Genomic DNA, 55,737 nt, shown 5'->3' with positions numbered 1-55,737 from the left:
GAAGGCCCCGGCCCCCTGCGCCTGCCCCGCCCCTGAGACCAAAAGCCCCAGCAGGCACAACAGCCCCTTGACTGGGACGGAAGCCAGGCGCCGCCGACCGGAGCGATGCCTCCGGGCACAGGGGAGCACTGTCTGTGACCTCGCCTCCAACGTCATTTCCCCCCAAGCTCCACGAGCACCGTGACGGCCCCCGCGTTGTCCTGCTGACGCGCGTAATCAAGCGCCGTGTCTGCGCGAGCGTCCACCGCCTCCACCTTTGCCCCGGACTCCACAAGGGCCTCGATCACCGCGGGGTCGGGATTCAGGGCCGCCGCCAGCATGAGCGGCGTCAACCCGTATCCGTCTGTGCCGTTGGGGTCCGCCCCGCCCACCACCAGTGCCCGAATGACCGCAGGCGAGTTGGTGGCGGCAGCAGCCATCAAAGCGGTCCAGCCGTATTGGGTTTGGGCATTCGGAAGCGCCCCCGCCTCCAGCAGGGCCCGAACGACCTCGGGGGTGTTTTCCTGGGCCGCATACATCAGCGGGGTCAACTCATCGTCGTCGGCATCGTTCGGGTCCGCCCCGGCTGCGATCAGGGCCTGAATGACCGCCACCGAGGGGTTGGAGAGGCCCGCGTACATCAACGCCGTCGCACCGTAGCGGTTTCTCCCGCTGGGATCCTCCCCGGCCCGCACAAGGCTGCGAATGACCGCCGGGTCGTCCGTCTGCCTCGCCGCCTGCCCCAAGGGAGTCCACAGCACCGCTGCCCGTGGGCCAGAGGACACTCCGGGCTCAGCAGGGTTAACACCGCCTTCCTCTTTAGGAGAAGAGACCGTTGCCGCACAGCCACAAAGACCGGCAAGCCCCAACCAGACGAAAGACGTTATAAGCAGAATCAGTAGTTTTACCATGGCCCGGTTACCCCAGTGATCACTGGTAACAATAGCAAGCCTTTTCCACTATGATCGCTGGGGTGAACTCAGTCGAACGTGTCGCCCAAAGAAGCCGAGAACTGCGCCAGAAACATGGCATGACCCAGCAGGAGCTGGCGGAGCTCGCCGACATGTCCGAGAAATTCCTCCAGCAGATCGAGTCCTGCCGCAAGAAGGAGATCTGGGTCAGCACGGTCGAGCGGATCGCCCGGGCCTTCAGCCTGGAAGCGCATGAGTTCCTCGCCCCGACCCTCCCCACGAAGTCAAAACCCGTCCGCAAGGTCGCCAGCAGCCGCGTCCACAAGTAAGCCTCTCCTCCGTCGAGCGCGTCGCCACTCATCACCCCCATGTTCTCCGAAAATAGCAGGCTAGTCACCAGCGGAAACGTCCACCGCAAATAAAGTCTGCACCTATCCTTGTGCAAGTCGGCCAAGATAGCATTTTTCTGCTTACCCCTAGTAGGAAAGGGGGGCGTTTAATCCCCGAACCGTTTGATATGCATGGGCATTTACACGAACAGACGACATCACATAATTTAGTATCTGGGGATCAAGATACCATAGTGCCGATTCCGAATAATCATTTTCCACGACTCGTCATGGAAAATGGCAAGAGATAGCGTCCATAAGAATAGTTATTGTATGGCAGGTACCAAACCACTAGCATACTACCCATGTCAGGTTCGCCAAAAATGAGGGCTAAGAAACTATCTTCTCAGTCTAAATCAGAAAAGGTACAGTACCCCTTTTACTATCAAATCGGAAACGCGTTTTATAGCGCGCCTTTCCCAGAGTATAATCCCAATAGTTTATGCTTCGGTGAATTCTGTTCCCCACCTTTTAAGCATGAAAAAATCATAGAGCTTTCGCAGGTGAATGCCACCTCCTGTGAAAGCGATTCCGGGAGACATAGAGCTGCTGTAATCTTTAGGGATTTCGCAGAAAACGATTTCAAAGAGTATACGAAAGGTATGTGGATACTTCTTCGGCAGGAAGATAGTGTTTCCGTCACAGAATCCGTTGAAAGCCTCGCGTACACTTCATTGGCTAATTTGTCGATTATTGCAGAAAATGCGCATACTCCTCCTCCCGACTACTACGATGATCGCGAACGAAATGTTCGCAACTCGATCTTGATGCTGGAACTCGTTGCATCGAGTGCGACAACTATGCTTCAACAGCTTTGTGATAAAAAAGAAAATGCTTCTATTGTCAGAAAGATCGCAAAGGATAAAGCGAAATGGCCGCTCATGGTTGGGCCGCGTGATAAAGACGCGAATGGTGTTAAAGAGAAACTGTCTGAATACGGATTAGCCTTAACTCGGGTCGAAGGTAAGTCGGCTAAAAGTAAGTCCGGGAAGAGGAAGCCTGCGACAAGGGGGCCGGACGAAGACGCTATGCGAACCAAGCCGGCCATAGTCTTGTTGGATTACTGTAAGTACGTCAGACGCTCAATTCCGCGTCTCGGGATTACTCTCAAAGATGTTTACCCGTTCCCGAGTGAGCTTCGCCAGGAGCTTATTGACTGTGGCGAATTCGGAGAGTCTAACTGGGAGCAGTGGTTCGAGGTTGGCTACAAAATCCTCCTGCACTTCAGTAAGGGTTCTCCTTATCGCTGGAGCGAAATCCTGGAGCGTCTTGGGAAGTCGGAGGTAGATAGTAGCATAAATCGTAAAAAAGATGGCAGAGAGCTAACTCCCGATTCAGAAGAAAAGGCCTATAATCGGGGCATTAGGCGTGCTCTACGCAATAGCTTTAAAGCTCTTGCTCACGAGAAGTCGAACGAATGACCAGCAATCCGTTCGATGTGATTTATCGGGGGGTGTGCAATAATGCCCCCGATGATACATAGAAACCATACGACCACAGTAACGTCGCACAACGACGCTCACCCACAGCCGGAGTTTATCCGGTTGCCTCAGCCGGGAGCGCGGTGTCCGTACACCGGGTTATCCCGTTCGACCCTCAACGAACTGATTCTCCCCTCGGGGGTGAATCAGCACAAGCCGCCGGTCAAGTCGGTGGTGCAGAAGAAGCGAAATGCCATCCGTGGCATCCGCCTCATTCACTATGCCAGCCTGATCGATTACCTGAACGGACTGGCAACGAAAGCGGCCCAGAGTTATGAAAGCTCTGCCCGTCCCAACTAACCAGAAGGGAGGCCGTCCATGTCCACGTGCGATCCGTTCGCTGTAAATGATGCCCCCGCCGGGGGCGTCAGAGACCAGTGGGCCATGTTTATCATGGCACAACTGATTAACCGTGTGGGTGAGGCACCTGTTGCCAAGTCCCACCCTGTCAATGACGCAGTGACTGCATGCCCGCGTGCGGAGGTCGGTGACTCCACCTCCGTCCGAAGCCGGGTAGAAGCCGAGCAATCTGGAGCACCGTCCGGAGGATCGGCGAGCGTACATCCTATGGCTAAGAATGGTTTGAAGCCCGGATACCGTCGTAAGGAGGAGGTTGCTTATGGTGTTGCCAGGCAACCAATCGTTCGGAGGGGGGAGGTCTGTGGACGCTTTTCCCGTTCATTCTTCCCGGTCGAAACATCGACCGGGCCGGACGCGGCGGACTTAGGCAGCCTAAGGGATGTGATTACGGTTAGTCGGAACGGAGTAACCCCCGGTGAGTGCTGTGTATGGTCTTCCGTACACAGGCGGCAGTCGGCCGTAACGCACCGGCGGGAAGGATTGCGGGAGAAGCCAACGCCCCGGGGAAAGCCCGGCGGATATGCAGACGCCCGCACCGATGAATGCGAATACCACAACCGGAGTCTTGCGATATGAAGAATGCACCCGCAGACGATATCTGGAACACCGAACCCTGGGAACATTTATCCCGGAAGGTGCGCCGACTCCAGGAACGGATATTCAAGGCCTATAGAAACGGTAACTCAAAGGCAGGCATCAGACTGCAACGTCTGCTCCTGACCAACCACGCTGCCCATCAACAGGCAGTGCGCAAGGTTACCGAAGTCAGCAAAGGAAGGAGCACCTCCGGAATCGACGGGGTGTCCCGACTGAGCCCTCGACAGAAGCGTGAGCTAGCCTCAAACCTGTCCATCACAATTCGGCCCCGGTCCGTTCGACGGACCTACATCCCGAAACCGGGAAAAGCCGAAAAGCGCCCCCTGGGCATCCCGACCATCCGCGACCGCGCCATTCAGGAACTCGTCCGAATGGCCCTTGAGCCTCAGTTGGAGGCCAGCATGGTCACTCAGGCCCCGGACGCGTACGGGTTCCGGCCCGGACGCTCCCGTAGCGATGCCGCCAAGGCCCTTCGCAACTATCTGGACAAGGTTGAAGGCAAATACGTCGCCATATGCGACATCAAGCAATGCTTCGACCGTCTCGACCACAACTGGGTACTCCAGCGGATCGAGACATGGCCCGCGATGCAGTGCTATCTCAGACGGATACTGCGGGCCGGCTACATGGAAGACAACAAATGGTATCTCACCGAGAAGGGCGCCCCGCAAGGAGGTCCTCTCTCAGGCCTGATCACCAACTGGGCACTCCTGGGCCTTGAGCAATATGTCTCAGGCCATCTCCGCCCCGATCAGCGCCCCGGTATCATTCGACTATGCCGACGACATCCGCATGGTCCACAAGGCCCCTCAGGCCCTTCAGGCAGCCCTCGGGCTCGTCGAGGAGTACCTGAACCCGATCGGACTTAACCTGCACCCGAAGAAGACCGAAATCGTCTCCGTGCGAGACGGAGTGGATTTTCTTGGGTACACCCTGCGCCAGTTCGCCCGCTCACCGCAGCAGAAGAAGAGCCGTAACGGATTCATCACGCTGGTATTCCCCAGCATGGAATCCCAGAAGCGGCACCACGCCGAGCTGGCCCGGATCATCGGCTACCATAACGCCAAGTCGCAGGAAGAACTCATCAAGGCCCTAAACCCGATCATACGGGGATGGGCCCAATCCTACGCTGACACGAACTCCTCTCGGGCGTTCTCCCGCCTGGATAACCTCCTCTTCAAGCGTTTGAAGAGATGGGCCAAGAGAAGGCACGGTAACAAGTCATGGGCATGGATCCGGGACAAATACTTCAACGGCGGTAAGCCTTGGGCCTTCAAGCCCGCTGGCCCCGATGTACCGGTACTCGCACTTCACCGCGAGACGAAGATTCGCCCCCGGGTCAAGGTGCCCAAGGGCCACAGCCCTTATGACAGGTCAGGATGGCGGCGCAAGCCACACATTCTCGCCCTCCGCTATGCGGAGCAGAACCGGGACATCTCGGATGCCTGGGAGAGCCTGAGAGAAGAGGACACTGCCTATTCATCGGAGGAGCCGTGTGAGGTGAAAGTCTCACGCACGGTTCTGAAGACCAGCGATAGCCGCGAGGCCGGCGCTGAGTTTAACGACAGGAAACAATAATCATGAATCCAAGATTAACAATGATCGAGAACGATCAATATTATGCGCCCAGTGAGCTCGCGAAGCTTGCCGAAATTCCCAAGAACACCGTCATCAACTGGGTGAAGGGAGACCACATCCCCTCAACCTCAAGCGGGGAAGGTGGCGCCCGCCGCTATCAGGTCAGGGGAGGCGATTTTATCGCCTTCCTGAACTCTGAAAAGGCCGGCAAGCATCGCCGTCCAATCCAGGACGAGGTACCGGAGGTATCTCCGGTACCTCAAACTCCCAACGGGGGGCTTGATGCCCCCCGTTCCCCTTCACGTACATCGGAGGCAATTCCAGCGGCGAGTGAAGCTCCCGCGGTTGAGCCATCGGAGGCCGTGTCGGAGGAAATCATCGCCACTACCTCGGAACCTCTCCCGATGGCATCGTCCGCATCCCCAAGCATGGGATACAAGGAAGTTGCGATCAGTCGTATCATCCGAGAATCAGAGTGCCAGGTACGGGAGAAGATCAATGAGCGGACGGTTTCGGAGTATGCGGAGACACTGAAGGACGGTGGGACCTTCCCGCCAGTTATTCTCTTCGGTACTCATGACGGGGCAAAGCTCTATCTGGCGGACGGCTTCCACCGATTGTTTGCCCACGAACGTTGCAACCGGACGACGATCACCGCGGAGATTCACGAAGGGGGGCTGTGTGAGGCGATTCGCTACGCACTTGGTGTCAACTCCACTCATGGGCTCAGAAGGACCAGCGCGGACAAACGTAAGGCCATCGGGATCGCCCTCCAGCACTTCCACGAGCTGAGCAATGTCGCCATCGCCGAGCTGTGCGGGGTCTCCGAGTCATCCGTCCGCAACCATCGAGAGAGCGCCCAGAACGGGAAGCGCGTCGGGCGCGACGGTAAGTCCCACCCGGCTAGGAAGGGATCTCCTTCCGCTTACCGCAGGGCGAAGAGCGCGATCACGAGAGTCAAGTGCACCGCGGATGATGCCCAGAAACTCATTGAGTGGCTCCGGGAGCACTTCAAGTTGGCTACCTGACGAAGCTCGTCAGCCTGCAAGCAGGCTGATCACTCATCTCATCACCCAGGCGGGGCTACACGGCCCCGCCTGTTTTTTTATCGGTGGTGAATAATCGGACAGAGTCAGCCGAACAGACCTACTGCTGCCCCGAAGAAAGAGACCCCGAAGTCACATCAGGCAGCTTTGAGATGGCCTGACGCTTGGCATCCACCTCGATGTGAGTATAAAGGGTGCTGATAGCCTTGGAATCATGCCCAATAATGTCCATCGCAACAGCTTCCGAAACGCCGGCATTCTTGAGCAAGGAGGTGGCAGTGTGCCGCAGGCAATGGAAACTCAGACCTCCACGTTCCCTAGGACCAGAATGCCCAGTTCCCGTGCTCTTCTTGGAGCGGGGTTTAGCCAGGCCCGCATTGACGAGAATACCGTAAAACTGATTGCTGAGCGTGCCTGTCCGGTCCTGTTCAACAACCGTCCTGTACGCATCCGGAAAAACTGGGACACCCCCATCAATCGGGGTCGGTTCCTTCCTCAGGTAATCCATCAAAGGCGAGGCAATCGGAATACCTACGGTCCTTCCCGTTTTACTCGTAATGAGGGTAAGCTCCTCCCTTTCCCGGTCAACGGAGCCCCAGGTCAGCGTCGCAATGTCGCGCAGACGTTGCCCCGTGTAGAGCCCGGCCAAAGTCATCCCGTACCACTCCCCCTTCGCGACCGACAGGATTCTCTTCAGTTGAGGCAGGGTAAAAGTCGGCCGTGTCACCGTATCGAGTTTCAGAGAGTTGACCTTGGACACAGGGTTGCGCTCGATCTGCTCACTCGATTCCGCCTGTCCCAGGGCAACCCCCAAGACCTTCAGCGCGTTGTTCACGGTCTTGGCAGCGAGCTTCTCGGCAAGCGCATCTCTCCAGCGTCGAATGAGAGCAGGTGTCAGCGCACTCAAATCTTTCTCGCGGGTCTCGCCCAGCCAGTCACAGAAATGGCGGACCGCATACTCGTACTTGCTCCAGGTCGCTCCGCTGATTTCCTTCTTCTTGCTGGTGAGCCATTCCTGCAAGTACTGCTCAATGGATTGGTCGAGGGTGGTCTCTCCGTGAATCTCGCGGCGGATTTCCGCAAACACCTTGCGCGTCTGCTCCTCAGTCCGGGTCACGCGGTACTCCTTCTCCCAGGCCTCAGCGATTTTCAAAGCCTTCTTCCGGTCGGTCTCTTTGGTGCTCCTCTTGCGTTGCCGACCGGAGGCATCGGTGAAGCACGCGCTCCAGTAGCGGGACCGGGGATGTTTCCAAATACTGGCCATAGAGTAATAATAAAAGTAAGAATATCGCTCATGTTTGTCAATGTCGCAGAGACCATCATTCCCAGTATTTATGTGGGTTAACGACCAACGATATCGCAGAAAACGGGTCGGAGGTTCGAATCCTCTCAGCCCGACCATTTTTCTCTTCAACTGAGATGTAACCGACGCTTGCCACCTCGTCAACTTGGGGCAAACCAGAAGTCGGCCCATCGGCGCGAACTGCATCCGCGAGACAAAAGCCCCCTCCCGCAGGCCAACAGCAAGCCACCCTCGCGCCTTCGGGTGGCGCCCACACAGGCTGCTGCCGCGCACAGATCGGCTACCCGTACAGGACCGGGCATCCGCGCAGGTTGGCACCACCCGAAGGTGCAAGCCAAAAGCCGCCATTTGGCGTCACCAAACCCAACGCCCCGACCACCGTACGATAATCTCGCCTCGCGCGCCCTAAGCAGGCAACCGAGCCCTCTTTACCCCCCCCCGAGGCCTCCAGGCCCCGTACAGGTCCTGGTTATTATCCACGGTCAGTTGACCGCCACCTCCCCGAGCCTGCTCATTTTACAGGCACGGACAACGACATTGCTCCCTCTGCCCCTCTCTCGGCTTCCACAAAAACGAGGCCATGACCAGCACCCCCAATTGCCACAACCAGATCGCGAGAAAGCTCCGCCGGAGCGGTCGCGCTCGAAGACCATTGCCCTATCGGTAAAGCGCACCTGAAACCGACGTACTACGGCCCGGGTTCGATCTGCGTGTTGTTTCGGACGATGTTGTCCTGCAACACCTCTTCGAGTGACAGTTCCTGCGGACGGAAGTTGTGGAAGAAAAACATCGGAATACCGATCGCCGTATTGCCCTCAACGGTGTTGTACTTCGGCCTCGAAGGCTGGTCAGTGGCGACATTCACAAAGTTCGGGTACTTCGCATAGGCCGGGGTGGACAAAAACTCAGGGTCGGCAATCGGCGGCAAGCCATTGCGCCCCGTTGAATGGCGGCGGGCATCCATGCCGATATTGGAGATAGCCACCGCGGCAAAGCGGGACATCGTACGCGCCTTTTCGCTTTCGTCCTTGGTCATCACAAAGGTATTGTTGAGCACAGCATTGTCACGGCCACCGTTGATAACAACGACGAGGCCCGAGATATCGCTGAAAACGTTGTTCTCAATCCGAGTCCCCGAGAACTGGTCGTCCAAATAGACTCCGTGGCGGCCAATCGGTTTTGACACATTGTCCGGGTATGGGATGTCGAAAATATAGTTGTAGCGAATGAGTGTTCCGCGCCCACTGGTGTCGCGCCCAGCGTAGATCGCCCCCATGTCGTCCGCCTCAAGACAGACACGCGAGATAGAGTTCCCCTCGATCACATGGTCATTACCGTCGAAACGAATGCCCACGTGAGGCCCCTCGCTGATGCGGTTGGCAATCGCACGGTTGCCGACACCCTTGATATCAATTGCCGGCGTATATGTGCGCTTGAGACGGGCGAAATGCGTGATCTCGTTGTGCTCTGCCCGCAAACCCGCAGGCTGCAGCGTCTTGCGACTCCCCGCGTTCAGCAGGATGCCACCCTCACCGGTATTGGTAATCGTACTACGAAGTACCGCATGCCCGGAGCCGCCGTTAATATTCACCGCCCGCCCGGCGAACTGCTCGAAGCGACAACCCGAGATCACTACCTCACGCCCGTTGCGAACGGTAATGCCATCGCCGCGCGCGGTAGCAAACGCGATATCCTCAAAGGTAATGTACGAAGCGTCAAGGCACTCCACAAACGGCTGCGACAGCACCGACAGTTCGATGTCGCCCGCCATTGCCCCTCCCGCCGGCGGCAGCAAATAAAGCATACCCGCCTTGCGGTCGAGGTACCACTCACCCGGCGCATCCAGTTCCTCCAGCAGATTGTAAACGAAGAACGGCTGCTGCGCCTTCACTCCGTAAGCCGAGGGCTGCACGCTGCGGATCGTTCCGTCTGCCGCGATACCGCCAACCTCGACGGTCTGGTCAGACCAGTTGTAAAACCAGTAGCCAAACAGCATTGCCTCTGTCGCACCGGCCCAGCGCAGCGGGCGATCCGTGTCGATGCGAATTGCGAAGCCGCGCGGCGGGTTGTCGCGATCCGCGGGAGCAACGTAAACTTCCTCCTGTGCGGCATTGACCCGCCCGACCATATCCTCCTGCCAGTTGCGCGGCACCGAGCCCTGCTCGACAACACTCGCAATCACCGCGTAACCGTCATTTGGCCAGCGGGCAACTGGCAACGCCCTGCCCCCGAAAAAAAGCTCAATCGCAGCCGGACCGCGCCGGTACCCGGTTACGTTCTCCACGTAATCCATACTGTGCCCGGATAAAGGCATCGGGTCAAAGTCCGCTTCAACACCCAGAGCACGCAAATCCGCCTGCATCACACGTCCACGCGCTTCCGCAGGAAGACGCGCCAACACTGCACTGTCCGTAACGGGCGAAAGATCCTCAGCCTGAAGCGTAACACCGCCACTGAAACGTACATTGCCCATCCCCCGATAAACCACCGGCGCACCAGGGCGCCCGGAATCCTCGGCACCCAATTGCAGCCCACGCTCTACGCAATACATACCTTCAGCGATTTCGACAATCACACCGCCCGCCGGATACCCCGAGTCGGAGACATGCTCACGAATCGCGTCGCGGGCAGCTTCCAGCGAAGCAAAGGGCTTTTGCGCAGAGCCATCCTGTCGGCCATCAGCCGAAGCAAGCGCCGAAACATACAGGCGCAAAGGCTCCGCGGCGGAAAGCGTCTGCGCCAAGCCTGCGAACACAAATGCGGCTGCCAGCGCCGCAAGTGTTCCGATTTTTCCGGCCGTCACGCAACGGGCTGCCCCGCGCCCAGGCACGACAACCGCGCGCAAGGGGTTCTCGCTATTTGTTATCAGGCAATTATCCATCATCAGAGAATCAAATCGTTCGGGCTCATGCTCCGTCTGTGTGTAGCAGAACCGCAGTCCGTCCGGAACTTCATGTTCCTATTAACAAAACACAGCAAAAAAAACAGACTGCCCGCTGGCCGCACCCCGACCGCTACGACCGGGAATGTGCACAACGGGCAGTCAAATCAACCAAGCGAGACGATACGATCACACCCGCGAGGCAACAAAGGCTATCGGAGCCTACTTACGCCACCAGCGGCGCAGGAACAACACCGGCAAGCCAAGCAGGAGCCACGCAGCCGAGGACGCCTCAGGGATGATCGAGAAGTTGTCCAGGTAGTACTGATAGCCAGTGCTGTTGGTCGTAGTGTTAACCTGCATGCGGAAATAATCGAGATCTGTTGCCGCGGCATTAAAGCCCAGGCCCGAGAGGGAAATCACGGTCGTCCCCGATGTCCCATCCCATTCATAGACGTCGAGATCCCAGGTCTTGTTCACGACATCAATATTGGAAACCTCGAAGCGATACCAAGTATTGTCCTTGAAGGCATAGCTCTCGTCAATGGTGGTCGCTCCGTTCTGGTAATACCGCAGATAATGGGTTTCGCTGCGGATATCAAACAGGATAGCATTCACCTCCGTCGATGAATTGATCCGGAACTGCGGCTGCGTATTCAGGAGCGTGGAATAGAAATCCCAGGCCATCGTGTAGCCGGACCCGGTCAAACTCGCCCCCAACGAACCCGTGACATTCACATTGGAGGGATAGTTATACAGGTTCGTCCGATTGGTGAAATAGTTGTACAGCGAGGGCAACGGCGTCGGCTCATTAGCCTGATAGACCAAAGCCGCAGACTGCGAGCCGCCGACATCCCAGGGGGAATTCATATCGCCGGAAACCGTCACGCGCTTATTCGTGGAAAAATTAGATCCATACCACCCGTAGGCGTTGGCAGGGCCGTTAATATTACCGGCCAGAGGACTGACCGTCCCGGGGGTCAGGCCCTCGAAATCATACGAATAAGGCAGAGTCTGCGCATGAGAAACTGCCGCAAGGCCTGCGCCCGAAACCGCCAGCATGCTCAATGCTTTAGTAAGCAAACGGAAATAACCAGTATTTTTCATCAGTATATGGGGTTTGTGTGTTTGATGCGAACAATGTTAATCAACTGACTCAAAACCATCACAACAACAGACACACGTCAAGCACATTGATGATTGATAGGCCAAAAAAACTGACAAATATAAAAAAATAAAACAATAGATTCATCTCAAAATTAATATTTAAATATTAATATAGAGCAACTTAAATATTGATTCATTGATGATTTAAAAATCAGAAAATATTTTTATTGCATCAATTCTTGTTGCTCCCTACATGAAAAATACATATCTACAGGCTGAAGCATTTAACCAGTCTCCGAGTAATCACACACTCCATACCAAACTGTAACCCAATGACCCGACGCCCCTTCCTCCTCCCCCTGGCAATAATCCTGGCCACCTGCGGCTGCTCACGCTCCGTCGAAAAGCAAACAATTGAAGCAAGCCCCCCTCCGCCTCCCTCCTCTTCCCTCCAGCGCTACTACGTCTCCGCTACGGGCTCAGACGAGGCCGCAGGCACCCAGGAAGCCCCCTTCGCCACCCTCGAACGCGCCAGGGATCGCATCCGCGAACTCAGGCACACAGGCAAACTCGCCACGGAGGGCGCAGAGATCGTCCTCGTCGGAGACATCTCCCTCCGAAAAGAGCCGCTAACTCTCACCTCAAAAGACTCCGGCACCGAGCAGGCCCCCCTCAGGATAATGTCGGCCCCCGGAAAACAGGCGCGACTGAGCGGCGGCATCAGCGTGCCTCTGGCCGATTTCACCCCTGTCACCAAGCCCGAGACCCTCGCACGCATCCCCGAGAACGCCCGCGGCCACGTCCTGGAAATTGACTTGCGGGCGCGCGGCATATCCCAATTTGAGCCGCTCCCGCTCTTCGGGCACAGCATGTCCTTTCTTCAACAACAAACCCAATACCGGATCGGGCGCCAGGCATCGGAAATCTTCCTCGGCGGCACCCCTCTTCAAATCGCCCGCTGGCCGAATACCGACTACACCAAGACGGGCAAAGTCAGCGACAAGGGCGACATCATCCGATCCTGGATGGAAGACCAAAAAGGCGCCAAACACGCGGACAGTCCCTACGTCCCGCCAGCAGAGCGCCCGGCCACACCCCGCGGTTTTACTTTTGAGTTCGACCCGGCCAAGGTCGCCCAATGGAGCACGGCCCCCGATGCCATGATGCACGGCTACTGGTACCACAACTGGAGCGACCAGGCCGTTCAGGTCGAGTCCTTCGACACCAAGACGAACACCATTCGCTCCGTCCAGCCCAGCGGCTACGGCATCAAAGAAGGCCAACGCTTCTATATCTACAACCTGATCGAAGAACTCGACACCCCCGGAGAATGGTACCTGGACCGTGAACACGGCATTCTCTACCTCTACCCGCCCGCCTCCACCAGCGCGGATGCCTCAGTGGATATTTCACTCACCAGCAACCCGCTTCTGCTCACACAGAACGCCGCCCATATCCGCATCGAAGGCCTCGAATTCTCCACCGGGCGCAGCAACGCCATCAGCATTAACAACGGAGAAAACATTCAGATCCAGAACTGCACGATAACCAACTTCGGCGGCAGCGGCATCAGTATCAACGGCGGGCAAAACCACATCGTCAACCAGTCGGTAATCACCAATACCGGCATCGGCGGCATCAGCGCCAAGGGCGGAGATACGGGCACGCTTCAGCCCGGCGGGCACCTGATCAGCAATTCCACCATCCGCAACTACGCGCGCATCGAAAAGACCTACCGGCCCGCCATCTCACTCACCGGAGTGGGCAACTCCGCCATCGGCAACGATATCTCCGATGGCACCCATGTCGGCATCATTTTCTCCGGCAACAACCACCTGATTGAGCGCAACTACATCCACGATGTCTGCCAGGAGTCGGACGACGCTTCCGCTATCTACGCCGGACGCTCCTGGACCTCGCGCGGCACCGTCATCCGCTACAACCTGATGCGCGACATCACTGGCTTCAAACAGGGCACCCACCGGGTTTCCGGCATTTATCTGGACGACGGGTTTTCCGGCACAACCGTCGAGGGCAACATCTTCATCAACGTCGCCCAGGGACTCATGTTCAACGGCGGCCGCGACAACAGCGCCATCAACAACATCTTTATCGATGTCGAAAACATGATGCGAGCGACCGACATGCGCGAGGCCTACACCACCTGGGCCGCCCCGGCCTGGAAAACCCTGAACGATGACTTGGCCAAAGCCCCCCTTAATCAGCCAGCCTGGGCGGCGGCCTACCCCGAGTTGCTGACACTCAAAGACGATAGCCCGGCCATTCCCAAGGGTGACGCCATTTACGACAACCTGCTCTTCCAAACCCCGATCATTATGGGCAAGAAAGGCATCCATGATGCCGTCGTCGAGTACGGCGATGTTGACGACAACATAACCATCGACACCCCGCCCGGACACTTCGACCCGGCAACCAACCGCTTCGTCCCCAACGCCGACTCCGGTCTCTTCAACCTGATCCCGGAACTGAAGGAAATCCCCTTCGCCAATATCGGCCCGGACCAGCCCGAGGGAAGGTAAGAAGCGAGTTGTCCGGCAAAACGACATCCCTGCCACAAGCCCCTTCATTGACGCTCCCATGCCAGTCGCATGGGAGCGTTTTATTTTTCAAGCTCCCCCTCAAGCCACCTGCGCCCGCACACAAACATCTTGGCTCAGCTTTCCCGGCAGCTCATTTAGGCCATAATACTTGCGGATCTGTCCTGCCCAACCGACGACATGACTCGACCTTGATCGGCAACGAACAAGCAGCGCCAAAGCCACCCCGCCCCTCAGCCGCAGAGCGAGCCTTCGCCACCAGACCGGGAGCGCAAGCGCTGGCTTTCGAGCCAAGACACTCCAGTCTTCGCCTCTCCCCAAGAGGCACACCAAGCGGACTTGGCATCGACAGACTGGCGCACAAAACCCAGCCGCCGGGCGCAAAAAAAAGGGGGCGATACCTCATCGCCCCCCGGTCGTTCCGTCCCCGGACAGCTTGGCATCCCCAAGACACCAAACAGCCGGAAAAGCAGGATAAAAACTTTCCCTATTAGAGGGGATTAAGAAATACTGTAGCCACCATAGTTAAATGGCTAAATGGCCAATTGTTAATTGTTGGACGCGGAACGGGGAAAACAACAATTAGCCATTTTAACCATTTAGCCATTCGGCCTTTCTGTGTCGGCTACGACTTTATTTAAACCGCTTGCTCTAAATACGGGTAACCGATATTTGATGCTGCCGAGGCTGGGCAGCCGCACGAATGGCGGGCAGCGCCTGCTCGGCCTGCTCCATCAGGCTCAGCTGCTGGGGCTTGTTCAGCTTGTATTCGTCGGCACATTTGCGGAAGTAGCCCTGATACGGCTTACCCCTGGCCGAGGCGACCCAGTTTTCCAGCTTGGGCTCCACCTGCTGCAGCGTCAGCGGGTGCGGCATTCCGCGGCAACAGGCATGCTCGACAAAGGCGATCGCGCGGAGCTTCGCGATGGGCGAACGATACTTGGCATTGTACAGACTCTGCACTTGCTTAGCCTGCTGATTCTGCGGGGTGTCGGGATAAGCGGTGAGGTTGACCCCGGCTCCCAACTCCGCAGCCGTCAAGGTGGTAATGGCCTTGCCGTCGATGCTCAGGCGGTAGCTTCCCTTGGGCAGGTCGGTGATGGTCAGCATCTCGCGGTTAAGCTCGTCAGTAAAAGGAATCCAGTCGAGCGCGGGGCGAGCGCCATCGCTGACGGGGAAGGGAATCCCCTCCGCCAGATAGTCGAAGCTGAGGCTGTCGGCGCTGCGCTTGACGTTGCTGACCGCGCAGCGGTACTCGTCGGCGACAGCCCCCGTCCGGGCATCCAGGCTGACACGGGCAACATCGGCGGGGGCGTTCAAGCCCTTCAGGTAAAGGTAGGCCATGACGAGATGCCCGCTCTCACCGGGGTGCACGCGGTCTTTGCCGACAAGCGTAAAAGCCGGGTCATCCTGCTGGAGACGCTGGTTCAGCTCGGTCATCGGGGTGTTGAAATCCACCACGACGAGGCCGTTCTCAGCGGCGATGGCCTCGACGCGCCGCCCGCACTCAGCCAGCACGGCGTTGCGGCCCGGTTGGTTGGCGGCCTCCATAGTTGAGGTGTCGTCGTACGGAGAGGGGGTCAGCAGGATCGGGTCGATACCGTCATCCATCAGGCGCTTGACCAGCGCCCGCATATTGGCCTCATAGGCGTCAACGCGCTGGAGGCGCTTGGCCTCAATATCCGCGCCCTGCCCATCCGCCGGGTACAGATCCGAACCGGACACGTCGTTCATGCCAAACATGACGGAGGCCGCATTGCCATCGAGCGGTTCGATATCCCAACCATAGCGATCAGACGCACCCTGGGCGGTATCCCCCGAGATTCCGGCGTTGAATATGTCAATCTGCCGCTCCGGGAACCGCGTCAGATGATAGAGATAGACGTAGCCTTGGTACAGGCCGGCATTGGTGATGCTGTCGCCCACGGCGACAACCCGGCTGCCATCCTGAAAAGGCGACGCCGGCGGCGTTTGGGCTCCGCTGGCAGACGTGGCCAGCAGGAGTGTTATCAGGGCAAGCGCAGGACGGACAATGGCTTTCATAATGGGTATAATTAAAAATGGAAAATCAAGGATAGTTTAATCACAGCTGGGTTCAACAACACTCAGGACGCGGATGACGAAGTCTCGGGGGGCGTGTAGTGCTCGTCACCGCCAAGCTGCTTCCACTGCCGGAACAGCGCGACACCGAAGATGGCCCCCACCAGTGAAAAAGCGGCCGACCAGATAAAAACATAGCGATAGTCGCGGATCCCCTCCAGCAGCGCGCCGCACAGGATCGGCGACAGGGCCAGCCCCGCCTGAAAAATGACGGAGTTGGCACTGAAGAACTGGCCGAATTTGGCCGCCGGGAGCAAGCGGGTCAGCATGGCCAGATAGGACGCCAGAAAGACGCCGCAACCCACTGCGTTAAGCAGCCACCAAAACAGCAACCCGTTGCTGCTGCCGATGAAAAGGAACCCGCCCACGTACGTGATGAACGTAAGCACGCTTCCGGCCAACAGGACACGCAAGGGATGGAAACGGTCAACCAGTGCCCCCGCGATAAAGAATACCGGTACCTGCAGCAGCATCGTCCAGCCCTTGAGCTTACCGAATTCGCCCAGGCTCAGGCCCAACGTTTCCTCATAGCCGTCACGGTTGGCGGCCGTAGCGAAAAACACGATGAAAGTCATGAACGGCACCCAGGCACACCAGAAACACAGGCCCTGCGTATAGATCTTCAGGTAGAACGAGTGACTGAAACAGACCCGGCAATAATCACCGATGCCGCGGAAAATATTGCGCCGGGCCGGACGCGGCTCCGGGGGAGGATATTCGCCCTCCTTGACCCGCCAGACCATGAGCAGAAACGCGACGGCATACACCAGCGCCGAGCCGACATAGATTTCAGAGACATGCGTATCGACGTTGCCAAAGAGGTAGCGGTTGAAGAGGAATCCGCCAATGGCTCCGATGGCCCGATAAACGCCGACAAATTTGCCCAGAACCTCTTCGGGCACCACGTCCTTGAACAGGAACTGGTAGCCCGAAAGGATGTAGATGTTAAAGATGATGAAGCTGGAGGAGAATAATCCGATCAGCCCCATTTGCACATTGCTCCGGGTGATCCCGAACTGATCCCAGGGCAGCGCCGCATAGAGAGCATGGGCAATGGGCTCGCTGTATCCGAGCAACACCAGGCTGATGACCACGCCCGGCGTGAACAGGAAAATGAAAGGCCGCCGACGCCCCCAACGACTACGGCAGCGGTCGCTCTGTATCCCGACCAGCGGACTGAAAACAAGGCTCAAAACGGCGGGAATCCCCGCCGTAAAAAGCCCGATAATCACGTCGTTGGCCCCGACCCAGCGCAACTGAAGCGGTACAATCGCGGGCACAGTCGATTCCATGATCGACAGGCACAGGTCGCCGAAAAGCATCCACACCAGCACGGTCAATAGAGCCGTGCGGGTATAAACAAGTGTTCCGACCTTGTAGAGTTTGGGGCCGGAAGCTTCCAGCTCAGGCGCGCCCGCGCCTTTATCGGCGGCATCCTCCATCGGAAGACTGGTGACTGGAAGGACAGCGGCGCTGCCTTCTGAAGGAAGCGGTGTTTCCGGAGGGGTTGATGAACCGGAACGAGGGGTGGGATGATTGGTCATGGCCGGGGTGGCCGCACCTGAGTGCGCCTGTACAATGGGTATTAAATGGACTTTTTAAGGCCGAATGGAAGTTTCAACCTTATTAGCCGTCAGCCGGGAGGACAACGGCGAGGTCTGCGGGGCCCCAGCATTGAGCAAGGCCAGTAGAAAGACATGTGCGACCGGGTTGGTGCGGACGCGGTTTTCCAGCGAGACCTGGCAAACGCGCCAGCAGCCTTCGCCGTCGCTGATTTCCGTGGCAACCGGCACCGAGCACCAGGGGTTCTGCCAGTCGCCGTTGCCGCTGTTGAGAATCGGCGTCCAACCGGGGGCTTCAAGCACCGTGCGGAGAATCGGCGAGGCGTAGCCGAGGGCCTCATCGTACCAGAACTTGAAATCCTGCGGCCGGAAATCGCCCACCAGGGGATGCCCCTCGGCCAGGCTGACAAAGTGGCGGGGCCCCATGCCGGCCTCGCGCACCTCCAGCCTGCAACTACCAAGCGTGTGCACGCCCACCGGGAGGTTCAGCAACAGCGCGGTGGCACCAGCCCGGACAGCCGCGTCCACCTCCTGCTTGTTGCGGTAGTAAGCCTCCGCCGATGCGATCAGGATCGTATTGGCCTGCGGACAGAAGTCCACCTCGCTCGCCCCGCTCTGAAGCAGGAGCTTGCGGGCACCGTCGTCACCGGGCAGGGTGGCGACCAGAGCCTCGACCGGCTTGAGCGCCGGGAAAACCTCAAGCGTGACACTGGACTCGTGGACCGCCCTGCCCTCCCGCAGCAACGTGATGCCAACCTCAAGGCTTTCACGCTCCACGACCTCGGGCAGGTCCACGGGGATTTTTCCCAGGGCAGTGGGCGCGCAACGGCGAGCCTGCACCGGACTTTCTCCGTGAGCCAGCAAGCGATCCCCCGAGCGCACGTCATACCAGACACTCAACCCCTCAGGTGACTCGTCGAGATCATTGGCCAGCCATACCTCGACCGGGAGTCGCTCCCCGCCGAAACCGCTGTGACGGTCCGTGCGCAGAAAAACAGCCAGAGGCGTCAGCGCGTCCCGGTAGGTAAACCAGGCGGGCTTGGGCGTACGCTTCACGTCCATGATGGTTTTCATCCATCCGGCTGGCCAGGCATCAATAAACAAATGGATCGCAAAGGTGTTCATGCCGCTCTTGCGGCGGAAAGCTTCGGTCATCAGCCGGGTGATCCACTCCTGGTGACTCTGGCTGGCCTCGATCCACTCTTCCAGCGAGCGGGGAGTCGGATACCACAGGTAGTGGAACGGGCCGGACTGGGCGCGGGTGATAACGTCAGGGCTCCAGTCTCCATCTCCCTGGCCGTTTGCGGGCAGCCATTCGGCGGGGTAAAACTCCTGCATCGTGGCCAGGGGGTCCAGCCCCTCCGACCCGAACTCGCCGCAACCGTAGTGCCAACCGGGCTTGACCGGCATCCACCCGCCATGATGGAGGTAACCCAGATCCACACCGTGGCCGATGTACCAGCCACAGTAGCAGTGGTTGTCGGGCATCCCCTCCCCTGTGGGCGGATCGTAATCGCCGTCCACGTTTTTGATCACCCGGTCCGGGTTCTGGCGGCGCACGGCCATCCGCGCCATCTGGAAAAACACCTCCATCTGCTCACGGTCAATGAAGCGGTGCGGCTTTGCCCGGGCCGAAGGAAATGGCTCGTTGATAAAGGAGACCAGCGCACTGGAGGGATGGGCGCGCACCAGCCGCTCCATCGCCTCAGCCTGGCGCACACACTCCAGAAACTGGTTGCTCCGGATAGTGGCGAAAAGAGGCAGGTCCGTTTGCAACAGCAAGCCCAGGCGGTCACAGGCTTCGTAGACTTCCGGCTGCACGGGGTGCTGGGTCAGGCGCAGAAAATTGAGGTGGGTGAGCTTTGCCAGAAGAATATCCTCATGCAACTGCTCGAAATCGCCCCGAAAGACGCACATATCGATGTTGCCCATCGTATTGGCCCCACGCAGCCGGATCTCTCGTCCGTTGAGAAAAAATCTGCCCAGCGGGGCGTTGTCACCTTCGGTTTCCTGCGTAAAGCTGCGCATCCCGAATTGCCGGGCCGCAGTGTCCAGAAGCTTGTCATCGCTGTCGAGCAGACGCACCTGCAACTGGTAGAGCCAGGGCGTTTCCAGATCCCACAGCCGGGGCGACTCCAGCGGCAGGCTCAGGCGGATGCAGTTCGAGCCCCGCCCCATCAGCGCCGGTTCAAACTCCGGTGTCGCATGGTCGAGATCGCCGAAGCCGCGGACATTTTTCCCGCCCGGATGGTGACGGTCATGAACGAGGGGGCCGGTTTTGAAGTTCTGTCCGAAGACCTCCAGTTCCAGACTGATTTTTTCGAGGCCATCTGTCCCGTAGCCGGTGACTTCGATTTCCAGGTCGATCCCGTTCAGGTCGGGATGAGGGCGGACAAAGGTATCAGTAATAGCCAAGCGGGAGCGCCCCTCCAGTCGCACCTGCTGCCAGATGCCCATCCCCGCCGGACAGTGGTGCCAGCCTTCGCCCGGATCGTCGTAGCCCAGTCCGGTAGCCGCATAGACTTTATCTCCGTCCATGAAGGCATCATTGAAGGCCTCGCCCAGCATGGTATGGTCATTATGCACCCGGACCAGCAGGACATTTTCCCCGGGGAGCAGATAATCGGTTACATCGATCTCGAACGGCTCAAAAATCCCCTCGTGCGTGCGCAGGCATACGCCATTGAGATAAACCTCGCAGGTGTAATCTACCGCGCCAAAACAGAGGATTTGCCTCGGGTGCTCAAGCAGCTCGCCTGTCGGCGTAAATAGCCTGCGATAGAGGGTCGTTGCCACTCCCAGAGGTGGACCATAGTGGGGAACTGTTACGCTCTCCCACAAACCAGCCCCAGCCTGCACATTCTCAAACGCCCGGCGGTCCTCCGGCTCCTCGATACGCCACTGAAAACTCCTGAGCCGCTGAACCGACCGCAGGGAGGGAAGCTCCGGCGCATGATCGAGTAAAAATGGCCGCATGCGGCCTTTGAGTTCAGCCAGGGCCTGCTGAACCTCCTCCGCGCTTTTCCACCGGGAAAACCGCGGGCGCTGCGTGCCGGGATCGCCTTTTACCAAACCGAGCAGGTTGTCCGGACACTTTTCGAGCGCTGGCTCTTCGAGCTGGCTATGACGCTCGGACGAAAGACTGGTAGCGATTTGCGCAAAGAGATCGGGGTTGTTTTTTGCTTCACGGCTGCTCATTGCAGGAATGAATCATTTATATTTCATTTATGTCAACTAATTAATGATCCACAAATCACCCAACAACTCACCCACAAATGGAATAACACTCGAAAAGGGCATTTTTTTTGATTTGCTACATTTATGATTCTAGCCAAAGCTCCCAGCCTTATACCTGCTGTGAGTGCTAAAATTGAGGATATTGCCAAGGAAGCCGGGGTTTCCCGAGCGACTGTTTCACGCGTAATTAACGGCAGTGACGCCGTTAAGGCCAAGACGGCTGAGCATGTCATGAAGGTCATGTCCCAACTAGGGTACTCGACAACCGCCCGTCGCCCCGGCCCCCGCCCGAAGAACATCCATCCGACGCGCCTGCGCATGGGTGCGGTTGCCCTGATTACGATCGGCGGCACTGGGGAACTCCTGCAGGAGCCGACGATGGCCATGGTGGTCGAGCATATCCGCGCTGAGTGCCGTAAGCGCCAGTTAAATCTGCTACTGGACCAGGTGACCGGGCTCGGGCAAATCCCCCTGTGCGTGCAGACGCAGCAGATTGACGGGGCGATCCTTATGCTTTCGGCGCGTATTGATTACCAGCGGGAGGTCATTGCCGAACTCGCGGCCCTGGTCCCGTGCGTGCACTTGTTTTCCCCCGGGCATCCGGTGGCGACAGTGGACCATGCCTCGGTCAATGACGTGGCGATTGGCGCGCTGGCCTTCCAGGAGTTGCGGCAAAGCAATTGCGCCTCATACGTCACGATCAGCGCGAACCACGACATGCATGAAGCCCTGCTGGTACGCGGGCGGGCATTCCTGGACCGCGTGCAAAACTCCAGCCTGCCGGGACACTCACTGGCGCTGAAGATGTCAAAAGGGCAAAGCTCCCGAGTCTGGCCGCAGCCAACGACGGAGCTTGCGAGCCTGGCAGACCTGCCGGAGGTACTAGAGAAACTGCACAAGCAGTTGCCTGGACCGGTAGGATACTTCCTGACCCTGGAAAACGCAGCCCCCCGGGTCCATGAAGCCCTTGAGAGGCAGAGACTCATTTCCGATGGTCACGCCAAATTGGTGGTGGCGGGAACGACGCCCTACTTTGTGAGGGACCTGAAGCCGGCCCCCGTCCTGATTGACCTGTGCTTCCCGGATCTTGTGCGGGTGGCGCTGGACCGACTGGTGCAGCGGGTACTTCATTTCCCGGAAGACCGGGTCACCCTGCTGCTTTCTCCCATGATCGCAAAGAACTAAGGCTCAGCACGCCCCAGCAGACCAAAACCCGGCAAGCAAGGGAGAGGACTGGTTTACCCCCAGGCCCAAACGGCACGCAAAAGGTTGTCCCACCAAAACAGACCACACCAGGTCAGCCATCCAGGGCTGCGAATCATACTGCCAAGCAGGAGATTTGCCCGGCTTGACTTAAAAATGATTCATTGATCATTTTTTTATGACTTAAAAATGATGTTTTTCCTTGATAAGAGGGGGTAAAAGCGCTAGACCGAATGTACTTTATCTGACCACGCTTTGCATCATGCCTTTGCTTCGTTGCCGTATCGAAGAGGAGTGCGCACCTCTCTGCCCGTCCTTCGGGAGAGAGAAAAAAATCCCACTCCCCTTCTTTCCAAAACAGCAAGTCTCCGGCGCGGTTGGATAGCAGGCGGCGTCCGACAATTGCCGCGCAACCTTCCCCCTCCCATCTACCCTATGGACTCAGAATCTAAATTTTCCCATCGTCGCGGGTTTTCGCTCATCGAGCTGCTGGCTATCATCGCGATCATCGGTGTTCTCTCCAGCGTCATCATTGCGGTTGTCCACTCAACGGTCTCAACCGCCCATTCGGTAGAATGCACCAGTAATCTGCGTCAAATCGGCAACGCCGTCTCGCTATACACAGCAGACAATGGCGGGTACCTGCCCACGTGGCGGACCTGGACAAACGGCAAAGGCAGTTGGATTTGGGATAACTATGCCGGCACAATGAACGGCGACGGCACCGCAAATGGCGGAATCCTGTCAGGCTTTGCAGGCTATTACTCTCCAGGGGGCTCGCTGACGCGTACCCAATTCGATACTCCGGGCGCGCGCCATATCTTCAACTGCCCGGCGAATGAATCAACCACCTCCTCAAAGGGATATGCGGCCAACATGAAAGTGATGCGGGATGTGAGCCCCGGCCAGCCAGGGATCGGAGGATTGCCGGTTGTGGATATCGTGTACCCGGGGAGGGTTATGATGATTGCTGACAATGCTCTTAGTAACGTGCGCTGGTTTAGCACGAACTCCTGGGAGGAAAACATCGGCTTTACACGCCACAAGACGGGGGCGAATGTGCTTTTTGCGGACTTGAGCGTTGGCTCGATGAAGCTGGAAGACGTCAAAGAGGAAAACCTGGATCCGATGGAATAGGCCGCGAGCGCAGACCTTACGAGGAGGAGCCCCCGAATAAAACAAATCGGGGGCTTTTGCGTTGTGGAGGTGATAACTCCTGATAGGATTTGAGTATGATGGCAAGCTCCCCCTCGGCCACTTACTGGCTCAGCCGCGCACGCTGGCTGGCGCTGGGCGTCAACGCCGCCTGGACCTGGCAGCGGTTCGTCCCGGTGTTCGCGGGGATCAACCTTCTCTTTGCCGCCTACATCCTGATCGCACGCCGCAGCGGGGAAGCCGTTACCGCCGGATTGCCCGCCTATCTCGTCCTGATCGCCCTCGCCCTCGGCTGGAGCCTTTGGCGGGGACGAGGGAAGTATTTTTCCCGAAAAGACGCCCTTCTGCGGCTGGAGACCGCGCTCGGGCTGAAAAACCGCCTCAGTTGCGCCGCCGAGGGGATTGTCGATTGGCCAGAGCCGGAGGCTTACCGGGGGCGCGCCGTCGGCCTGCGTCCGCAGGCGGCCCTGCTGCCACTGGTGTATTCGGGCGCGTTCATCCTGGCCGGGCTATGGCTGCCGATCCAGCCGGTCAAAGCCGGGCCTGTCGCCGGGGATGCGGTCGAGCCCTCCGCCTGGACACAGGTGGCCGACTGGGCCGAACTGCTACGCGAGGAGCGCATAGTCGCCCCCGAAGAGGTCGAAAAGCTGGAGGAGCAACTCGACGAGCTACGCAACCGCCCGCAGGAGGAGTGGTACACGCAGGGCTCGCTGGAGGCGGGCGAAGCCCTCCGCGACGAAACCCGGCTGGCCATGCAGGAGCTGGCCCGGCAGCTTCAGTCAACCAGCACCTTTCTGGAGGAAATGGCCCGTCAGCAGGAGAACCCGATGATGGGCAGCGCCGAGGCCGAACAGCTCGACCAGGCGTGGTTGAAGCAGCTTGAGCAGCTCCAGGCGGGCTCGCCGGGGCTGGACCCGGAAATGATGAGCCAGCTAAAGACGCTGTCCTTTTCGCAGATGAGCAGCCTCAGCCCCGAGCAACTCCAGCAGATGCAGGAACGGCTCCAACAGGGCGCGGGTCAGTGCGGCGGGGCTGCCGGGCTGAGCGAACTTGACCTGGAGGCGGTCACCTTGCAGGTGCGGCAGATGGGGACCGGAGCCCCGCAGCGCGGCCCCGGCCCGGCTCCGCTCGTCATGGCCGACGAGGGCACATCGCTGAATACGGCCACCCGCGAAGGTGTCTCCAACCAGGACATGCGCAACGCCGCGCTCGGCGAAACCGTCGGCATCTCCTCCCGCCCCGGCAACGACGAGCAGGCCGAGACCTTCGAGGGCGGAGCCACTTCCGGCGGAGCCTCCAGCCTCGGGACCGGCGGCGATGCCGTCTGGCGCGAGTCCTACACCCCGGACGAGCGCGCCATCCTTGAGCAGTATTTCAAGTAATTTTACATTTTTTCGTGATAACTATTTACCCAAGCGTTTTTGCGTTATAAGACCCTCCCCGCCCGCTGTACTGATTTATGAATACGCCCCTGGACGAAGCCCTGGCCGCCGACATCGCCGCCGAACTTAAACAACTGCGCGAAGCGGTGGCCGGAGTGATCTTCGGACAGGACCGGCTCATCGGCCACGTCACCGCCGCCATGCTGGCCCGCGGCCACATTCTGCTGGAGGGCTTGCCCGGCCTCGGCAAAACCGAGCTGGTCAAGACCTTCTCCAAGGCCCTCCAGATCGAAACCAGCCGCATCCAGTTCACGCCCGACCTGCTACCCGGCGACATCACCGGCAACCCGATGCTTCAGGAGGTCGGCGGCCAGCGGAAGTTCGTCTTCGAGCCGGGCCCGGTCTTCACCAATCTGCTGCTAGCGGACGAAATCAACCGCGCCAGCCCCAAGACCCAGTCCGCCCTGCTCGAAGCCATGCAGGAGAAGCGCGTTACCGTGATGGGCGAGACCCACGCCCTGCCCACGCCGTTTCTGGTCTTCGCCACGCAGAACCCGATTGAGCTGGAGGGCACCTACCCCTTGCCCGAGGCACAGCTCGACCGCTTTCTTTTCAAGCTGGAGGTCCACCATAGCGATGTGGACACGCTCCGGCGCATCATCAGCCACCGCACCATCGGCGAGGAGACCACGGTCGCGCCCGTGATGGACGGGGCCCGGCTCACCGAGCTGAGCCAACGCACGCAGCAGGTTTACCTGCCTGAGGTGGTCGCCTCCTACATTGCACGGCTGGTGGATGCCACCGCGCCGGACCACTCGGAGATGGCGAAAGACCTGCGCTACGGGGCCAGCCCCCGGGCCGCTATCGGCTTGGCCGCCGCGGCCCGCGCCAGCGCCTTGCTGGAGGGGCGCATCCACACCAGCACGGAGGACGTCCGGGCTATGGCCCCGGCGGTGCTCGGCCACCGCATCATTCTCAGCTACCAGGCCAAGATGCAGGGCAAGACCCCCGCCGCGCTCGTGCAGGCGCTGCTGGATGAAGTTTCCCCGGAGGAGAAAGCCCTTCCCAAGTCGCTCACCGCCGCCAAGATCCAATGACCGCCTCCCGCCTGATCCGTCCGCTCGCCGTCCTGGCCTGCCTGCTGTTCGCGGTTGCCGCCCAGGCCAAGACGCAGCAGATCCACACCGAGCCGGGCAGCAACGTGAGCATCAAGGTCACTTCGGCCTTCGATTATCTCCCGCCCACCGGTTACTACCCGCTGCGGGTCACCATCGCCAACAACACCGACCGCGAGAAGACCTGGACGGTCCGGGCCGATATGATGAGCTACAGCTACGGCCCCGGCGACAGCAGCCTTCAAAGCAAGTGGCAGCAGACGCTGACCGTCCCCGGCGGGCAGACCCGGGTCTTCGAGTTGCTGTGCGCCGTCATCGTGCCGGCCCGCTACGGCCACTACCAGATCTACTTCACCGGTCCGGCCACCGATGACAATTTCTGGGTCCAGATACCGGACTACGACAGCTACTCGACCAAGGTCTTCGGGCTGGCCTCCGAGACGCTCCGGCTCAAGTACGGCGGACGCATCAGCGGCTATCTCAGTGACATGGGTCCCGAACTCGCCAACGATAGCGCCGAGCTGGCCTTTTACCCCAAAGACTGGCGCGGCTACGCCGGGGTGGACCTGATGTGGTTCCAACAGGCCGACTGGGACAAGCTCCAACCCGACGAACGCCGCCCGATCCTCCAGTGGGTGTCGCAGGGCGGCGATCTCCGCATCCTCAAGGACAAGGGCGTGCCCGAAGACCAGCCAGTCGGCAGCCTCCCTGATTCAGGAAACGGCCGGATCGGCCACGGGGCGGGCTTTGTGCGGGTTTACCCGTTTCTGGACGAGGAGGAGCTTTTCCAATACCTTTCCGGCGAATCTCCCAAGGCCCCCCAGGGCACCCAGCCCACCGAGAAGTATTCGGACGCCGTTGCCCGTATCTACCATGAGCGGGGCGCGAACTTCTGGCTCCTTCCCGCCAGCCAAAGAACGGACCTGATGCGGACCTACTCCGTCCCAAGAACGACTCCCGACGCCAGGATTTCCAATTACTACGCGGGCCGGGAGGTCAACGCCCCGCTCGTCATCCTGAGTATGATCGCCTTCGGGCTGATCGTCGGTCCGCTCAACTTCTGGGTGCTGGCCCGGGGACGCAAGCGCTACCGGCTGCTCTTCACCACGCCGCTGATTTCGCTCGGCTTCTGCGCCATCATCGCCGGGTTCATCCTCATCTCCGACGGCATCGGTGGCGAGGGCCAGCTCACGCGTCTGTTTATCATTCCCGACAGCGGCGGACAGGAAGTGCTCTTCGAAGAGCAGTTCGCGCGCACCGGCCTGCTCCCCAGCCGGGAGTTCGAGCCGGGGGACGGCGTCTGGGTCGTGCCGCTGGGCAGCCGCATCACCCGCAACGGCAGCCTTCACCCATCCGGCACCTACGGCATCGAGGGCCAGACCTACTGGGGGAGCTGGTTCGGCAGTCGTCGTATCCAGGCCCTGAACATGACCACCGTCCGCCCCACCCGCTCAGGGTTTGAGATCCAGCGCCGCGACGACGGCGAGCTGTACGTGGTTTCCAGTTTCCCCGCCCTGTGTCCGGAGCTTTACTACGTCCACAAAAACGGCCACGCCACCGACGCGGTTTACCGGGCGCAAGACGTGGCCACCGGCCGCCCCACCCGCCTGGAACCGGTCAGCCGGAGTGATTTTGAAACCTGGCTCGGCGGCACGCTGGCGAGATTCTCCACCGCAACCATGGAACGTCTCTCCCTCGACGCGACTGCGGGCCATGTTTACGCCAGCGTGGAAAACTACACCGGCGAGACCCCGCAGGCCATCTCCTCCATCGACTGGCACCCGTACCGGCAGTTCGTAATCGCCCCGGCGGCGACCTCCCCCGCCAGCGCTAACGCAAAGGAGGCCGCACGATGAACGTAATCGAAGTGGACAACATTTACCGCGCCTTCGGCAAGATCCGGGCTGTCAACGGCCTGAGCTTCCGGGTCGGGGCCGGGCAGGTCGTCGGCTTTATCGGGGCCAATGGCGCGGGCAAGACCACCACCATGCGCATGATGGTCACGCTCGATGTGCCCGACGCGGGCACGATCGAGATCTGCAACATGAACGTCATCGACCACCCGCGCGACATCCGACGCCTCATCGGCTGGATGCCTGACCACTTCGGCGCGTACCCGAACATGGACGTGTGGGAGTACCTCGACTTTTACGGGCGCGCCTTCGGCTTGCACGGACGCGAACGCCAGCGGCGGCTCGACGAGGTGATGGCCTTTACCGATATGGATGTGCTGGCCGAGCGCCCCTGCAACGCCCTCTCCAAGGGCCAGACCCAGCGCCTGTGCCTGAGCCGCGCCCTCCTCTCCGACCCGCAGGTACTCGTGCTCGACGAGCCCGCCGCCGGGCTCGACCCCAAGGCCCGCATTGAGTTCAAGAATCTGGTAAAACTCCTCGCCGACCGGGGCAAGACGCTCTTCATCAGCTCGCACATCCTTTCCGAACTGGGCGAAATGTGCGACCACCTGCTCTTCATCGACAACGGCAGGCAGGTCCACCAGGGCACCTCCGACAGCCTCCGCTTCCACAAGGAGGACGGCCACCTGCGCGTGCGCCTGCGGGCGCGGGGTGAGTCCTCCCGGCTGGAGCAGTGGATCGCCGCCCGCCCGGAGATCAAGCTGCGGCCCGGCGACAACCGCTCGCACGAGCTTCTCGTCCCCCACCGCCCGGACGACCAGCCGGAGGCGCAACTGGCCGGGCTCCTGCGCGAGCTGCTCGCGGCGGGAGTCGAGGTGTATGAATTCAACCGCGTCGAACGCAGGCTCGAAGACGCCTTCGTCGAAATCCTGGGAGGCGTGCCGTCATGACATTTTCACTACAAAGATGCTCTCAATGGTTCGGGGACCACATCAACCCGATCCTGGTCAAGGAAATGCGCCAGGGCATGCGCTCGCGCCAGTACATGCTCGTGTTCCTGGCCGTGCAGGTGGTCATGCTTTTTTACCTGGTTTTCGGGATCGGGATCAGCCAGGGGGTCGGCAGCAGTTCCGACATGGAGCAGATGTTCTGGCTCATCACCAGCGTGGTTCTGCTGGTGGTGCTCCCGCTCATGGGCACCAACGCCCTCAGCTCCGAGAACCGCGAATCCCGGCTCGACCTGCTGATGCTGACCCGGCTCGGCTCGCGGCGGATCGTGTACGGCAAGTGGCTGGCCATCGTCGCGCAGGGGGTCCTGCTCATCACCTCCCTGCTCCCCTACCTCGTGTTGCGTTACTACATCGGCTCGGTCGAGTTCCACGAAAGCCTCATGTACGCGCTGGCACTGCTGGCGGGCTCGGCCATCGTGACCGGGATCGCCGTCTGCCTCTCCGTCATCAAGTCCCCCATCCTGCGCTGGATCGTTATCATCGGGGCCGGTATCTGGGGCATACCCGCGCTGTTCGGCACCCTGGCCTTCGGGATCAACACCTTTAGCGAGTTCCTGAAAATGCTCCCCTGGGCCTGTCTTTCGGGTGGGCTGCTTGTCATGCTGGCGATGGAGTTCGCCGCCTCGCGCTTCAGCCCCGTCCCGGAGAACCATGACACGGCCAAGCGCCTCATCGTGCTCGCCATGTTCCTGCTGGGCGCGGGCACCATCCTGATCGATGACGATATTTTCATGCCGATGGCGGTCTTTGCTATCGGGCTCATCATCGTGGCCTGGGACGGGCTTTGCCGACCGGTTTCGGCGTCGCCGACCATTTACGAGCCCTTCGTGCGGTTGGGCTTTTTTGGACGTCTCGCCGGTCGCCTGCTCTATCCGGGCTGGCTTCCTTCCATCGTTTTCTGCGCTATCCTTTACTGCCTGCTCATCGCTCTCATTCCGCTCAGCGGCGACAGGGTCAACGCGGAGATGCGCAACTTTTTCATCCTCGCCGCCGGGGCCGCGCTTTTCCCCTTTGCGGTCCTGCTTTACACGCCCTTTACCCGCCGCAACTACGGACGCTTGATGTTCCTCATCCAGCTCTGCCTCGGGCTGCTCATGCTCCTGCTCCATCTCATTCAGGAGCAGACCGGCGCGCGCCTGACGCTCGGGGCCGGGTGGATTCCGACCTCGGTGCTGTTTCTGGAGCTCACCGGCAAGCACGGCGTCATTGGCCGCCCACACGCCGCCTTTTACTCCTTCTACATCTACACCTGCTACACGACCACGGCGCTCTCGCTCATCGCTATCGCGATCAAAGCCGTCCCCCAGCACCGCCTCGTCGCGCAGATGGAGAAAAGAGCCACCGCCCTGCTGCGGACCCGCAAGGAGCGCGCCAGCGTCGCCCCGCCCCCCGTCCTCGAACACGACCTCCCCGCCGCTGACAGCGCGGACAGCGCCCGGCCATGACCATCGGCGAGCGATTGGCACAGGCGAAGGCCACAAAATCCCTGGCCGCCCTCATCTCCGAGAGCGAGGCCCTCGCCGGACAGTTCCGCCTGCCCTTTAACCGGCAAAACTGGCGCGGGCAGACCGGCAACTGGGCCGGAGCGGGCATCGGCAGCTCGATTGATTTTCAGGACCACCGGCCCTACGTCCCCGGCGACGACCCGCGCTACATCAACTGGCAAGCCTACGCCCGCAGCGGCCACTACACGATGAAGCTCTACCGCGAGGAAGTTCGCCCGCAGGTGGACCTCGTGCTCGATCTCTCGGCGTCGATGTTTGTGGAACCGGCCAAGGCCGTGCGAGCGCTGGAAGTTTTTTACCTCGCCTGCCACAGCGCCTGGCGCAACGCCGCCCTGCTCAACGTCTTTCTCACCGCGGGCGGCGAAGTCCTCCCCACCCAACAGGAAGCCCTCCGCGCCGGGGACTGGACGCTGCCCCCGCCGGGCGCTGCCACAGAGAGCCTCATGGACTGGCGACGTATCCCGTGGTCCACCCGGTCGATGCGCGTGGTTGTTTCCGACTTTCTCTTCGACCAGGACCCCGAAGCCCAGCTGGCCGATTTCGCCCGGAGCGGAAGCAGTATCGTGCTGCTGTGCGTACACACCCGGGCCGAGGCCGCCCCCGGCTGGCTCGGCAACGTCGAATTGCTCGACTGCGAGACTGACCGGCGCGTGCACCGTTACTTCACCCGCGAGGACATCGACCGCTACCGGCTCGCCTACGACGGGCACTTCTCGCGCTGGACGGACGCCGCCGCCCGCCACGCGGCCAGCTTCTCGCGGATCGACGCCGACGCCTCCCTGACCGAACAACTGCTCGCCCTCGCCGGGCCACGGGGAGGAGTCGAGTTGTGCACCTGATCCTTTCCAATCCCCCCGGCTGGTGGGGCCTGCTCATGCTCCCGGCGCTGGTGCTCATTCACTGCCTGCACCGCAACCGCCAGCCGCTCATTATCAGCACGCTCTTTCTCGTCCAACGCGGCTCCAATGAACGCCACGGTGGGCGCAAGTTCGTCTTCTGGCGGCACTCGGTCACGTTCTGGCTGCAAGTGCTCGCCGCCCTGCTCATTACCTGGCTACTCCTGCAACCGCGCTGGATCGGCGAACAAACCCGGCAGCGAATTGCGCTCGTGCTCGACAGCTCGCTCTCGATGGACGCCTTCCGGCCCGAGTTGCTGGAGGCCCTCCGCGAGCAAACGCAGACGCTCTCCGGCACCGCCGCACAGACCGACTGGTTGTTAATGGAAAGCGATCCCCGCGCCCCCGTGCTTTACCGTGGGGAGGACCGGCAGGAACTTCTCCGCCTCGCCAGCGAATGGCAACCCACGCTCGGCGTCCATGATCCCTCCGGGGCGCTCGCCACCGTCCGCGCCCTCGTCGGCCCGGAAGGGGCGGTTATCTTTGTCACCGACCACCCGCCCGATGCGCCCGACCCGAAGCTAGCCGTCCTCAGCGCGGGCCGCCCTCTCGACAACGCCGGTTTCGCTGGCGTGCAAGTCGGCATGCGCAACGGCGAAGCCCTCTGGCGCACCTTGTTAAAGAACTACAGCGACCAGCCCGTCGAACGCCGCTGGTGGATCGAAATCAACGGCGAGCAGACCGAACCCCGCCTCGCCGCCCTCCCGGCCAACGGCCACCTTGAACTAGCCGGAGCTATGCCCCACGGCGTCAAATCCCTCACCCTCGTGCTGGAGGACGACGCCTGGCCCATCGACAACCGCCTGCCCCTCGTCTGGCCCGAGCCCATGCGCATCGCCTACCTCGTGCAGACCGGCGACCCCGCGCAATCCACCGCGCTACGGGCGCTTTTCAAAAGCCTGGGTGAGACCTACCACGGCACCCTGGAGGGTCGCACTGATCTGCTTGTGGCCGAATCTTCGGACCTGAACCATCTTCCCGGTGACATCGTCCACCAGGTACTGTTCGCCCCCACCACCGAGACTTCCACGCTACCCGCTGGCGCCATCAGCGTCGAAGACCACCCGCTCAACGAGGGACTCAACTGGAACACGCTCACCGTGCGCGGCGGCGTCACCCCCGCCCAACTCGGGCCCGGCGAAACACCGTTGGTCTGGCTCGGCGGCACCCCGCTCATCTGGACCCGTGAGCATCCGCAAGGACGCGACCTTGTATTCAATTTTTCACTACGCGACAGCAACGCCCTCAAGCTCCCGGCCACGGTCCTGCTCGCGGGCCGTTTCGTCGAGCAGTTGCGCGACGGAAAGCCCGGCCCGCGCGCGGACAACTTCGAGTTGGGGCAAGCCCTCTCAGTCAGCCTCCCCGCCGACATCCGCGACCTGCGTGTCAACGGAGAGCCCGCGCAAGCCAGCGGCCACCTGCGTCTGAACGCGCCGACGCGCCCCGGCTCGCTTGAGGTGACGGCGGACGACACGCTCCTCCTGCGCGGGGCCGCGCACTTCGCTGACATCCGCGAGGCCGACTTGCGCGGGGCAGCCGCCTATTCTGACATCACCGACACCGAGCGGCGGCTCATCACCATGAACAGCGAAGCCGACGCCTGGCAACTGTGGTGGGTCCTGCTGCTAACCGGCGTCATGCTCGCTGGCTGGCACTACGCGGAGAGGGGGCGATGATGTTATTCAGCCAACCTGAATGGTTTCTCCTCATCCCGGCGCTGGTCTTCGTCGGGTGGCTCCATCGCGGGCTGCGCCTGTGGCGGCCCCTGCGCGTCCTCTGCCTGGCGCTGCTCACGCTCATCCTCGTCGATCCGCACGCCGAGCAGATCAAGCCCGGCCTCGACCTGTGGGTGCTGGTGGACCGCTCCGACTCGGCCCGCCCGGTGCTCGACCCCACCCTCGAAGAATGGCAGCAACTAATCGAATCCGGCCAGGGCCCCGACGACACGCTTCATTACCTGGACTTTGCCGCTGAAGCCAGTGAGCGCCCCGAAGGTGCGCGTTTCGCCGAGATCAACGCCACCAGTCGCACCGACATCCCGCTGGCCGTACAAATGGCCATCGCCGGACGCGATCCGAACCGGGCCGCCAAAATCCTCCTACTGAGCGACGGCTACAGCACCGTACCACTTACCGAAACCGCCGAACACCTGCGCAAGAGCGGCCTCCCGCTCTACACCCGCATCCCGCCAGTTGACCGCTCCGCCGACACGCGACTGGAGCGCTTCCGGCTCCCGCTCCGGGTCGGCCAGGGCGAGCCCGTCCTGATGGAAGTCCAGGCCGCCGGTGAGCCCGGGCGCACCGTCCGCTACCGGCTCATGCGTGGGGCGGACGCCATCGGCGGCAACGCGATCACCTTCGGCGCGGACGGACGCGCCCGCCTGCGCCTGCTCGACCGCAACCCGCACTCCGGCAGCCACCGCTACACCCTCGCGCTGGAAGACCCGCAAGACCCCATTCCCGGCAATAACCGCTCGGATGCGTGGGTCATGATCGAAGGCGGTCCGAGAGTTGTAGTTATAAGTCAATACACAGACGACCCCGTCGCCGGAGCCCTCCAGCGCGTCGGTCTTCCCGTCCAGTTGGTGACGGATTTCTCCACCCTCACCCCCGGCACCCTGAGTGGCGCGCGTGCCGTCTTGCTGAACAACGTCCCGGCCCACACCCTGCCCGCCGGGCTCCTGCAGGCGCTGAGCTTCTACGTCACCGGCCAGGGCGGCGGACTGGCCATGCTCGGCGGTAAGCACAGCTTCGGATCGGGCGGGTACTTCGACTCGCCCATCGACGAGATCCTCCCCGTGAGCATGGAACTGAAGGAAGACCACAAGAAGCTGGCCGTGGCCATGGCTATCGTACTCGACCGCTCCGGCAGCATGAGTGCCTCCACCGGCAGCGGCCAGACCAAGATGGACCTCGCCAACGCCGGAGCCGCCGAGACCGTCACCCTGATGGGTGGCCACGACGCCGTCACCATCCTGGCCGTGGACAGCGGCCCGCACATGGTCGTCCCGCTGACCGGTGTCACCGGCAATCAGCCCGAGATCGTTCGGCGTGCCCGCAGCGTCGTCAGCATGGGCGGAGGTATCTTTGTTTATACCGGCCTGAAGGCCGCCTGGGAGGAACTGCAAAAAGCCACCGCCGGCCAGAAACATATCATCCTTTTCGCCGACGCCGCCGACGCTGAGGAACCGGGCGATTACCAGAAGCTGCTCAAAACCATCACCGACGCCGGAGCCACCGTCAGTGTGATCGGTCTGGGCACCGACTCCGACGTTGACGCCGACTTCCTCAAGGACGTGGCGACCCGCGGAAACGGGCGCAGCTTCTTCAGTGCCAACGCAGCGGACATCCCCTCGCTCTTCGCGCAGGAAACCGTCGCCGTGACGCGCTCGGCTTTCATCGACGAGCCGGTCGGCTGCCAGCCCGCCACCGGTTGGGCGGAAATCTCCCCTCAGCCGATGGATTGGCCGCAACAGGTGGACGGCTACAACCTCAGCTACCTGCGCCCCCGCGCCGCCAGCGCTCTCCATACCACCGACGAGTACCAGGCCCCGCTGCTGGCCTTCTGGCACCGGGGCAGCGGGCGCACCGCCGCCATCACCTTTCCGCTCAGCGGCCCGTACAGTGAAACCGTCCGCGCCTGGCCCGGCTATGGCGACCTGATCCAGACGCTTGGCCGCTGGCTCATCGGCACGGACCAGCCTCGCGGCCTGGGCCTGCGCACCCGACTGGAAGGCTCCACGCTCCTGCTCGACCTTTTCTACGACGAGCAATGGGCGAACGAACACCCCGGCAGCTCCCCCGTCATCGTGTATCAACAATTGGATACAGCCACCCCAGCCCACGGCCTCTGGGAACGTCTCTCTCCCGGCCACTATCGGGCCCGCCTTCCGCTGCCCACCGGGCAGCCCACCCTCGGCGCGGTGCAGTGGGGTGACGCCACCCTGCCCTTCGGGCCAATCGGGGTACAGGAAAATCTCGAATGGCAAACCCCAGCCACCATGTTGCAAGCACTCCGGGACACCGCCCGGCTTTCCGGCGGCGGCCCGGCCAACCTGCTCGAAGACATTTGGCTGACCGACGAGGTTTCCCGCCACCAGAGCCTGCGCCCGGTGCTCATCCTGCTGCTGGCCGCCGCGTTTCTGGCCGAGGCCGCCTGGTTCCGCTGGGGCCGCAGCTAGTGACCCGTCAGCCAAGAACTTGGCCAACACGACGCCCGGGCGTGTTTTAGAACTTCTTTCCCGTGCTGGTCCGGTTGATTTTGAAGCGATGAGAACCAGACTCTAATTCCCCGCCGGAAAAACCATAACCGGTGGGCGGGTCGAAGCAGGCCCGTGAACCGGCGGGCACTTCCAGTTCCACGCTCAATCCCTGATCAGCGTCGAGCTCCCACTTGATGGCGATCAGGCCCTGCGGCGACTCCAGCGTGGCCTCGGCCCAGCGAATCGTCCCGCCAGGACGCGGGCGAAAAACGATCTTCCGATAGCCCGGCTCCTGCGGGTCCAGCTCAATACCCGCCAGCGAGCGGTACATCCAGGCGCCCACCGCGCCGTAGGCGTAATGATTAAAGGAGTTCATGCGCGGATGCTGAAAGCCCTGCTCCGGGGTCCACCCGTCCCAATGTTCCCAGATCGTGGTGGCACCGTTACGGATCGGGAACAGCCACGAGGGATAAGTCTCCTGCTCCAGCAGGCGGTAGGCAACATCGAGATGGCCCGTATCCTCCAACACGTCGAGCAGGTAGGGCGTGCCGACGAAACCCGTCGTCAGGTGCCAGCCGTGTTGCTCGATGTCGCGCACGAGATCCGCCGCCACCACCTTGCGCGCTTCCTCCGGGAGCAGGTCAAAGTGCAGTGCCAGCAGGTAAGAAGTCTGCGTGTCAGAGGTGAGCTTGCCCTCCGGGGTGACAAAGCGTCGGCGGAACGCTTCGACGATTGTCCCCCGCAGTTCGCGGTAAGCGGCAGCGTCGTCCTCGCGATCGAGGATGGTGGCGATCTTTGCCATCAGTTCCGCGTCGTACGCGAAAAACGCCGTCCCGATCAGGTCGCGCGGAGTCCGCCCCTCGAAGCCCTCGGAACCGTCCTTGGCCAGCCAGTCCCCGAAGCCACCCCAGCCGCCCAGGCCGGGGTGTGAGCGGATCAGGTCACGGCTCCGGTGCAGGCGGATGAACTCCACATACCGCGCCATGCTCTCGTAATTATCACGCAGGATCTGCTCGTCGCCATAGCACAGGTAGATGGTCCAGGGACAGATGACAACGGCATCCGCCCAGGCCGGGCCACCGTCCTCGTCCATCCACTCACGGTTGGGATCGTCGGAGGGCACGAAGCTCATGTATGGCGCGGTGATGGCGATCCCGCCCCGTGCCGACTGCGTGTCCCGCAGGTCACGCATCCACTTGTGGAAAAACTCGCGCACATCCATGTTGAAGCAGGCCGTGCGGACAAACACCTGCGCGTCGCCGGTCCACCCCAGGCGCTCGTCCCGCTGTGGGCAATCCGTGGGCACTTCGAGGAAATTGCTCTTCTGCCCCCAGAGAATGTTGTGCTGGAGTTGGTTCAACCCCTCGTGCGAGCAGCGAAAGGAACCGGTCAGAGCCAAATCATTATGAAGCACGACGGCACTCAACTCCAGGCGGTCGTCCGATCCCCAGCCGCTCACATCGGCCTCGACATAACGAAAACCGTGAAAAGTAAAACGCGGCTCCCAACACTCCTCACCGCCACCCCGACAGGTGTAGGTATCGGTTGCCTTGGCCCCGCGCAGATTCAGGGTGTAAATGCTGCCGTCCGGATTCAAGACCTCGGCATGACGCAGGCGAACGACTTTACCCCGGGCGGCATTCGCCTTGAGCCGCACCCGGCCCGCGAAGTTCTGCCCGAAATCGTAAATGCGCACCGGGCGCACCGTCCCGTCCTCTTCTGTCACTTCGCTTTCCCGCACCTCGACCGGTTCAAGTGTTTCCATCCTTCTGACCGGCGGGCAGAGCGCTTCGTTCAGTTCCGGGAGCGGATCGGGCACAAACACCTCGGCCGGAGCCCAGTCCTCATCGTCGTAGCCCGGCTCGGCCCAGCCCGGTAACTCCAGCCGGGCGTCAAACTCTTCCCCCATCAGCAAGTCAGCCTTGACGACTGCGCCCCTTGCCCAGCGCCACTGTTCGTCCGTCACAATCGAGCGCGTCCGCCCGTCGGCGTAGCTGATTTTCAGGCGCACGAGGACGGCCGGACGTTCGCCGTACTGCTGACGGTCAAGCCAGGAAATATGTCCGCAGTACCATCCGTCACCCAGGATGGCACCGAGGACATTCTCCCCGGGCCGCACCAACGCCGACACATCGTAGCTCTGATAAGGGACGCGCTTGCGGTAGTCCGTCCAGCCGGGAGTCAGCACGCGGTCACCGACAACCTGGCCGTTGAGACGGGCTTCATAAAGCCCAAGCGCCGTTATAAACAAGCGGCAACGGACAGGCTCCCCCTCCACCCGAAAACTGTAACGCAAGTAGGGGGACGCCAAATCCTGTTTATTCCCGGCCGCCGGAGCCGATATCCATTTCGCCGATTCAAAAGGGGATAACATGCCACCAGTATAGCCTTCTCCGCAGTGGGATCTCCTTGATTAAGACGACAATTTCAAGCACGATTACGCCATGTCTGAATCCATCCTGTTGAGCAGGCAGTATCTGTTCGCGCATACCTCCACTCCGATTCGCGTCATGCGCATCGACGACCAGGAGCCGACGCAGCCTCATCAGCACGAGTTTGCTGAGATTATCTTTATTTTGTCAGGGTCGGGCGTCCATGAAACGGGACAATTTCGCCATCATATCCATCCCGGTGACGTCATGGTCATCCGGCGCAGGCGTAGCCACGCCTACCGGGAAACGCGCGCGCTTAACCTCATAAACCTGCTCGTATCCGAACCAGTTCTGGAAAATATCGCCAGCCATCTTGGAAGCCTGCCTGGCTTTCATTCTCTCTTCACGTTTGAGTTTACCCGCTGGGAGCAGAAGGACTTCCGGCAGCGGCTTTGCCTGAATGCCGCCGACCTGCGAACGGCCTGCGCGGATATTTCGATGATCGAGGAAGAGCTCGCCCACGGCGGGGAGACCGGCAGCTATCTGGCACGGGCACGGCTATCCACCCTGCTCGCCCTGCTTGCCCGCCGCTACGGGACGCACAGCCGGGGCTCGGCAGGTCTCGACCAGCGGCTGGGACAGGTATTATCCAGTATCGACGCAGACCCCGCCGCCCCTCGCAGCCTGTCGGAGATGGCCCGCGCTGCCGCCATGTCCGAACGCTCCTTTCAGCGTTACTTCCAGAAAGCCACTGGCACCTCACCCGCGACCTACCTGCTGCGCAAGCGCATCCAACTGGCCGAGCCCCTCCTGCGCGACCACAACCCGCCGCGTTCGCTGACCGAGATCGCCTTCCTCTGCGGCTTCAACGACAGCAACTACCTTTCACGCCAGTTCAAGAAACTCCACGGCATTTCGCCCCGAGAGTACCGGAACAAACACCGCTAAAAGCCCCGAGTCGCCTGTCGGCCAGATCGGCTTCAGACCAGCCAGCGATTGCCGACCGCCTCAGGACTTGCTTCCGGAAGCGGGAGGTTCGCGGCGGGGACTCTCCGCTTCGCGCAGACCGGCCAGCGGTAAGTCGTCCTCGTCGCCGTTGACTTCGCGACTGCCAATCTCCAGCGGACGGGAAGGATCTCCGGCCAGTTGAAGCCGCTGCGCGGGAAGGGCAAGCCGCAAGCCAGCTTCCTCGAAGCGGCTCATGATCTCGCGATTGATGCGCTGTGTGTGTTCGAGATAGTCCCAATACTGCGGCGGGTGAAACCAATAGATGACCAGCAGGTTGAGCGAAGCCGGGTTGAACTCGTTAAAGAAGATGCGCGGCGGATAGCCCGGCTGGTTAATCTCCTCATTGACGAGCCGCGGACGGTCTTCCAGCTCGGGATTCGCTGCGATTTCCACCTCGGTTCGGGGGACCTCGTGCACCGCCAGCAAGTCGCGAACGATTTGCACCGCCTCCTCGACTTTATCCGACGGGGTATCCAGCGGAAGCGCCAGATTCATCATGCGGCGAATAAACGGACGCTCAGAAATATTCTCGATGTCGGCCCGGGCGACATCCTCGTTCGGCAGGCAGGCCAGATGGCCGTCCAACTGCCGGATCTTGGTCGAACGCAGCCCGATCTCCTCAACAAAACCATCGTGGCCACGCACCTTCACGCGCTGGCCGATTTTGAACGGCTTGTCCAACAACAGCATGATGCTGCCAAAGATATTCCTCAATGACTCTTGTGCCGCCAGGGCCACAGCCAGACCCGTCACCCCGGCCCCGGCCAGAACCGTTGCCAGCGTGAAGCCCATCCGCTGCAACCCCTCCAGCAGGACCACGGCCGCCACCACGATACTGGCCAGACGCAGGCCAAAGCGGATCAGGTAGGAGTTCACGCCCTTTTTATCAAAGCGCGGGGCCAGAAAAATAATCTCCATCAACACACCTCCTCCGACCAGGATCATCGCCACCAAACTGAGCAAGGCGACCCCTTCCTCCACGTAGTGGACAATCCGGAGCACCTTTCCCGTCAGGAAGACGTGCTCACTGAAAAACCAGTTCAACTTGCCCGCCAGGTAGATAATCAGCAACGGCAACAACAGCCACAGGGCGCTGCCTACTGCCCGCGGAAGACGCTGCGAACAAGCCCGCAGCAAACGCTTGAGAGCCAGCACCAGCAGGACCGCCCCCAAGGTCAGGATGAGCACGATGGAGAACTGCCACAGACGCATCCCCCACAAATCCCGGCGCATCCAGCCCGGCAGCGAGTCGATTAACACGTCCGGGATTCCCGGTCCCGGCGTATTGAAGTACGCCTCGCGCAATCCGGCGAACTCGGGATAAACATACGTGTGGTGCTCGACGCGCTGGGCCATGGTCCGCGCGTTGAGGGCCGTATAGAGGGAGAACTGGAACCGTCCCTTAAACTCCCCCGAATCGATATAGGAGATCTCGATCGGGCTGCCATACACATTCCAGATACCGGGGAAGCCGTCCTTCATCTCTTTGAAGGCCTCGGTCCGGTCCGGCAGGGTATCCGACGGCGGCAAGTCAAAGTGGGCGATGGCATCACGGAGATAGACGGCCGCCTCCATACCCACGTCACTGCGCAGAGAGGGGGCGACTTCCCTTAGATCGAACAGGTTGACGATCTGCTCCTCCAGATAGACCAAACGGGCGTGATTGGCGTAGGTAAAACCGTTTTCCTGCACCTCCTGGCTGTACTCGTCCATCAGCCGCAACATCGACTCCCAAGTCCGCCGGGGGCTGGAAAGCCGGGCAAAGTTCACCGTTTTCTGGTAGTCGCGGATGCTCCCACGCTGGCTCGGAATCGAAATAACCGGCCGCCGGTTCCCTGAAAAATCCTCCGGTTCGGCCATATCCCCGTAAGCTGACTCCACCTTGGCGGGCTGCTCAACGGGCACCTGGCTTGCGGACACTTCCCCGCCGGGCTGTTCCAGGCCTGGTGTATCCCCGACATGCTGCCCGCCCGATCCGTCTTCACCGGCATAGGCCGCAACAGCACAAATCGCCAGGCCAACCGTCAGACCGCACAACCATCGACGCATAGATAAAATCATAGGTACGCGTAATATGCCTATGGCAAAAGCCCCCGGGGTCAAGTCAGCCCGCCGGTACCGGTCAGGGTTCTTCCCCCGCCGCCAACTCCAGCAGCGAACGCTCTCCAATGCTGGAAACAGCTTCGATGATCGCCTGCCCGACAAAGTCCATCGCGGCAATCGCCTTTAACCGCTCCCGGCACTGCGCGTACTCCTGCACCGAGAAAAGGAAGCGGTGCAGCTTGCAGGCCTCTCCCAGCGCGACCAGCACGACCTCGTGCGGGCTGGGGATCTCCTCCGGATCCAGTGCCAACGCGCGGATGCGGTCCACCACATTGTCGTAGAGTTCTCCATCGGCCAGCGGATGCCGCATGGGGCGCTTGATCCACAGGAAAGAATCCGCCTTCTGGCTCAAGATTCCCTGGTCCACCAGCCGGCGCAGCGTCCGGCCGATCAGCATATTGCCCTGCAAGCCCAGCCGTGCCAAGGCCTGCCGCAGCGGAATGCGGTCGCTACCCTCGCGGATCGTCTGCAAGGCCGCGTCCAGAAACTGGCTGCGGCGGACGCTCTCCTCCAGCACGACCACGGTGCCCGGCTCAGTGTCGATGATCCCGTGGAAGGCCATTTCCAGCAGGAGCGCCCCGGCGAGGGAAAGCTCCAGCGACTTGCGCGGAAGAGGTTGAAACTTGCCCGTGTCGGGATCGAGGGCCAGGAGGATCAACTCTTCTGCAAAGGTCATGGAATGGCTCTTTATTGTTTACGGTTCGGAGCGTTGACCTTGGAGCCGGTGGAAACCGCGGGACTGTCCTTATCCTCCTGAGCTTCCTGAGCGGCCTTCCAGTCCAGGTAATCCTGATAGGTCAACGGATGGTCAATCGGCTCCGGCGAGACAATCTTAACCCAGCGATTCGTCCCCGGCACCTGGACCGGGTACTCGTAGGTGGTCTCCTCGTAGCCGAACATAAAATTCTGGAAATCCTTGTTGCTGGTGGACATCCCCTGAGAGACGGGAGATTCGCAACCACTCATCCACAGCGCCCCTGCACACAAGAGCCCGGCCACGAAAACAGAAGGGAATTTCATGAAAGCGAACGTACCCGCCTCCTGCCAATCTGCAATCCTTTTGCGCCCGGAGCACAGTCGTGCGAACGCCCGCCCAAGCACTCCCATGCGGCGAAATACTCCAGCAAACCTCTTAACGACGGGAACACCAGAACAAACCTGGCGAATCGCCGTTCTGCCAACTTTCGGTCTTGAGTCTGCCGCGATTTCTTAATTAGCTTGCCGTTTTTCCTGATTCGAGCATTACGTACGCATTCATCGGTGCAACACGACATGGACATTCAGCAATCCACACAAATCCAGGGGTCTTTACCCTCTGGACAGTTTTGCTTGAATGGATCATGGCAATTCGCACCATCTTCTTACGTATCAATATTTTTGGGTCGGTAGCTCAATCGGTAGAGCAGTGGCCTTTTAAGCCTTCCTGATGGTTTAGACTGCGTTAGACTCCCCTCGTCCACACTGGACATTCAATTGATAATCAATGGCTTGAGTCGCATTACGAATGGACTCCGCGAGACTGAAATGGACTCTGTTTTTCGCATTGGGTTACAGGTAGCGGGTTACAAGTGACAAACCTATCCGCTAATTTCGCCATTAAACGACTGGTAATGCACACAACTGCACACACACGCATAGTAACGCACAAAATAGTCGTTAAAATGCACATAATGCTTGCAGCTAACCAGCGTATAGCCGATATTTAGTCATCCTCCCCGTGGGAATCCAGTTCCATTGTGAGCTGGCCTCACGGCCCCCCCTAGGCTACGGTCTAGGGGATTTTTTTTGCCCCGACATGGAAGAACCCGCCAACCGAACAGCTTTCTTCGTAGATGGATTCAACCTCTATCATTCCGTTTGCGAAGCCGAAAAAGACACCGACGAACGCCCGTTGAAATGGCTCGATATCGCGGCCATGTGCGAATCCACCCTGCACCTCATCGGCAAAACAGCCCGGTTCGCTGGCGTCCATTACTTTTCCGCCTATGCGGATCACCTCTCCGAACAGGCCCCGGATAAAGTTCAACGTCACAAGATATTCGTCCGGGCCTTGACGGCCACCCGGCGAGTCAAGGTCCACTTGGGGCACTTTCGCAAGCGTGATACCTTTATCAAGGAACTAGCCCAACTCTGCCCGGAGTCATTCACGCTCAGCCTGAAAACCTACCTCGAACACCAGTTCCCCGAGCGAATTCGCCTCCCCAGCAAGAAATACGTGGTCATGCCCCCAAGCTGGGGGACTCAGCCTCCCGCATGAAGCACCGCATTCGGCATCCGTGACTCAACCTGGGCGAGTCACACAAATACCCTCTCAACAATCGGGGCAGGGATCGGGCCGGGAATCCATTCAGCCTGGCCAGACACAGCCTTTTGTGCCCGCAAATGCGGACAAACCGCTTCCCTGAGCCGCAAATCCTCCAACCAAACGCAATCGACGGGCATTCGCTTGTTGCGTCGCAAACAAATGGATCGCAAACCGTTGTTGCGGCTCCGCAATCCACGCAGACACAGGGGACAAACGATTTGCGACTGACCAGGGGAGCCTGTTCGGGCCGCAAACAACAGCCACATTTGCGGGATCGTTTACGTCCGGAGAGTCACAACAAACGCCGCAATCGGCGGGATTTTCTGCCAACGCCGAGAGCAGTTCCAGACCGGGCGAATACGGTTTCCGCAAACGCTGTCCAATCACTCCCAAGACAGCTTTTGCCGATAGACATGCTTCACCTTGGGGTAGTCTCGGCTTTCCAATTGCGTAAGCCGGGCATGGGAAACCTCCCTGAGTGTGAGCTTGCGGGGCAGATACTTGCGGCCCCGGCATATAGAGCACGAACAGGACGGTAGCGGTGTCTTGTTCAACATCCCCAGACACGGCTTCTCGGCAGGTGACGATCCCCAATAATGGGCGCGCCTGCGCATCAGCTTGTCACGTTGTTTTCTCCTGAATGCCCGGCCTCTCATCTTGCGCCCTCTGATTGCGATACCTGAATTTGAACGAAAAGAACTCCGTGAAGCAAGTTTCCTTGTGGCTAAGCATCGAGATCGAAAAGCGAAATGCGGATCAGGTTCCAGTGCAAAATACCCTTTAATTGCTTGCGAACTGGTGTCAGGCGTTTGTGCCAGTGAATGTGCCTTCGGATGCGGAGGCGCACCGGCCAAAGACTCTCCGCTTTGCTTCTGGCAGGCTGCCGGGATTCCCCAGCTTGGTCCACGGGTTCACCGGACACGACCCGCTGAAGCTCTTCCCTGAATTCTTCGAGAGATAGCGTTTCCGTATCCTCGTCTTCGCGTGAGCATTGCCGAAGTAAACGCCGGTACGCAGGCGTTAATTTCTTAAAATATCGTATACGTCTTGAATGGTAGGCACTCAACATCCCTGTTGACGCCCGCACGAAAGTCGAGCCTTTTGAACAATCGGCAGGCAGGACATCAAACCCGGAGACGGGGTTGACTCCGGCAGGGCTCAAGGCCATAGGTTGACCCGTGAAAGACAAGCCAGAACCCGTAGATGCCGATCCCATCCCAAGTATAAAGCGGCGCATCATCAATGCAGTTCACGGGAAGGGATGCAGATCATTCAGCTATGACGAGTTCTGTAAGCGGGTCGATGAGGTTTGCGACAAGATAAGGGAAAAACACAACAAGCAAAAGCCTACCCAATAGGCCCCCGCGTCGAGTCACATCAATCGCCCTCCCACACCCGCCATGCGTCTCGCGTAGTTGGTGTGACTCAGCTCCGGCTTTTGCCGATTTCGCAAGATGAGTAGGTGTCCCGGCCCACGAAACAACATACGTGCGGTCACAAACATTGCCCAGCCCTCACATCGATCACCGTACCTCCCGTAGCGATCGATCAGTCACAATTTAAACAACGCCTGGCCAATCACACATCCCACAAAACAGAACACAGCCGAAGCGGGATCTTGCACCGTCATTTCTGGCGTTGGTGCAGGTGCCTATCGAGCAACGCCATTTTCGATGCTGGTGGACGGATACTGACAGGCAGGCTCATGCCGTCACATCAGGCCAGATGTCATATCATTCATGATGAACAGCAAGCTCAATTGCTGGACAAATTGATTTACGCAAGATGTCAGCGCTGAAAGCGAACGTTCTTTGGTCGGTATAACCTACAAACAACGTATTTGCATAGTTCTTCGAGATCGGGGCATCCAGCATAGTCCTCAGGAAGTTTCGCTCATTGATTCTGGAAACTATCTTTCTATACTCGTTCACCGCAATGGCGGGATCAGGATATGGAAGAAGCAACATGATATCCTCAAGAAAAGAATAGTCAAAATTTGGCCATCTACTACGGAGTGCATCATCTCCCTTCCTAAAGATGATAGCCTCCATTGCCTTCGCCCCTGATATCCGTCTACCAACAATCTTAAGGTACAACTCAGGATCGCAAACGCTAACAACAGAAAGTGTAGATGCACACGCCACAATTGATTCACGAATATCCCAAGCCTTTGAGCGATCAACCGCGACTGGGAGAGTCAAGGCAAGACGTTTAACAATGAGATTTATCTTTCTCATACTAACCCCGTATGACCATAGAATGAAACAAGCACTAGTGTCGTGTTAGCTAAGTTCTTAACAAATGTTAATGGCCACAAAAAGGCACAAGAAGCACAGAAAACTTCGTGGATACAGATGTCGCTCTGCGTCTTTGCGCCTCTGCGGTGAAAATATTTTTATCAGGAACTAAGCTAACGGGACACTAGTAAGACGCTTGAGCATGTGCGTCCGGACCTGCTGATCCTCCCCGTTAATAGAGCATAGGACACCCTCCATGCTTGCACGAAGGGCACCTTCATCAACATCCCACGCCAACTTGCTCTCTAAATCAAAGAACCTCTCCAAATATCCATCCGCGTCAGTCTGAGCGCCATACACTTGACGGATCATGTGACAAAGCTGAGTGCGGTCGAGCGCCACGATGAAGCAGATTCCTTCCGCAGAGAAGAGATGCTTTATGCGCTCAAGAACTTCTATGGTAAACGATGGCCTGCATCGGTCCAGTTCATCAACCAACACGACAATCGGCATCTCGGGATCAATGGGAAGGTCATCGCCGGGCTGATCTTCTCTGACAACATGAGCAAGTTCACTCAACGCATGCACAAATGCAGAAAGCTCCTTCGTTTCCTCGCCGTAGTCTTCAATGGCTTTTTCGGACAGGCGCTTGGCCTCTTCAGCAGCACAAAGGGCTTTATCCGGGTCTATTGCCCCTGCTACCGCCTTCACTGCCTCTACTGATCCGGGAGCCCCGTAATTTGCGGCAGCCTCCAAGCCTAGCTTCAACAAGCCCGGCGCTATAGCCCGAGCGACTGCCCCGGCTCTGCGCAATACATCCTTGGCTTTCTGAGGAAGTTTTCCCTTCGGGTATAAATCACGAATCTGCGAATAAATCTGCCCAAATAGCGGCACGAAAGGGTCAGGCAAATAATCGCTCTCCCATGCATTGAACCGAAGAACGACACAGCCTTTATATTGCAACAAACGCTCAAGCAGATTGAGAAACGAGGTTTTTCCATGCCCCCAAGGGGCATCCAAGCAATAGGTAAAGGGGGACTCGATATGTCGCATATAGCTGACAATGGCTTGAGCGTGTTCTCTGCGCTCAAGAACGTCTTCCTTAAAGATGCTCTTAACAATCTCTTCGTCACCTTTCCCGTCAGTTTGAAGCTGTCTTATTTCAGCAATGGATGGGGCCTTGATCGGTTCGGGGCGCAATTTAATTTTAAAGCTCTGTTGTTCGTCCATAGGGCAATGGATGATACGCCCCGACATGATACAATCAAACAAATACAACAATGCCCCGCCGACTGACGGCGGGGCACGTGAAGCAGTGGAGCCAGAGGTTACTTGTCCGCCCCCTCGTAAGCGCCGTTGAATTCACGGCACTTTTCGCAGAAGCTCTCGAAGGCTTTTGCGCCCTTGCGGGCAAGCTCCCGCTCATTGTCCCAGTCAACCAACTGGACTTTCCGAAGCAGGCCCAAGAGGGTGTCGTCCGAAATCTTGGGCACACGGGGCACCATGCCGATTTCTGAGACTCGCCAGGTGACTTGGAATTCCTCGTCCCGGCCCAAGGCCAGACTGAATTCAAAGTCGTCGGGAATGATCCCGGCAAGGTGCTCGCGCAACTTGTCGATCTGCACGTCCGCTTCGGTCGCAAGCTGCTTCACCGCTTTCGAGTCGGCAGAGGGCAGCTTGCTCTCTTCGTTGAAAAGGACAGCTTCATTTCCCGTAAAGCCATCCTCGTTTTTGTCTTCTTTCAGCCATGACCAGAGAGCGGCAAGCCCGCTGGCCCCAATGATTGCTTGAATTAGCATTTTCTTGTTATTTTTAGTTTTTGTTTCATGTTTCCCGGCCTGTCCGGGAAAAGTTTTATCGGGCGATCATTTGGAACAACTCGCCCACGGCGGCAGAGGCATTTTCTGAGTCACACGAAACGGCGGCGTCAGGCGCATCGTGGCGAAAGAACGATGCCATTGCGCCCTCGCTGCCGATCGTTATGCAGAAGCGCAAATCACTATTCGCACTCATACGTTTCAACACGCGTTGCATGTGTTGAGCGCAACGCCTGAGTTCATTTATTTGTGACCGATGGTGATTATTCATTGACTTATCCTCACGTATGCTAAAGGTTCCTCATACACACCCAAAGAGGGGAGGCCCGTTTCGCCATGGCGTACGGGCTTTTCCGTATCCGGGTACCGCGATTGCAGCGCGGACCGCCCGGATTTCGCGCCTGCGGCGCGACACCCAAAGAGGAGAGGCCCGCTCACCGGCCCCGGCCTTTTCCGTGACGGATGGGCCGTACCGGCCGCCACCGTCATTTCCGGCGTTGCCGGGGACACGCTGACACTGCCGTCATCCCAAGGGGTAGGCGGATAAACCGTGCGTTGCGCCCGGTAAAAGCTCTCGGGCGGATGCCATGAGTTGGGATGCTCCCAAATACCGGGAACCGTGAATAACTGCCGTTGCTCCGCAGGTGGGACAGTTACGACACTATTGTGAACAGAAATATGCTCCAGCATTTGCCCGGCCCGGTAGGCAGGCCCGGCAGCCTCCAGAAGCTCACGAAAACGGCTGTCGTTGCGGATTTCATCCTCTCCGGCCTCGATATCACCCATCACAAGCAAGCACGGCTCAGAGAGCGTGCTGGCAGCCGGTAGGGGTTGCGTACGGGCCAGCACAGCGCAACCGCCGTTTCCCGGCTCGCTGATCGCGATATTGCCCTCAACAAGTTCTTCGTCGGAAAGCTCGGCGTCATCCTTGTCCTTTTCGCAATGGCGGTTCCAGTCTTTGACTGTGCGCCACTTCCAACCGTTCGACTTACACGGGCGAACCAGCTTCAAGCGGTGTTCCTTAAAGTGATTGATCGACTCTTTCAGGGAGCCGAGCGGCTGGCATAGCCGCAACTTGAACAGGGCATCGTACAACTCGATCAACGTCTTGTTGTCCAGCTCAAGCACGGCCTGCGGCTTGACCACGTACTTACAAGCCTCGCGCGGCTTGGCGAGCTTGCCTGATTCCCGAAAGTAATTGCCGCCAAAGTGCGCCTTGATCCGAGCACGCAAGACCTGCCATTGCTCGGGCGGGATAAAATGCTTCTGGTTGACGATGATGTGCGCGTGTGGGTGAAAGGTCCACTCCCCCGCCTCATCCTGCTCAGGCGTCCCGATCTCCGTGGACCGCCACACAATCTCATAGTGCTTTTTGAACCACGGCTTTGCGTTCAGCTTCGAGGTTTTGCGCTGCAAATCCTGAATGCGCTCCCGCAATTCATCGACACAACAACGTGCGCCCGTTGTGGGCACAAACATCCTCGCAAACGGATGGCGGTTGCACCACCATTCGAGGAACTTCAAGTGCGTGCCCCGGCGCATCTTCGCCTGCCAAGGCAGGAACCGGATGTTCCGGTAGGTGGGAAGCCGTTGTTTGCACTTCGTCAGAGCCGAATAACGCCACAATGGTTGTGCTGATTCCGGCCACGGATTGCGAGATACCGACTGCTCAAGTTCGGCATCATAATACCCATCGGCCAAGCGTGTTGCGATTTCATCTGACATGCGGATCAATTCCGCCTGATCGGCAACCAGCTTCTCATAGGACTCAACCGGAATGCTCTCTCCGCTGTAGGAACGGCAAATATCCAGATATTCAGACTCGGGAGCCCGGAAATCTTCGGTTTCAGTACCCTCAAAACCCAACCGCTCCAGCAAATCCCACGCGTTTGCGGTTTGCGGTTGTGACTCGCCGGCAGCAACAACACACAAACCGGACTTGCAATCATCGGTTGAACCGGGGTTTGCCTGGCCAGTCGCAAATGATTTGCTTCCCGTATTTATGCGGGTTGCATGGGCACAACGATCATTTGCGGCGCTCGTTGCGGAACGCTCATTTGCGCTGCAATCAGCAAGCGAATTGCTGTTGTCGCAAACAGCCGACAGGCATTCCGCCTTGACAGACGGGGACGCAAATGTCTTTCTGTCACAAGAATCCGATCCGCAAAAACTGGATTTTCCTGAAGCCTGAGAGGTGGCCGCCTCTCGGGCTTCTCTTTTATCTGGAGGGCCGGTTATCACGCAACCTCCACGGGTTGCGATGTTTCATCCAGAAAGCGCTGAATCTCGCGAACAGCGAACCGGGGTCGCCCCAAGGCGTAGGATGCGCGAAGCAAACCACGCTGCCGGAGCCGGTCAACAGACTTGGGGCAAATCCCCAATGCCTGGGCAGTTTCATCCCTCGTCAGAGCAAGCCTGCCCTGCAAAGGTACGGAGGTGTTATTGTCGGGTGTTGCGGTGGACATGCAGGCACGCTCTCACGCCTGCATACAACTGTCACAGTGAGGGTTATTGAAATAACCCTCTCCTTGGACAATTCAGCTACTCGTCATCATCAAAGTCGAACTCCGGTTTTTGTATCCATCCCAGTCCACTGGACCACTCTCCGTCTGGTTCCAACTCTTCGAGGCTTTTGATGTGCTTCCACAGTGGCTCTGAATTGCTTTTGCGTTTAGCAATGTAACCGCCATGGGCAAACCATTTGAGGATCACCTCCGCTTTATTCATCTGAACGGCCAAGCGTTCTTGGGACGCTTCTTTCCTTTTTAGGTAGCTGAGTTCATTTTCGTTTCCCTTGATCGGATCATACAGTGCGAAATACTCATCCCATGCATAATCAAGTATTGCATTGCGGCGTCTAAAGACTGAAAGCCATTCGAGTCCTTGATTTTGGTCAAAAGGAAATGGCTGACCGTAAACACCGATTTGCTTGCTGGTGTAGAGTGCGGCTGGGCCTCTTCCATATCTATAGCGAGGTGGCCGATTCTCTCGCAAAAACTGCTCAAAGTACTTCATCAGTATTTTGTCTGGGTAGGCCCAATTGACCTCCATCAACGATGCGGTTGTAAAACCATGTACCAGAGGCTTGAGTGGCCGATCAGTCGGGCGGTAAGTTGACGGAGCCATCCATGCTGTATCATTTTCGACGTCGCATGCCTCACCCATGTAGCTTGTCCACACATGAGCATTCCCTCTGCCGGGATGCATGAAATAGAGTGGATTTGGTGAACGATTACTCCAATTCCGAGCATATCGTACGAACCAATCTACAAATGGATTTGCTATCGAGATTGGCTTATTCTCACCCAACTTGGGGTTCTTGAGATACCGAAGCACAGCCAATAGAAATGGGCCTAAATGGTGGCCTGCAAGCTCGTCACGCCTTTTCATCATCCGAGCATCCAAGTCTTCTCCCTCTTCGGGTGTCTCTATCCCGTAATCCTTGTACCCTTCCCAAGGAATTGGGCTCGGCACATTGCCGACATAGCAGACTTCTTCGATAAGTTTCGCAAACTCAGGGTACAGCGTGCAGGCAGTCCTTGCGTATTCGTAGCAAAACACAAGGCACAGGCCCCATTCAGCAACCGCAGAATCAAAAGTCCATTCGGACTCTGGTAGCATAGCTGGTTTTTTCATAGCACCCAATTGAAGCGGGCCGGGAATCATAACCCGACCCGCAATGTTTATTACCTAATATCGTTTAGAAATTAATAGTGTACCATTCTCGATCAAACTCCCCATCCTCAATATGACTGACAAGCCCCACAAAGATATCTTCACGGCTAAAGTTCTTGTAACAATTGAAGCCAAGGCAGTGCCGGAGTGAGAACTTCACGATGTCCTCTTCGCATACATCAAGAGCCTCGGCAATATTTCTGATGCCCTTGGCCTCTTCTTGGGTGAATTCGATGGCAAATTGAGTCTTGGCGGGAATGGATGCGCTCTGGCTTCCATGACTTTGCATCTCTACAACAGTTGTATCGCTCATTTTCGTATCCTTTATTTATTGATTATGAGTCCATTAGCCTTAACGCATTCTCGTCAGTATGTAGCTTCAAGGCGGCTTCTTTCATGTGTAATCCTGCCGTCCTCCATGCAATTGGCCATGGCGTTAAAAACGTCCTCCTGACTGAACCCTTCATACTGATTGAACCCCAAAGAATCCCGAAGCGAAAAGCGGATGATCGTTTCCTCTGGAATGCTTGTCAGCTTTGCGATCCTGCGTATCCCATCGGCTTCCTCTTGGGTAAACTCGACGGTGAACTGAGTCTTGGAGAAAATGGAAACGTCGCTGTTTCCATGACTATGTACTTCTTTGATGGCTGTAACGCTCATATTGATACTTTCGGTTGATGGTTAAGCTTTCATCAGTTTGGCCATTTCGGCGGAATGGGTATCGCGCAGATGGCCGTAGGTTTTAGCGACCAGCAAGCCACCGTCTTTGTGACCGACCCAAGCCGCAATGGTCTTAAAATCGATTCCGGCTTCGATGGCGTTGCTGACGAAATAATGGCGCATGGAATGATGCGTGAAGTGTGGCAACTCAGCTTTGGCGCAGGCCGATTGCAGGGCTTGCTTGGCACTGTCTATGCCAATAAGTAAATCCGAAGCGGCAGGCCGTCCCCCGACCGCCTTCTTGAGCCGCTTGAGGAAATCCTTGAAGCCCGGGAACAACGGCACAACCCGCACATCCCCGTTTTTGGTACCTGCCTGCCCACCAGTGACGGTGAATAGTTCGCGCTGAAAGTCGATATCTCCCCAGCGCATGGCCGTAGCCTCCCCTACCCGCATCCCCGAACAGGCAAGGCATTCCACCAGAAAGGCCCCCTTCGCCGTCCGCACTGCCCGAGGGTTATCCTCGCGCATGGTTTGCAACAGCAGGCGATATTGCTCCCGAGTCGGGATAATGATCTGCGGCTTCGCAATCTTGCGCCGGTCGATCTGCCGGGCCGGGTTGTCGAGAATCAGCCCATCGCGCACGGCCATATCAAGAATGCCGATGAGGGCATCCCGTTCCTTATTGAAGGTCGAAGCTGAAACGTCAGGACTACGCCCCACATGCCAAGCCTCGCAATCGCGGATCGTGATATCCCGCACCCGCTTGATGCCAAAGTAATAGGTGAGTTGTTTGACCGAAGCCTCCCGGCGCGTGTTTGTGCGGCTCTTGTGACCGGCCTGGGAAATGTTCAGCCACGTCAAAGAAAATTCCTTGAAGGTGACAGCCTTGTCCCCGGCCTGCTTGTACATTCTATCTACCTTGCGGCGGAAATCGACCAGCTTGCGCTCGGCCAGCTTGCGGTCCTTTGTCCGTAAAGATCGACGAATTTGCTTGCCAGCCCTCTTGACGAGAGCGTAGTAAACCCCGCTTTGCGAATGGCGATAAAGGCACTCAGCTACCTTTACGTACTCTGGAGAACTTGACACGGTTTTGAGGATGCGGTTACAGGTATGGGTGACAAGTTAAAGTTTGCAAAGAGTCATAACATACTGATTTTCAATCAGATGGGTCGGTAGCTCAATCGGTAGAGCAGTGGCCTTTTAAGCCATTGGTTCTGGGTTCGAGTCCCAGCCGGCCTACCATTTTTCTCCCCTGTCCACGAGGGAGCTTTGTAAAGGAATTCTTAAAAATCCCGTGATGGGAACAACAGGTTAAAAATACTTTACAATGAGGGGATCATACTAAACCGTTTAGCCCACTGGAGTGCAGGCCTGCTGAAGGGCACACTTCAGGCTAAACCCTAATTGGGCTCGCGTACCCGCTGTATTTCTGTTTATTTGCCATTCAAAAGCTCTCACATGAAGAAAGTTGTTATCGTAGAGGATCAGACTGCCGTCCGGGAGATGATCTCCCAAATCGTTCAGTCTGACCCGTCCTTTGAAGTAGTCGCCGAACCCGGCGACGGTCAGGAAGCCTACAACCTCGTCATGGAGCTGAAGCCCGACTTCGTGATCCTCGACGTCATGCTTCCCGGCCTCAACGGCGCCGAAGTCCTGCGGCGCTTCGCCAAGCACCTGAAAAACACGCGGGTGCTTGTCTTCTCCGGCTATCAGAACCCGTCCCTCGTGCGTGAACTCCTCCAGGCCGGTGCCCACGGCTTTGTCGAGAAATCAGCCCCCCTGAGCGAGTTGAAGAAGGGTATCGAGATCGTCGCCAACGGCGGCAGCTATTTCGGCCCCGAAGTCGCCCAGATGCTGCGCGAAGCCGTGCTCAATCCCAATGCCTCCAACCGTAAGGGCGTGGATGTGCTGACGGCCCGCGAGCGCGAAATCCTCCAACTCATCGCCGAAAGCCACAGCACGAAGGAAGTCGCCCAAAAGCTTAACATCAGCGTAAAAACGGCCGAAAACCACCGTACAAACCTGATGAAGAAGCTCGACCTGCACGATGTGGCCAGCCTCACCCGCTACGCCATCCAGCAGGGCCTGATCGAGGGCGTCCTCCCCGTCACAAGCGAAGCCTGAGGCGGTTCAAGCGTCCCAGCCTCCCTCCTGTGGCAGGGCAGATTTTTCTGGAGCAAGCCTCTTACAAGCTGTCTTTTGAATGCTGACGCATCGTCTCGGAGATGCGCGGTGTGCCGCAATGGTTAGCCGTTATCCCCGTGAAGCATTCAAAGCGAACTCCCCCCGAATAGGGCTGACCGTATCAGACCAACTGGCGTAAACGCCGCACCAACAGCTCAATCAAGGCGGGATCCTCGGCCAGCAGCGCGGTTCGGAAAGTTTTCAAGGCAGGCGACTCGGCCTCGGCTCGCGCACAGATACCGGCAACGTCTCCCTCCGCTCCGGCGTGGCGACCTGGCTGGAGAAAGAGCATGCTCACGACAACGGACGCTTCCCGCCAAGCCGGCTGCACGAGGAGTTTTTCCAGCAGCGGCTCGTTAAAGTCATATTTTACGCCCTCGCGCCGCTCCATCGAGCAGGGGGCGACCAACTCTACCTCCTCCCCCAGCAAGCACCCCACTTGGGCCGCCAGGCGGTCACGCACCTGCGTCACGGCCTCGATCGGCGAACCGTGGTCCACCAGCGCGACCCGAGGGCGCGTCAACCCCTGCTCGGCCATCGTTGCGTGGACCGCACGCGCCAGCATGCCAGCGACAACCTCGTCACCGGAGCCGTCAGGCGGACACAGACAGGGAGCGGTCGTCACACACAGATCCGGCGCTTTTTCCTGCAAGGTCGCGCTCTGGGCCGGGATAAAAACGGTCAAGGCCCGGCTCGGCCCCAGAAAAAGCGGAACCACCCGGAAATCCCGTTTTCCCAGTTTCAGTTGATCCTCGATAAACGGAACAAAGCTCCAGGCCGGTTTCCCGCCGAGTCGCTCCGGGTCCACCCGGTCGGAGTGCTGGAGAGAGACCGCGTGCACCTGCTCGCCAACGGCACTCCCCAGCGCCACCGCCAACTCCCGCAGACTTAGGGTTGCCTCTGGACGCAGAGATCCATTATCTACCAGCAGATAAACCGGCTTGTCATCGTTTTTGCCCTGTTTTAACATGTGCGTTACGAAATTCCTTGCCCAGACAATAAGATTCAAACATCAGTAAGAATCAAATGAAGAAGGTCAGTCTTTACCTCGCCAGCCTCAGTCTTTGCGCCGTTCTGTTCAGTGGGTGCGAATCCGATCCCGAAATCACACCGGAAGATACGCTCTCCAGCACCGTCGGCGCCGACCGCCCCGACTGGATCAACCCGGACGCGATCAGCGCCAACAGCGGTGACTCCCTGACCATGCGCGACGCACGCTTTTCAGATATGAACGGCGGTATCGCCGGGGACGACAGTGTCATGGCCATCGTGCAATTCGGCTTCGACGAGTTCACCGTCCAGCCCTCCGAGCACGGCAAGCTCAATGAAGTCGTCAACTTCATGAACAGCAACCCGAACTCCCGCGCCATCTGCGAAGGGCACACCGACTGGTACGGCACGACCGAGTACAACCTCGGCCTCGGTGACCGCCGCGCCCGCGCTGTCATGGACTACCTTGTGCGCCAGGGCATCGCCCCGACCCGCATCGAAGTTCTCTCCCTCGGCGAACTCGAAGCCGACCAGGACCTGCCCAAGACCGACTCCCGCGTCATCGACGACCGCCGGGTCGAAGTCAAAGTGGTCGAATAACCGGCCTTCGACTGAACCCTTTCATCACAAAAAACCTCCGCTGCATGCGGAGGTTTTTTTGTTGGCCGGTATAGCCGATAAATCCATCCCTGGTCGCGTTGCCGCGCAGGGTCGGGCCCCACGGCCCGTCAATCCGCCGGATAGGCCATCCGGTAGAGGATATCCTCATAGGCGTTGATCCCCTTCTCCATCATATCGAGCTCAAAGCTCTCATTGGGCGCGTGCAGGTTGTCGCGCGGGGTAAACAGCCCGATCATGAGCGAATCCAGCCCGGTCTTTTCCTTCATGTCGCGGATGATCGGGATGCTCCCGCCCTCGCGCAGGTAGAGGGGCTTTTTCCCGAACGCGCCCTCGATGGCCAGTTCCGCCGCCGC

At 59.1% G+C, this 55,737-nt stretch carries 43 protein-coding genes, 1 tRNA gene and 1 pseudogene (1 of these 45 cut by a window edge); 22 read left to right on the top strand and 23 right to left on the bottom strand.

All coding sequences use genetic code 11. The features are described from left to right. Positions 1 to 152 precede the first annotated feature (152 nt). Positions 153 to 764, bottom strand: coding sequence for an ankyrin repeat domain-containing protein (locus tag H5P28_RS19880; protein ID WP_185675414.1), 612 nt, complete (start codon positions 762 to 764; stop codon positions 153 to 155). Between the two features lie 176 nt (positions 765 to 940). On the opposite strand from H5P28_RS19880, the gene H5P28_RS09185 reads away from it, so the two are divergent. From H5P28_RS09185 to H5P28_RS09160, 6 genes and pseudogenes are all read left to right on the top strand, one after another. Then, complete coding sequence (locus H5P28_RS09185) at positions 941 to 1,219, top strand: helix-turn-helix domain-containing protein (protein WP_185675413.1); 279 nt, start codon at positions 941 to 943, stop codon at positions 1,217 to 1,219. A gap of 365 nt (positions 1,220 to 1,584) precedes the next feature. Continuing rightward, a complete protein-coding gene (locus H5P28_RS09180) occupies positions 1,585 to 2,700 on the top strand; it encodes a hypothetical protein (RefSeq protein WP_185675412.1) in 1,116 nt (371 codons plus the stop codon). 123 nt (positions 2,701 to 2,823) lie between these two features. Next, positions 2,824 to 3,060, top strand: a complete 237-nt coding sequence (locus tag H5P28_RS09175; RefSeq protein ID WP_246455937.1) for a hypothetical protein — start codon at positions 2,824 to 2,826, stop codon at positions 3,058 to 3,060. Between the two features lie 602 nt (positions 3,061 to 3,662). Next, positions 3,663 to 4,382: pseudogene (locus tag H5P28_RS20115) on the top strand (reverse transcriptase N-terminal domain-containing protein); the annotation flags it as partial. A gap of 61 nt (positions 4,383 to 4,443) precedes the next feature. After that, entirely contained in the window at positions 4,444 to 5,295 is an 852-nt protein-coding gene (locus H5P28_RS09165) for a group II intron maturase-specific domain-containing protein (RefSeq protein ID WP_246455943.1), read from the top strand. A gap of 20 nt (positions 5,296 to 5,315) precedes the next feature. Continuing rightward, positions 5,316 to 6,323 (top strand): ParB N-terminal domain-containing protein, encoded by a 1,008-nt coding sequence (locus H5P28_RS09160; RefSeq protein ID WP_185675408.1) that lies wholly within the window; start codon positions 5,316 to 5,318, stop codon positions 6,321 to 6,323. Between the two features lie 118 nt (positions 6,324 to 6,441). On the opposite strand, the gene H5P28_RS09155 is transcribed toward H5P28_RS09160, so the two are convergent. From H5P28_RS09155 to H5P28_RS09145, 3 genes are all read right to left on the bottom strand, one after another. Continuing rightward, a complete protein-coding gene (locus H5P28_RS09155) occupies positions 6,442 to 7,605 on the bottom strand; it encodes a tyrosine-type recombinase/integrase (protein ID WP_185675407.1) in 1,164 nt (387 codons plus the stop codon). Between the two features lie 727 nt (positions 7,606 to 8,332). Continuing rightward, positions 8,333 to 10,528 carry a right-handed parallel beta-helix repeat-containing protein gene (locus H5P28_RS09150; protein ID WP_185675406.1) on the bottom strand — a complete coding sequence of 732 codons (2,196 nt, stop codon included), beginning with the start codon at positions 10,526 to 10,528 and terminating at the stop codon, positions 8,333 to 8,335. A 219-nt stretch (positions 10,529 to 10,747) separates the two neighbouring features. Beyond that, complete coding sequence (locus H5P28_RS09145; RefSeq protein ID WP_185675405.1) at positions 10,748 to 11,632, bottom strand: hypothetical protein; 885 nt, start codon at positions 11,630 to 11,632, stop codon at positions 10,748 to 10,750. 332 nt (positions 11,633 to 11,964) lie between these two features. Here H5P28_RS09145 and H5P28_RS09140 point away from each other — a divergent pair, with 332 nt between their 5' ends. Then, complete coding sequence (locus H5P28_RS09140; RefSeq protein WP_185675404.1) at positions 11,965 to 14,172, top strand: right-handed parallel beta-helix repeat-containing protein; 2,208 nt, start codon at positions 11,965 to 11,967, stop codon at positions 14,170 to 14,172. 669 nt (positions 14,173 to 14,841) lie between these two features. Here H5P28_RS09140 and H5P28_RS09135 read toward each other — a convergent pair. From H5P28_RS09135 to H5P28_RS09125, 3 genes are all read right to left on the bottom strand, one after another. Next, positions 14,842 to 16,233 (bottom strand): SGNH/GDSL hydrolase family protein, encoded by a 1,392-nt coding sequence (locus H5P28_RS09135; RefSeq protein ID WP_185675403.1) that lies wholly within the window; start codon positions 16,231 to 16,233, stop codon positions 14,842 to 14,844. Between the two features lie 62 nt (positions 16,234 to 16,295). After that, complete coding sequence (locus tag H5P28_RS09130) at positions 16,296 to 17,732, bottom strand: MFS transporter (RefSeq protein ID WP_185675402.1); 1,437 nt, start codon at positions 17,730 to 17,732, stop codon at positions 16,296 to 16,298. 156 nt (positions 17,733 to 17,888) lie between these two features. Further along, positions 17,889 to 21,050: a glycosyl hydrolase 2 galactose-binding domain-containing protein gene (locus H5P28_RS09125; RefSeq protein ID WP_185675401.1), complete on the bottom strand. Its 3,162-nt coding sequence runs from the start codon at positions 21,048 to 21,050 to the stop codon at positions 17,889 to 17,891. Between the two features lie 159 nt (positions 21,051 to 21,209). Here H5P28_RS09125 and H5P28_RS09120 point away from each other — a divergent pair, with 159 nt between their 5' ends. From H5P28_RS09120 to H5P28_RS09075, 10 genes are all read left to right on the top strand, one after another. Next, a complete protein-coding gene (locus tag H5P28_RS09120; protein WP_185675400.1) occupies positions 21,210 to 22,274 on the top strand; it encodes a LacI family DNA-binding transcriptional regulator in 1,065 nt (354 codons plus the stop codon). A 453-nt stretch (positions 22,275 to 22,727) separates the two neighbouring features. After that, a complete protein-coding gene (locus tag H5P28_RS09115) occupies positions 22,728 to 23,429 on the top strand; it encodes a type II secretion system protein (protein ID WP_185675399.1) in 702 nt (233 codons plus the stop codon). Positions 23,430 to 23,524: 95 nt separating this feature from the next. Continuing rightward, positions 23,525 to 24,829 (top strand): hypothetical protein, encoded by a 1,305-nt coding sequence (locus tag H5P28_RS09110; RefSeq protein ID WP_185675398.1) that lies wholly within the window; start codon positions 23,525 to 23,527, stop codon positions 24,827 to 24,829. 77 nt (positions 24,830 to 24,906) lie between these two features. Continuing rightward, on the top strand, positions 24,907 to 25,926 hold the full coding sequence (locus tag H5P28_RS09105) for an AAA family ATPase (RefSeq protein WP_185675397.1): 1,020 nt from the start codon (positions 24,907 to 24,909) through the stop codon (positions 25,924 to 25,926). After that, on the top strand, positions 25,923 to 27,800 hold the full coding sequence (locus tag H5P28_RS09100; RefSeq protein ID WP_185675396.1) for a hypothetical protein: 1,878 nt from the start codon (positions 25,923 to 25,925) through the stop codon (positions 27,798 to 27,800). Before H5P28_RS09105 ends, H5P28_RS09100 begins: the two co-directional genes overlap by 4 nt. Then, positions 27,797 to 28,747, top strand: a complete 951-nt coding sequence (locus H5P28_RS09095) for an ABC transporter ATP-binding protein (RefSeq protein ID WP_185675395.1) — start codon at positions 27,797 to 27,799, stop codon at positions 28,745 to 28,747. The genes H5P28_RS09100 and H5P28_RS09095 overlap by 4 nt, the downstream gene beginning before the upstream one ends. Further along, the gene (locus H5P28_RS09090; RefSeq protein ID WP_185675394.1) at positions 28,744 to 30,252 is read left to right on the top strand and encodes an ABC transporter permease; all 1,509 of its coding nucleotides are present in this window, start codon (positions 28,744 to 28,746) and stop codon (positions 30,250 to 30,252) included. Before H5P28_RS09095 ends, H5P28_RS09090 begins: the two co-directional genes overlap by 4 nt. After that, positions 30,249 to 31,151, top strand: a complete 903-nt coding sequence (locus H5P28_RS09085; RefSeq protein ID WP_185675393.1) for a DUF58 domain-containing protein — start codon at positions 30,249 to 30,251, stop codon at positions 31,149 to 31,151. Before H5P28_RS09090 ends, H5P28_RS09085 begins: the two co-directional genes overlap by 4 nt. Further along, the gene (locus tag H5P28_RS09080) at positions 31,142 to 32,884 is read left to right on the top strand and encodes a vWA domain-containing protein (RefSeq protein WP_185675392.1); all 1,743 of its coding nucleotides are present in this window, start codon (positions 31,142 to 31,144) and stop codon (positions 32,882 to 32,884) included. Before H5P28_RS09085 ends, H5P28_RS09080 begins: the two co-directional genes overlap by 10 nt. Beyond that, the gene (locus H5P28_RS09075) at positions 32,881 to 35,388 is read left to right on the top strand and encodes a vWA domain-containing protein (protein WP_185675391.1); all 2,508 of its coding nucleotides are present in this window, start codon (positions 32,881 to 32,883) and stop codon (positions 35,386 to 35,388) included. Before H5P28_RS09080 ends, H5P28_RS09075 begins: the two co-directional genes overlap by 4 nt. 46 nt (positions 35,389 to 35,434) lie before the next feature. Here the strand turns inward: H5P28_RS09075 and H5P28_RS09070 are convergent, their stop codons facing one another. Further along, positions 35,435 to 37,783, bottom strand: a complete 2,349-nt coding sequence (locus H5P28_RS09070; protein ID WP_281398151.1) for an alpha-L-rhamnosidase — start codon at positions 37,781 to 37,783, stop codon at positions 35,435 to 35,437. A gap of 70 nt (positions 37,784 to 37,853) precedes the next feature. Here H5P28_RS09070 and H5P28_RS09065 point away from each other — a divergent pair, with 70 nt between their 5' ends. Continuing rightward, positions 37,854 to 38,729, top strand: coding sequence for a helix-turn-helix domain-containing protein (locus tag H5P28_RS09065; RefSeq protein ID WP_185675389.1), 876 nt, complete (start codon positions 37,854 to 37,856; stop codon positions 38,727 to 38,729). A 60-nt stretch (positions 38,730 to 38,789) separates the two neighbouring features. Here the strand turns inward: H5P28_RS09065 and H5P28_RS09060 are convergent, their stop codons facing one another. The 3 genes from H5P28_RS09060 to H5P28_RS09050 all read right to left on the bottom strand — a co-directional run bounded on the left by H5P28_RS09060 (position 38,790) and on the right by H5P28_RS09050 (position 41,912). Further along, the gene (locus H5P28_RS09060) at positions 38,790 to 40,838 is read right to left on the bottom strand and encodes a mechanosensitive ion channel family protein (protein WP_185675388.1); all 2,049 of its coding nucleotides are present in this window, start codon (positions 40,836 to 40,838) and stop codon (positions 38,790 to 38,792) included. 73 nt (positions 40,839 to 40,911) lie between these two features. Then, on the bottom strand, positions 40,912 to 41,568 hold the full coding sequence (locus H5P28_RS09055; RefSeq protein ID WP_185675387.1) for a GOLPH3/VPS74 family protein: 657 nt from the start codon (positions 41,566 to 41,568) through the stop codon (positions 40,912 to 40,914). A gap of 11 nt (positions 41,569 to 41,579) precedes the next feature. Further along, positions 41,580 to 41,912 (bottom strand): hypothetical protein, encoded by a 333-nt coding sequence (locus H5P28_RS09050; protein ID WP_185675386.1) that lies wholly within the window; start codon positions 41,910 to 41,912, stop codon positions 41,580 to 41,582. A gap of 775 nt (positions 41,913 to 42,687) precedes the next feature. Between H5P28_RS09050 and H5P28_RS09045 the strand changes: the two genes are divergently transcribed. Further along, the gene (locus H5P28_RS09045) at positions 42,688 to 43,149 is read left to right on the top strand and encodes a PIN domain-containing protein (protein WP_185675385.1); all 462 of its coding nucleotides are present in this window, start codon (positions 42,688 to 42,690) and stop codon (positions 43,147 to 43,149) included. Positions 43,150 to 43,921: 772 nt separating this feature from the next. Here H5P28_RS09045 and H5P28_RS09040 read toward each other — a convergent pair. The 10 genes from H5P28_RS09040 to H5P28_RS19995 form a co-directional block, all read right to left on the bottom strand. Then, positions 43,922 to 44,365 (bottom strand): hypothetical protein, encoded by a 444-nt coding sequence (locus tag H5P28_RS09040; protein WP_185675384.1) that lies wholly within the window; start codon positions 44,363 to 44,365, stop codon positions 43,922 to 43,924. Between the two features lie 565 nt (positions 44,366 to 44,930). Continuing rightward, positions 44,931 to 45,434: a hypothetical protein gene (locus H5P28_RS09035; RefSeq protein WP_185675383.1), complete on the bottom strand. Its 504-nt coding sequence runs from the start codon at positions 45,432 to 45,434 to the stop codon at positions 44,931 to 44,933. A gap of 168 nt (positions 45,435 to 45,602) precedes the next feature. Next, a complete protein-coding gene (locus tag H5P28_RS09030) occupies positions 45,603 to 46,664 on the bottom strand; it encodes a KAP family P-loop NTPase fold protein (protein ID WP_185675382.1) in 1,062 nt (353 codons plus the stop codon). Positions 46,665 to 46,762: 98 nt separating this feature from the next. Continuing rightward, positions 46,763 to 47,233 carry a hypothetical protein gene (locus H5P28_RS09025; protein ID WP_185675381.1) on the bottom strand — a complete coding sequence of 157 codons (471 nt, stop codon included), beginning with the start codon at positions 47,231 to 47,233 and terminating at the stop codon, positions 46,763 to 46,765. A 285-nt stretch (positions 47,234 to 47,518) separates the two neighbouring features. Further along, on the bottom strand, positions 47,519 to 49,492 hold the full coding sequence (locus H5P28_RS09020; RefSeq protein WP_185675380.1) for a rep family protein: 1,974 nt from the start codon (positions 49,490 to 49,492) through the stop codon (positions 47,519 to 47,521). Continuing rightward, the gene (locus H5P28_RS20110; RefSeq protein ID WP_425504454.1) at positions 49,489 to 49,716 is read right to left on the bottom strand and encodes a helix-turn-helix domain-containing protein; all 228 of its coding nucleotides are present in this window, start codon (positions 49,714 to 49,716) and stop codon (positions 49,489 to 49,491) included. Before H5P28_RS20110 ends, H5P28_RS09020 begins: the two co-directional genes overlap by 4 nt. Positions 49,717 to 49,792: 76 nt before the next feature. Next, entirely contained in the window at positions 49,793 to 50,887 is a 1,095-nt protein-coding gene (locus H5P28_RS09015; RefSeq protein WP_185675379.1) for a hypothetical protein, read from the bottom strand. Between the two features lie 64 nt (positions 50,888 to 50,951). Further along, on the bottom strand, positions 50,952 to 51,239 hold the full coding sequence (locus tag H5P28_RS09010) for a ribbon-helix-helix domain-containing protein (protein ID WP_185675378.1): 288 nt from the start codon (positions 51,237 to 51,239) through the stop codon (positions 50,952 to 50,954). 53 nt (positions 51,240 to 51,292) lie between these two features. Next, entirely contained in the window at positions 51,293 to 51,586 is a 294-nt protein-coding gene (locus H5P28_RS09005) for a hypothetical protein (protein WP_185675377.1), read from the bottom strand. 21 nt (positions 51,587 to 51,607) lie between these two features. Further along, complete coding sequence (locus tag H5P28_RS19995; RefSeq protein WP_185675376.1) at positions 51,608 to 52,675, bottom strand: tyrosine-type recombinase/integrase; 1,068 nt, start codon at positions 52,673 to 52,675, stop codon at positions 51,608 to 51,610. 80 nt (positions 52,676 to 52,755) lie between these two features. Here H5P28_RS19995 and H5P28_RS08995 point away from each other — a divergent pair. Beyond that, positions 52,756 to 52,831, top strand: a tRNA-Lys gene (locus H5P28_RS08995). A 216-nt stretch (positions 52,832 to 53,047) separates the two neighbouring features. Next, a complete protein-coding gene (locus H5P28_RS08990; RefSeq protein ID WP_185675375.1) occupies positions 53,048 to 53,713 on the top strand; it encodes a response regulator in 666 nt (221 codons plus the stop codon). A 181-nt stretch (positions 53,714 to 53,894) separates the two neighbouring features. Here H5P28_RS08990 and H5P28_RS08985 read toward each other — a convergent pair whose 3' ends face one another. Beyond that, a complete protein-coding gene (locus H5P28_RS08985; RefSeq protein ID WP_185675374.1) occupies positions 53,895 to 54,743 on the bottom strand; it encodes a sirohydrochlorin chelatase in 849 nt (282 codons plus the stop codon). A gap of 56 nt (positions 54,744 to 54,799) precedes the next feature. Here H5P28_RS08985 and H5P28_RS08980 point away from each other — a divergent pair, with 56 nt between their 5' ends. Further along, positions 54,800 to 55,363 (top strand): OmpA family protein, encoded by a 564-nt coding sequence (locus tag H5P28_RS08980; protein ID WP_185675373.1) that lies wholly within the window; start codon positions 54,800 to 54,802, stop codon positions 55,361 to 55,363. 128 nt (positions 55,364 to 55,491) lie between these two features. Here the strand turns inward: H5P28_RS08980 and H5P28_RS08975 are convergent, their stop codons facing one another. Beyond that, positions 55,492 to 55,737: the 3' end of a M20/M25/M40 family metallo-hydrolase gene (locus H5P28_RS08975; protein WP_185675372.1), read on the bottom strand. Its footprint extends 1,140 nt past the window's final position; the window shows 246 of its 1,386 coding nt (coding positions 1,141-1,386); its start codon lies beyond the right edge, outside the window; the stop codon is at positions 55,492 to 55,494.

The sequence above is a fragment of the Ruficoccus amylovorans genome (assembly GCF_014230085.1).
GTDB classification, from domain to species: Bacteria; Verrucomicrobiota; Verrucomicrobiia; order Opitutales; family Cerasicoccaceae; genus Ruficoccus; species Ruficoccus amylovorans.
Note: the sequence above shows the minus strand (reverse complement) of the source record. Positions and strands in the feature narration are given on the sequence as shown.

Excerpts from the sequence above, each read along its gene's own strand:
- H5P28_RS09015 (WP_185675379.1), bottom strand. The coding sequence starts at position 50,887 with ATGAAAAAACCAGCTATGCTACCAGAGTCCGAATGGACTTTTGATTCT.
- H5P28_RS09050 (WP_185675386.1), bottom strand. The coding sequence starts at position 41,912 with ATGAAATTCCCTTCTGTTTTCGTGGCCGGGCTCTTGTGTGCAGGGGCG.
- H5P28_RS09025 (WP_185675381.1), bottom strand. The coding sequence starts at position 47,233 with ATGCTAATTCAAGCAATCATTGGGGCCAGCGGGCTTGCCGCTCTCTGG.
- H5P28_RS09100 (WP_185675396.1), top strand. The coding sequence starts at position 25,923 with ATGACCGCCTCCCGCCTGATCCGTCCGCTCGCCGTCCTGGCCTGCCTG.
- H5P28_RS09045 (WP_185675385.1), top strand. The coding sequence starts at position 42,688 with ATGGAAGAACCCGCCAACCGAACAGCTTTCTTCGTAGATGGATTCAAC.
- H5P28_RS09185 (WP_185675413.1), top strand. The coding sequence starts at position 941 with ATGATCGCTGGGGTGAACTCAGTCGAACGTGTCGCCCAAAGAAGCCGA.
- H5P28_RS09070 (WP_281398151.1), bottom strand. The coding sequence starts at position 37,783 with ATGTTATCCCCTTTTGAATCGGCGAAATGGATATCGGCTCCGGCGGCC.
- H5P28_RS08990 (WP_185675375.1), top strand. The coding sequence starts at position 53,048 with ATGAAGAAAGTTGTTATCGTAGAGGATCAGACTGCCGTCCGGGAGATG.
- H5P28_RS09140 (WP_185675404.1), top strand. The coding sequence starts at position 11,965 with ATGACCCGACGCCCCTTCCTCCTCCCCCTGGCAATAATCCTGGCCACC.
- H5P28_RS09035 (WP_185675383.1), bottom strand. The coding sequence starts at position 45,434 with ATGAGAAAGATAAATCTCATTGTTAAACGTCTTGCCTTGACTCTCCCA.
- H5P28_RS09130 (WP_185675402.1), bottom strand. The coding sequence starts at position 17,732 with ATGGAGGATGCCGCCGATAAAGGCGCGGGCGCGCCTGAGCTGGAAGCT.
- H5P28_RS09125 (WP_185675401.1), bottom strand. The coding sequence starts at position 21,050 with ATGAGCAGCCGTGAAGCAAAAAACAACCCCGATCTCTTTGCGCAAATC.
- H5P28_RS09110 (WP_185675398.1), top strand. The coding sequence starts at position 23,525 with ATGATGGCAAGCTCCCCCTCGGCCACTTACTGGCTCAGCCGCGCACGC.
- H5P28_RS09160 (WP_185675408.1), top strand. The coding sequence starts at position 5,316 with ATGATCGAGAACGATCAATATTATGCGCCCAGTGAGCTCGCGAAGCTT.
- H5P28_RS08980 (WP_185675373.1), top strand. The coding sequence starts at position 54,800 with ATGAAGAAGGTCAGTCTTTACCTCGCCAGCCTCAGTCTTTGCGCCGTT.
- H5P28_RS09155 (WP_185675407.1), bottom strand. The coding sequence starts at position 7,605 with ATGGCCAGTATTTGGAAACATCCCCGGTCCCGCTACTGGAGCGCGTGC.
- H5P28_RS09145 (WP_185675405.1), bottom strand. The coding sequence starts at position 11,632 with ATGAAAAATACTGGTTATTTCCGTTTGCTTACTAAAGCATTGAGCATG.
- H5P28_RS09095 (WP_185675395.1), top strand. The coding sequence starts at position 27,797 with ATGAACGTAATCGAAGTGGACAACATTTACCGCGCCTTCGGCAAGATC.
- H5P28_RS09060 (WP_185675388.1), bottom strand. The coding sequence starts at position 40,838 with ATGCGTCGATGGTTGTGCGGTCTGACGGTTGGCCTGGCGATTTGTGCT.
- H5P28_RS09010 (WP_185675378.1), bottom strand. The coding sequence starts at position 51,239 with ATGAGCGATACAACTGTTGTAGAGATGCAAAGTCATGGAAGCCAGAGC.
- H5P28_RS09075 (WP_185675391.1), top strand. The coding sequence starts at position 32,881 with ATGATGTTATTCAGCCAACCTGAATGGTTTCTCCTCATCCCGGCGCTG.
- H5P28_RS09030 (WP_185675382.1), bottom strand. The coding sequence starts at position 46,664 with ATGGACGAACAACAGAGCTTTAAAATTAAATTGCGCCCCGAACCGATC.
- H5P28_RS09150 (WP_185675406.1), bottom strand. The coding sequence starts at position 10,528 with ATGATGGATAATTGCCTGATAACAAATAGCGAGAACCCCTTGCGCGCG.
- H5P28_RS09040 (WP_185675384.1), bottom strand. The coding sequence starts at position 44,365 with ATGGCCTTGAGCCCTGCCGGAGTCAACCCCGTCTCCGGGTTTGATGTC.
- H5P28_RS09065 (WP_185675389.1), top strand. The coding sequence starts at position 37,854 with ATGTCTGAATCCATCCTGTTGAGCAGGCAGTATCTGTTCGCGCATACC.
- H5P28_RS09055 (WP_185675387.1), bottom strand. The coding sequence starts at position 41,568 with ATGACCTTTGCAGAAGAGTTGATCCTCCTGGCCCTCGATCCCGACACG.
- H5P28_RS09090 (WP_185675394.1), top strand. The coding sequence starts at position 28,744 with ATGACATTTTCACTACAAAGATGCTCTCAATGGTTCGGGGACCACATC.
- H5P28_RS09165 (WP_246455943.1), top strand. The coding sequence starts at position 4,444 with ATGTCTCAGGCCATCTCCGCCCCGATCAGCGCCCCGGTATCATTCGAC.
- H5P28_RS09085 (WP_185675393.1), top strand. The coding sequence starts at position 30,249 with ATGACCATCGGCGAGCGATTGGCACAGGCGAAGGCCACAAAATCCCTG.
- H5P28_RS09180 (WP_185675412.1), top strand. The coding sequence starts at position 1,585 with ATGTCAGGTTCGCCAAAAATGAGGGCTAAGAAACTATCTTCTCAGTCT.
- H5P28_RS09105 (WP_185675397.1), top strand. The coding sequence starts at position 24,907 with ATGAATACGCCCCTGGACGAAGCCCTGGCCGCCGACATCGCCGCCGAA.
- H5P28_RS08985 (WP_185675374.1), bottom strand. The coding sequence starts at position 54,743 with ATGTTAAAACAGGGCAAAAACGATGACAAGCCGGTTTATCTGCTGGTA.
- H5P28_RS09135 (WP_185675403.1), bottom strand. The coding sequence starts at position 16,233 with ATGAAAGCCATTGTCCGTCCTGCGCTTGCCCTGATAACACTCCTGCTG.
- H5P28_RS09115 (WP_185675399.1), top strand. The coding sequence starts at position 22,728 with ATGGACTCAGAATCTAAATTTTCCCATCGTCGCGGGTTTTCGCTCATC.
- H5P28_RS09005 (WP_185675377.1), bottom strand. The coding sequence starts at position 51,586 with ATGAGCGTTACAGCCATCAAAGAAGTACATAGTCATGGAAACAGCGAC.
- H5P28_RS20110 (WP_425504454.1), bottom strand. The coding sequence starts at position 49,716 with ATGTCCACCGCAACACCCGACAATAACACCTCCGTACCTTTGCAGGGC.